The sequence below is a fragment of the Bradyrhizobium sp. UFLA05-153 genome, from assembly GCF_054185185.1.
The window spans coordinates 1-57,671 of the sequence record NZ_JBBIAM010000048.1; the positions used below are offsets into that span (position 1 = coordinate 1).

General features: G+C 58.0%; 41 protein-coding genes and 5 pseudogenes. 22 read left to right on the forward strand and 24 right to left on the reverse strand.

The annotated features are described in order from the left end of the window. Nucleotides 1-527: hypothetical protein (locus tag Q2941_RS26165; protein ID WP_458194143.1), on the forward strand; the 527-nt coding region annotated here is incomplete at its 5' end. A gap of 37 nt (nt 528-564) precedes the next feature. Here Q2941_RS26165 and Q2941_RS26170 read toward each other — a convergent pair. From Q2941_RS26170 to Q2941_RS26205, 8 genes and pseudogenes are all read right to left on the reverse strand, one after another. After that, entirely contained in the window at nt 565-858 is a 294-nt protein-coding gene (locus Q2941_RS26170) for a hypothetical protein (protein ID WP_458194144.1), read from the reverse strand. Between the two features lie 353 nt (nt 859-1,211). After that, nucleotides 1,212-1,781: a dTDP-4-dehydrorhamnose 3,5-epimerase gene (gene rfbC / locus Q2941_RS26175; protein ID WP_458194145.1), complete on the reverse strand. Its 570-nt coding sequence runs from the start codon at nt 1,779-1,781 to the stop codon at nt 1,212-1,214. A 181-nt stretch (nt 1,782-1,962) separates the two neighbouring features. Next, a complete protein-coding gene (locus Q2941_RS26180) occupies nt 1,963-2,934 on the reverse strand; it encodes a glycosyltransferase family 2 protein (RefSeq protein ID WP_458194146.1) in 972 nt (323 codons plus the stop codon). Between the two features lie 169 nt (nt 2,935-3,103). Next, nucleotides 3,104-3,736 carry a helix-turn-helix transcriptional regulator gene (locus tag Q2941_RS26185; RefSeq protein ID WP_458194147.1) on the reverse strand — a complete coding sequence of 211 codons (633 nt, stop codon included), beginning with the start codon at nt 3,734-3,736 and terminating at the stop codon, nt 3,104-3,106. A gap of 596 nt (nt 3,737-4,332) precedes the next feature. Continuing rightward, nucleotides 4,333-5,418: a DUF7146 domain-containing protein gene (locus Q2941_RS26190; RefSeq protein ID WP_458194184.1), complete on the reverse strand. Its 1,086-nt coding sequence runs from the start codon at nt 5,416-5,418 to the stop codon at nt 4,333-4,335. Between the two features lie 92 nt (nt 5,419-5,510). Next, nucleotides 5,511-5,777, reverse strand: a pseudogene (locus Q2941_RS26195) (strawberry notch-like NTP hydrolase domain-containing protein); the annotation flags it as partial. 936 nt (nt 5,778-6,713) lie between these two features. Next, the gene (locus tag Q2941_RS26200) at nt 6,714-7,670 is read right to left on the reverse strand and encodes an ArdC family protein (protein ID WP_458194148.1); all 957 of its coding nucleotides are present in this window, start codon (nt 7,668-7,670) and stop codon (nt 6,714-6,716) included. Between the two features lie 839 nt (nt 7,671-8,509). Then, a complete protein-coding gene (locus Q2941_RS26205) occupies nt 8,510-9,943 on the reverse strand; it encodes an MATE family efflux transporter (RefSeq protein ID WP_458194149.1) in 1,434 nt (477 codons plus the stop codon). A gap of 1,655 nt (nt 9,944-11,598) precedes the next feature. On the opposite strand from Q2941_RS26205, the gene Q2941_RS26210 reads away from it, so the two are divergent. Continuing rightward, nucleotides 11,599-13,236, forward strand: coding sequence for a reverse transcriptase/maturase family protein (locus tag Q2941_RS26210; protein WP_458194150.1), 1,638 nt, complete (start codon nt 11,599-11,601; stop codon nt 13,234-13,236). Beyond that, nucleotides 13,134-13,538 (forward strand): HNH endonuclease, encoded by a 405-nt coding sequence (locus Q2941_RS26215; RefSeq protein WP_458194151.1) that lies wholly within the window; start codon nt 13,134-13,136, stop codon nt 13,536-13,538. Before Q2941_RS26210 ends, Q2941_RS26215 begins: the two co-directional genes overlap by 103 nt. 146 nt (nt 13,539-13,684) lie before the next feature. On the opposite strand, the gene Q2941_RS26220 is transcribed toward Q2941_RS26215, so the two are convergent. Next, a complete protein-coding gene (locus tag Q2941_RS26220; RefSeq protein WP_458194152.1) occupies nt 13,685-13,882 on the reverse strand; it encodes a hypothetical protein in 198 nt (65 codons plus the stop codon). A gap of 456 nt (nt 13,883-14,338) precedes the next feature. Between Q2941_RS26220 and Q2941_RS26225 the strand changes: the two genes are divergently transcribed. Continuing rightward, nucleotides 14,339-15,010 (forward strand): response regulator transcription factor, encoded by a 672-nt coding sequence (locus tag Q2941_RS26225; protein WP_458194153.1) that lies wholly within the window; start codon nt 14,339-14,341, stop codon nt 15,008-15,010. Nucleotides 15,011-15,104: 94 nt separating this feature from the next. Further along, a complete protein-coding gene (locus tag Q2941_RS26230) occupies nt 15,105-15,485 on the forward strand; it encodes a response regulator transcription factor (protein ID WP_458194185.1) in 381 nt (126 codons plus the stop codon). A 2,312-nt stretch (nt 15,486-17,797) separates the two neighbouring features. Here the strand turns inward: Q2941_RS26230 and Q2941_RS26235 are convergent. Beyond that, nucleotides 17,798-18,379 (reverse strand): hypothetical protein, encoded by a 582-nt coding sequence (locus Q2941_RS26235; RefSeq protein ID WP_458194154.1) that lies wholly within the window; start codon nt 18,377-18,379, stop codon nt 17,798-17,800. 2,122 nt (nt 18,380-20,501) lie between these two features. Here Q2941_RS26235 and Q2941_RS26240 point away from each other — a divergent pair. After that, nucleotides 20,502-21,434 carry a hypothetical protein gene (locus Q2941_RS26240; protein WP_458194155.1) on the forward strand — a complete coding sequence of 311 codons (933 nt, stop codon included), beginning with the start codon at nt 20,502-20,504 and terminating at the stop codon, nt 21,432-21,434. A 283-nt stretch (nt 21,435-21,717) separates the two neighbouring features. On the opposite strand, the gene Q2941_RS26245 is transcribed toward Q2941_RS26240, so the two are convergent. Together Q2941_RS26245 and Q2941_RS26250 are read right to left on the reverse strand one after the other, a co-directional pair. Continuing rightward, entirely contained in the window at nt 21,718-22,593 is an 876-nt protein-coding gene (locus tag Q2941_RS26245) for a hypothetical protein (RefSeq protein ID WP_458194156.1), read from the reverse strand. A 31-nt stretch (nt 22,594-22,624) separates the two neighbouring features. After that, nucleotides 22,625-23,005 (reverse strand): hypothetical protein, encoded by a 381-nt coding sequence (locus Q2941_RS26250; protein ID WP_458194157.1) that lies wholly within the window; start codon nt 23,003-23,005, stop codon nt 22,625-22,627. Between the two features lie 329 nt (nt 23,006-23,334). On the opposite strand from Q2941_RS26250, the pseudogene Q2941_RS26255 reads away from it, so the two are divergent. After that, a pseudogene (locus Q2941_RS26255) lies at nt 23,335-23,870 on the forward strand (IS5 family transposase); the annotation flags it as partial. Nucleotides 23,871-25,219: 1,349 nt separating this feature from the next. On the opposite strand, the gene Q2941_RS26260 reads toward Q2941_RS26255, so the two are convergent. After that, nucleotides 25,220-25,456, reverse strand: coding sequence for a hypothetical protein (locus Q2941_RS26260; RefSeq protein ID WP_458194189.1), 237 nt, complete (start codon nt 25,454-25,456; stop codon nt 25,220-25,222). Between Q2941_RS26260 and Q2941_RS26265 the strand changes: the two genes are divergently transcribed. Beyond that, nucleotides 25,412-25,543: a LuxR C-terminal-related transcriptional regulator gene (locus tag Q2941_RS26265; RefSeq protein ID WP_458194186.1), complete on the forward strand. Its 132-nt coding sequence runs from the start codon at nt 25,412-25,414 to the stop codon at nt 25,541-25,543. The two genes, Q2941_RS26260 and Q2941_RS26265, sit on opposite strands and share 45 nt — an antisense overlap. Nucleotides 25,544-25,715: 172 nt before the next feature. On the opposite strand, the gene Q2941_RS26270 is transcribed toward Q2941_RS26265, so the two are convergent. From Q2941_RS26270 to Q2941_RS26285, 4 genes are read right to left on the reverse strand one after another with little or no spacing between them, the layout of a single operon-like run. Next, nucleotides 25,716-29,108 carry a TM0106 family RecB-like putative nuclease gene (locus Q2941_RS26270; RefSeq protein WP_458194158.1) on the reverse strand — a complete coding sequence of 1,131 codons (3,393 nt, stop codon included), beginning with the start codon at nt 29,106-29,108 and terminating at the stop codon, nt 25,716-25,718. 32 nt (nt 29,109-29,140) lie between these two features. After that, nucleotides 29,141-31,381 carry a DEAD/DEAH box helicase gene (locus tag Q2941_RS26275; protein ID WP_458194187.1) on the reverse strand — a complete coding sequence of 747 codons (2,241 nt, stop codon included), beginning with the start codon at nt 31,379-31,381 and terminating at the stop codon, nt 29,141-29,143. Continuing rightward, the gene (locus tag Q2941_RS26280; RefSeq protein ID WP_458194159.1) at nt 31,350-32,672 is read right to left on the reverse strand and encodes an ATP-binding protein; all 1,323 of its coding nucleotides are present in this window, start codon (nt 32,670-32,672) and stop codon (nt 31,350-31,352) included. Before Q2941_RS26280 ends, Q2941_RS26275 begins: the two co-directional genes overlap by 32 nt. Further along, nucleotides 32,669-34,732: a tellurite resistance TerB family protein gene (locus Q2941_RS26285; RefSeq protein ID WP_458194160.1), complete on the reverse strand. Its 2,064-nt coding sequence runs from the start codon at nt 34,730-34,732 to the stop codon at nt 32,669-32,671. Before Q2941_RS26285 ends, Q2941_RS26280 begins: the two co-directional genes overlap by 4 nt. A gap of 751 nt (nt 34,733-35,483) precedes the next feature. Here Q2941_RS26285 and Q2941_RS26290 point away from each other — a divergent pair. From Q2941_RS26290 to Q2941_RS26300, 3 genes are read left to right on the forward strand one after another with little or no spacing between them, the layout of a single operon-like run. Further along, nucleotides 35,484-36,797, forward strand: coding sequence for a ComEC/Rec2 family competence protein (locus Q2941_RS26290; protein ID WP_458194161.1), 1,314 nt, complete (start codon nt 35,484-35,486; stop codon nt 36,795-36,797). A 57-nt stretch (nt 36,798-36,854) separates the two neighbouring features. Further along, nucleotides 36,855-38,741 (forward strand): gluzincin family metallopeptidase, encoded by a 1,887-nt coding sequence (locus tag Q2941_RS26295; RefSeq protein WP_458194162.1) that lies wholly within the window; start codon nt 36,855-36,857, stop codon nt 38,739-38,741. Further along, nucleotides 38,723-40,060, forward strand: coding sequence for an MBL fold metallo-hydrolase (locus Q2941_RS26300; protein WP_458194163.1), 1,338 nt, complete (start codon nt 38,723-38,725; stop codon nt 40,058-40,060). The genes Q2941_RS26295 and Q2941_RS26300 overlap by 19 nt, the downstream gene beginning before the upstream one ends. 178 nt (nt 40,061-40,238) lie before the next feature. Here the strand turns inward: Q2941_RS26300 and Q2941_RS26305 are convergent, their stop codons facing one another. Beyond that, entirely contained in the window at nt 40,239-40,478 is a 240-nt protein-coding gene (locus Q2941_RS26305) for a hypothetical protein (RefSeq protein WP_458194164.1), read from the reverse strand. A 185-nt stretch (nt 40,479-40,663) separates the two neighbouring features. Between Q2941_RS26305 and Q2941_RS26310 the strand changes: the two genes are divergently transcribed. From Q2941_RS26310 to Q2941_RS26330, 5 genes and pseudogenes are all read left to right on the forward strand, one after another. After that, complete coding sequence (locus tag Q2941_RS26310; protein WP_458194165.1) at nt 40,664-40,855, forward strand: hypothetical protein; 192 nt, start codon at nt 40,664-40,666, stop codon at nt 40,853-40,855. A gap of 132 nt (nt 40,856-40,987) precedes the next feature. Beyond that, a complete protein-coding gene (locus tag Q2941_RS26315) occupies nt 40,988-41,761 on the forward strand; it encodes a GIY-YIG nuclease family protein (RefSeq protein WP_458194166.1) in 774 nt (257 codons plus the stop codon). A gap of 106 nt (nt 41,762-41,867) precedes the next feature. After that, nucleotides 41,868-42,138, forward strand: a pseudogene (locus Q2941_RS26320) (transposase); the annotation flags it as partial. A gap of 57 nt (nt 42,139-42,195) precedes the next feature. Beyond that, nucleotides 42,196-43,054: pseudogene (locus Q2941_RS26325) on the forward strand (IS481 family transposase); the annotation flags it as partial. Nucleotides 43,055-43,625: 571 nt separating this feature from the next. Further along, nucleotides 43,626-44,216 carry a hypothetical protein gene (locus tag Q2941_RS26330; RefSeq protein ID WP_458194167.1) on the forward strand — a complete coding sequence of 197 codons (591 nt, stop codon included), beginning with the start codon at nt 43,626-43,628 and terminating at the stop codon, nt 44,214-44,216. A gap of 45 nt (nt 44,217-44,261) precedes the next feature. Here Q2941_RS26330 and Q2941_RS26335 read toward each other — a convergent pair whose 3' ends face one another. Then, on the reverse strand, nt 44,262-45,029 hold the full coding sequence (locus Q2941_RS26335) for an integrase (protein ID WP_458194168.1): 768 nt from the start codon (nt 45,027-45,029) through the stop codon (nt 44,262-44,264). Between the two features lie 107 nt (nt 45,030-45,136). On the opposite strand from Q2941_RS26335, the gene Q2941_RS26340 reads away from it, so the two are divergent. Both Q2941_RS26340 and Q2941_RS26345 read left to right on the forward strand, forming a co-directional pair. Next, nucleotides 45,137-45,523: an HNH endonuclease gene (locus Q2941_RS26340; protein ID WP_458194169.1), complete on the forward strand. Its 387-nt coding sequence runs from the start codon at nt 45,137-45,139 to the stop codon at nt 45,521-45,523. 2 nt (nt 45,524-45,525) lie between these two features. Further along, nucleotides 45,526-46,128 carry a hypothetical protein gene (locus Q2941_RS26345; RefSeq protein WP_458194170.1) on the forward strand — a complete coding sequence of 201 codons (603 nt, stop codon included), beginning with the start codon at nt 45,526-45,528 and terminating at the stop codon, nt 46,126-46,128. A gap of 4 nt (nt 46,129-46,132) precedes the next feature. Here the strand turns inward: Q2941_RS26345 and Q2941_RS26350 are convergent, their stop codons facing one another. The 4 genes from Q2941_RS26350 to Q2941_RS26365 all read right to left on the reverse strand — a co-directional run bounded on the left by Q2941_RS26350 (nt 46,133) and on the right by Q2941_RS26365 (nt 54,390). Next, the gene (locus Q2941_RS26350; protein ID WP_458194171.1) at nt 46,133-46,969 is read right to left on the reverse strand and encodes a hypothetical protein; all 837 of its coding nucleotides are present in this window, start codon (nt 46,967-46,969) and stop codon (nt 46,133-46,135) included. A gap of 111 nt (nt 46,970-47,080) precedes the next feature. Next, nucleotides 47,081-47,458: a hypothetical protein gene (locus Q2941_RS26355; protein WP_458194172.1), complete on the reverse strand. Its 378-nt coding sequence runs from the start codon at nt 47,456-47,458 to the stop codon at nt 47,081-47,083. 54 nt (nt 47,459-47,512) lie between these two features. Further along, nucleotides 47,513-49,042 (reverse strand): YaaC family protein, encoded by a 1,530-nt coding sequence (locus tag Q2941_RS26360; protein ID WP_458194173.1) that lies wholly within the window; start codon nt 49,040-49,042, stop codon nt 47,513-47,515. An 8-nt stretch (nt 49,043-49,050) separates the two neighbouring features. Next, the gene (locus Q2941_RS26365) at nt 49,051-54,390 is read right to left on the reverse strand and encodes a P-loop NTPase family protein (protein ID WP_458194174.1); all 5,340 of its coding nucleotides are present in this window, start codon (nt 54,388-54,390) and stop codon (nt 49,051-49,053) included. A 266-nt stretch (nt 54,391-54,656) separates the two neighbouring features. On the opposite strand from Q2941_RS26365, the pseudogene Q2941_RS26370 reads away from it, so the two are divergent. After that, a pseudogene (locus Q2941_RS26370) lies at nt 54,657-55,064 on the forward strand (mobile mystery protein A); the annotation flags it as partial. After that, complete coding sequence (locus Q2941_RS26375) at nt 55,061-55,651, forward strand: mobile mystery protein B (RefSeq protein WP_458194175.1); 591 nt, start codon at nt 55,061-55,063, stop codon at nt 55,649-55,651. The pseudogene Q2941_RS26370 and the gene Q2941_RS26375, both read left to right, overlap by 4 nt. 13 nt (nt 55,652-55,664) lie before the next feature. Here the strand turns inward: Q2941_RS26375 and Q2941_RS26380 are convergent, their stop codons facing one another. Then, nucleotides 55,665-55,910, reverse strand: coding sequence for a hypothetical protein (locus Q2941_RS26380; protein WP_458194176.1), 246 nt, complete (start codon nt 55,908-55,910; stop codon nt 55,665-55,667). A gap of 407 nt (nt 55,911-56,317) precedes the next feature. Between Q2941_RS26380 and Q2941_RS26385 the strand changes: the two genes are divergently transcribed. Next, complete coding sequence (locus tag Q2941_RS26385; RefSeq protein WP_458194177.1) at nt 56,318-57,088, forward strand: HEPN/Toprim-associated domain-containing protein; 771 nt, start codon at nt 56,318-56,320, stop codon at nt 57,086-57,088. Nucleotides 57,089-57,146: 58 nt separating this feature from the next. Next, nucleotides 57,147-57,638, forward strand: coding sequence for a hypothetical protein (locus tag Q2941_RS26390; protein ID WP_458194178.1), 492 nt, complete (start codon nt 57,147-57,149; stop codon nt 57,636-57,638). The last annotated feature ends 33 nt before the right edge of the window (nt 57,639-57,671 follow it).

Consider the following 57,671-nt stretch of genomic DNA (forward strand, 5'->3'; position numbering starts at 1 on the left):
CCGTGAGGGCATCGCGGAACGTCTTGGCTTCGGGGAGCCTTGTCTGGTCGGAGGATGAAATGGCGCGAGTCTGGAATACACCGATCTTCGCTATCGCTACCGTTTATTTTGCCATCGATGCGCTGTTCTCGGCCGTCACGGGACCGATCACGGCGTGGCTGAGCAAGAAGAGGTTGCTGGAACGTGCTCGTCGCTGGGTCATGTCCTTGGGGCCCTATCAATCCTTCGCGCTGTTTGCGGTACCCGTGATCATTTTGGAGCCCGCAAAGCCCCTGAGCGCCTATCTGCTCGGTACCGGCCATTTTCTGCCTGGAGCGATCGTCTTCATCGGCGCGGAAGTCCTGAAGCTGACCGTCGTCGAAAGACTTTTTCAGCTGAACAAGGAAAAGCTCCTGTCGATCCCTCTCTTCGCGTGGGGCTACGGGTACTGGCGACGTATGATGGATTTTCTGGAGTCCACCTCGGCATGGCGGACCTCTTGCCGAGCCCTCTGCGAGGCTTTGGAGCGGATCCGAACTCTGAAGTAGCGACTGCGATCGCAACTCCGCTCTGCCGAAGGGAAGATCAGGGGAGCAAGGGTGCCCTCGCCGTGCCGAGATGCTCGGCAGCGGCCCGCACGCAGGCTCCATGCTTTCGACGACAATCGGTGAATCCCGAGGCATCGATCGACTGTCTCACCTTGTAGCCTGCGGCGCTCAGTCGGGCGCACACCTGCGGTACTGTCGCAGTCGTCGTGTCGTCTGCGACAGGATCGAGGCCGATCAGAACATTCATTTCGTCGATGAGCCGCATTCCTTCGCCGCGAAGAAGGACCGCGGGAGCCCGGCTTCCGGGATCGTCGATCAGCAGTTCGAACATGAGGGCCAGGTCCAGCAATGCCCCGAGCGTCGCCGGCCAACCAGCGCCTATCCGCACGGCAGCTCCGCGCAACACCCTTGTTCGTGGAAGAAGCCGGGATGGGGGCTCTATTGGTCGCACTCGATGTATCAATCAGCACGTGCTGACCGGCACCGGTCAGACTGCGAGCCCAAGGGATCGGGCCGAGAGTGGATCTCTTCGCTGGGATTTGAGATGACACTCACGCCACGAACATACGAACGCCATGCCAGGCTTATCGACTGCCAACACCAGACCAGGCCCGGTACTGTCCCTGGAAAATCCCCGGTTGGTTGCTCCAAGGCAAGGGCCGGAGCCTCGTGTCAAACACGAGGTCATCGGGGTTCCGAGCAAATATTTGTCAAGTCCCTGAGCCGCGGAAACCGGCTGTCCTTGTCCGAAAGAACCGCACTCGCAAGAGGTAGCGGCCACTCGATCCCAAGATCGGGATCGCTCCAGAGAATGCCTCTGTCGCAGTCTGGTGCGTAATAATCGGTGACCTTGTAAAGGACCTCCGTATTCTCTTCGAGCGTCATGAAGCCATGTGCAAAGCCTGCAGGCACGAGAAGCTGGCTCCATGTCTCGGCCGAAATCACAGCGCTCACATGCTTGCCATAGGTCGGTGAGTTGACGCGGATATCGACGGCAACATCAAAGATGACGCCGCGCACCACACGCACAAGCTTTGCCTGGGCTCGCGGCGGGATCTGAAAATGTAGCCCGCGCACGGTGCCCGTCGCAGCCGAAAACGAGTGGTTGTCCTGCACGAAGTCAAGATCAAGACCACCTTCCAGCAAGGCGCGCTTATTCCAGGTCTCGGAAAAGAAACCTCGATGATCGCTGAGTTTCGGTGACCGAATGAGCTTCACCTCCGGGATGGCAAGGGACTGGATTTCGACCGTCATGGGAATTCCTTTCAATGGTATTGAATACGACCGCGGTCTTCACCATGAACCGTGTAAGCGCTGGCGAATACCAACTGATGACGAGCTGGCAGACCGATCAGGAACGGCGGGAGCGGCTTTGAGGCGATAGCCGAACAAAGTTAGGATGCAGGCGCCCAAGCTCACGTCGGAAGCTGCTCAATCAAATCTTGTTCGCGATCACTGCCAACAGCATTGCGAGATTTGCGAGCGGCGTCTGCCGGTAAACCCCAGACCGCCAAAAACTCCATAAGCGTCGCGGGAGGCTTTCCGCTAGGCGCATCTCAACGAATCTCTCGAGAACAGTCACGTTCTCCTCTGTGAGGCGGTGTGATAGATGGTGCTGCAGTACCCTGACATTGAGTGAATTCCAACCTCGCCACTGCCCCGCAAAAATCTTCCTCGCGCGACGAATAGCGGCTTGAAAACCCAGATTCGACCCAACCAAATTGTCCCGATGCTGACGATACCTCACGGAAGGTATCTGATCATAGAAGACCGTCCCGCCTGCAGCAGAGACCGTAAGATAAGTCATCCAGTCGTGGGCGACAACGATCTCGTCTGGCACATGCCGGAGTAGGTCGCCGGCAAGCCGATTGAAAACCATAGTGTTTCCCCCGCCGACATTTTGGACAAGCGCGTTTCGAAAGCTCGGAGGACGTTTGAATGCGGTCGAATAGCCAAGGTGGCGCCCTACTTCATCAATCAGTTCAGTTCGCGAACAGTAGAGCGCGGGCTGGTCGCGCGGCACAGTGCGCAGCGCGCTGATCGCCCGATCGAGCTTTTCGGCATACCAAATGTCATCCTGATCGCTGAAGGCGAAATAGTCCGCTTCAATTTTGCCATCGCACAACAGGCTTAAGAAGTTGGCCGCAGCTCCCGTGCGAGGGCCACAGCGCAAGGACACTTCCTGCGACACGCCCCCCGCGAAGTCTTGAATGATATCGCGGGTTCTATCGCTCGATCCATCATCCGAAACGTGGACGGACCAGTTGGGGTGCGTCTGCTCGGCATATGATTGGAGCTGTTCGGACAGGAACCGCGCGCCATTCCTGACGGCGAGCAGGATCGCGACGTGTGGGTGATACGTGTTTGGATCGCTTGCAACAGCGAAAGCCAGTTGGCCATCTCTCATAACCGCGGCCCACTTGCGATCATCTGTCTAAATTTGTCTCTCAGTGGAGGCGCCGCCAAAGCGGGGCATAAACGTGCCCGAACGCAGCCACTTATCTTCACCGAGCGCCCATCTCGACGCAATTGCCGACGCACGCGAGGCGTCCCTCTCACACCCAGCATTCGCAGCACTATCGAAGGCGGGACAACAGCGAGATCAACTCGCCCTGTCGCTTGGTCGCGGTCCGCACGAACACGGCCTTGAGGTGATTGCGGGCTGTTCCCGGGGCAATGTTCATGTCGCGGGCGACTTCCTTTAGCGATTTTCCCATGACGAGGAGTCGTGCGAGATGTGCTTGAACGCGCGTCAAGCCGAAGATCTCCATGAGAGACACTTGAGAAATGACGGGCACCTCATTGAGGTCCGTCAAGAGAAGAAGAGCGCCGGTGTCGCAAGATGAGCTTTGGCAGTTCCAATCTTGCCAGATTGCTTCGATAACGGTCGGTCGACGGTCAGAACGATGGATCACGACCTGCGAAGAGAAAATCTTTTGCGAAGAGGACGCCAAGCGGACCCGATTCAGCAACTCCTCCAATTTGATGCGCGATTGGTGATCTCTGACATAAAGACGCCGCGCCCTCACGAAGAACTCGCCGTCAAAGAGCTTCGAAGCCTTGGCGCTCACAGCCAGCACAGAGCCTTTTCGATCCATCCAAATGGCCGGACAGTTGATGGCGTCGAGCACGCTGATGATGCTCGAATGCTCCTCCGGATCCATGGAGGACTGGCGAAACGCGGCTCTTCCTGCGCACAAATCAAGCATTTCAACTCTACGCGTCGTTGGCCATGAGCGACCTTCCAAGCGTGCCTACAACCTGACGCTACGTGCGATTCAAGTGATTTCCGTCGATGAGCGGGGCCTTGTCCGAATCTGTGGCCCAGCGAGAATAAAGTTTCCCATTCGCAGCGCCCGTATTCGGAACAACAACGCGAGTGCCAAGTTTGCCCACTTGTTCCGTTTTCCGCCTCGCCAAGTCTGAGAAAATTTTGCACTAAAGCGCGATGAGATTGGATGAATCATCATCGCACTTTAGGTTGTTGTTTGAGCATGATCTCCGCGCAAACGCGTTCCGCTGATGTCGCGAGGGAAATCCACGTCACATTTTGCGCTAGCGCTGCCCTTCGGGTCCGGATCATGCTCTAGCTGAGACAAGATGGCCTCAAGAACGAATGCCGGATCTTGGTTTGGTTGTCTGCAAACCTCGACTTACTGCCGCGCGTGCCGCCTTATCAGCCTCGGACTAATCCGCGATGCGAACGGGCTTTGGCTACGGCGCAGCGATCACCCTCTTGAAGGACGGCGCGGCTTTGTTGGGCACGGCCTTTCCAGATCGGCTACGACAGCAAAACCAACGTCTGTCACTTTGACTTCTCCGTTGTTTTGGCCGTTGTCTTTGCCATTGTCTTGGCCGTCTCCCGGCGCATGAAGCGAACGACATCCTGCGGCGCGAGCTGGGTGCGCAGCGCCGCTCGCAGGGCGCCGAGACCGAATGCGCGGAGGTCCTCGTTGAAGTCTTCCATCCGCGGAGACAGGGCAAGCGACTCAATCCCGGCAGCTGCGGCGCGTTCGGTCAATGCCGCGAGCGCCGCGTCGCCCGCGGCATCGGCGTCGTGGGCGATGTAGAGTCGACGCAGCGTCAGCGGCAGCAGAAGGGCGGCAAGGTGGTTGGCTGAGAGCGCGGCAGTCATCGGCATGGCAGGCAGTGCGTAGCGCAGCGACAGCATCGTCTCGATGCCTTCGCCGACAGCGAGGATGTCGTCGGCCGCACCAAAGCGGACGCCATGGCCGAGTAGACCACCGAGGGCCCGCCGCGGCGTGTCGACCGGCGCCTTAGAGCCGTCCGGCGCAAGCCAGGTGCGATGCGCGCCGGTGATGGCGCCGGAAAGATCTGTGACGACGGCGATCATCGCCGGCCACATCTCAGTCGTCGAACTCTCGTCTGGGCGATAGTAGCAGCGCGGATGAAAGCGCAACGCACCCGCATCCTGAACCGCCTTGATGCCGCGATTGCGCAGGTAGGTCTCAACGAGCGTCCGGCGGATCGGCCGCGACATGGCGATCAGCCGCTGTGCCGCGTCCCGCGATCCGTCAGGGACAGGTGTTTGAGCAGGCTTTGGGCTGCGGCGCGGTTCTGCGCGCGGCAGACTCAGAAAACGCCGCGCCTCCTTGGCGACATCGCGAAAGTCGATGAACCCGCAGCTCTCGCGGATCACATCGAGGAGATCGCCATATTCGGCCGAGGCTGCATCGGTCCAATGCCCGGCGGCGCCGGGACCGGATTCCGGTCCGCTGAGCCGGACGAACATCGAGCGGCCGGGCGTATTGCGGGCGTCGCCCACCGTCCAGTAGCGGCCTTGGCGCCGCCCGTTGGAGAGGTAATGACGGCATACCGCCTCAGCCTCGCGGGCGAGGCGGCGTGCCAGCTCGGAAGCGTCGCGGGGCATCACGCAACCCTCCGCAGCGCGTTGGGATTGTTATGCGAAGCGGCTGTCGATCGTCTGTGAGACAGCTCCCAATCGCGAATGCGCAACATAATTTGCCGCGCAACATAATCAGCCCCTTTGCTGGCCGGCCCGCCGACCGCGTTCTGCATGGCATGGGACCTGTCGAAAGCAATCACTCCGTCAAAGGTGGAGCCCAACCATTGGACGATCCGCCTGACGCGCGAAAGCTTCTCGCGACGCTCATCGGTGCGCAGCGTGGCATAGGTCGTAGAAAGGATGCCTTCGGCGAGCCGGATTGGCGTGCCCTTTCGGAAACGCGAGAGCAGCGTGACAAGCAGCCGCTCCATGCCAAGCGCCGAGGCGCAAACGGCGAGCTCACGTGCGATTGGCGTCGAAAACTGCAGACGCGCCTCGCTCTGCGGGCGATCCGTATGGGTACGAAGAAGGCCCGCGATTTTCGAGAGGATCGGCAACGTGGCAATCGGCGATCCCGCCTTGTCAGGGTTGGCCGGCCTATATTTGCAAAGAAATAGGACCGTTACCGCCTCGCAGAGGTCATAGGCGGTTTTCCTATCCAAAGAGCCGGCGGCGCCAGTCGCGCCGAAGGCAGCTTCCATGGCGCTGCGCAAAATTTTGCCACCGATGAGAAGGCCGCGCTCAAGATTGGGGAGGAGAAGCCGCGCGGCACGATGGATGGAAGAGGCTGATGCGAGCGTTGAATTGGCGGCAACGGCCGCCATACGATCTGATGGCTTGAACATGTGAGAAGACCTACGGAGAGCGATTGCGCCTTGAGCCGCCGGCGCTCTCTCTTGATCCGACCGGCTCAAACCTGCCCGCGGCCTCTCTTCCTCTCATCACCGCTGGCTGCATCGGCGTAGGTTGGACAAAGCCAGGCGCGCGCTGGCCAGTCAGGAAGAGCTTGTGAAGAAGTGCGAGGGACGGGAGCCCCGTCCCTCGCCGTGGCGTCACTCTGCGGCGACGACTTGCGACGAATCGTCCTCGCTGCACGTGGTGTCCTCATCATCCTCGACATCGATGAGAGATTCTGGCAGCGGTTCGGCTTGAGCGCTTTGCTCAGTTCAGAGGAAGCGCCGTCTCGGCAAGGCGCAGCGGCTCGGCAACCAGCCCGTATCATCGAGAAGACGCCTGGCCTTATTCGCCATACCTGTCTTCTTGAGCTGATCAATGAGCTGCACCTAGGTTTTCCCCTTCGTTTCCCGAACCGCCTCCAGAATGTGGCGTTGGTCATCCGCCCACCCGTCTCACTCTCCCGCAACGGGGTAAGAACCGGTTCACGCCGCCTCACTCTCCGCCGCCTCCATCGTCTCGCCCGCGACCGCATCCGGCAGAAAACCGAGGATGTAATCGGCCGCCTTGCTGGCCTGGCTTGCGGCACGCACAATTGCCCGATTGTCCTCTCGCAGAACCTCGAGCCACGAGGCGATGTAATCGGCATGCCGTACCGTCGGGACGATGCCGAGCGAGGCACAGGAAAACGCAGCGGACAGCTCCGCTATCAATTCCTCAAAGGCGTACTTCCTGGTACCAAAAGAGCCGCTAAGATCGCGGTTGAGCCGTGAGGAATGACCGCTTGCATGGCCAAGTTCGTGGAGCGCTGTGCGATGCCAATTGATCGGCTCGAAGTAGGCTTGCGGCGGCGGCACCTGCACGTAGTCCTCTGCCGGTACATAGAAGGCGCGATCGCCGCCAATGCGGAATTCAATGCCGGTCGCCTTGATCAGGGCTTCGACAGTTGGCTCGATCAGCCCTTGCGGCGGAGGAGGCGCGGTCGCCACGATTTCCGCAGGCAAGCCGTCGCACTGATCGGTATTGAAGACCGTGAACCGTTTCAAGAACGGGATTGCCTGCGCTTCCTCTCCGGTACTTGCGGCTCGCAGCTTCTCATCCTTCGGGACGAAGCGGTCCGCATAGACGATAGTCGTGCCGCGCTCGCCCTTTCGCACATGGCCGCCGAGCGATAGCGCCTGGCGGAAGGTGAGCCAGCTCTGGCCAGCGAATCCACGCTCGATGACCGCGCCCCAAAGGATCAGGACGTTGATGGCATGGTATTGCCGGCCTGTCGCGGCGTTCCTTGGCATAACGAGCGGCGCCTTCGCCGCCGCGGTCCCCCAGGGCTGCACCCATGGCACACGGCCGGCCTTGAGCTCGGCAATAATCTTGTCGGTGATTTCGTCATAAAGGCCTGTTCGGTCCTGGCCGGTCCCGATGCGAGACTGTTGTCTGGACATCGCTTTTCTCCGAGAACGGGCACCGTCGAGCCTCTCTCGCGGCTATGAACCCGTCACGGCGATAAGGACCTCCCCTCTTCCTCTACGAGACTGCCGAAGCAAGACGCGGATCTGACCGCGCTGCGACGGCAGGCCAGCGCCCGGCGGCAGATGAATGGTGTAGCTGCAACGCAGCCACGAAATACTCAGAGGTATGGCGGACGCGAAAGCGCTCGATGCGCGGCGCTTGTATCAAGATGGTAGGTGGAGCAGTGAGTCTAGTGCCGCCCTTTGGCCTGGATGCGGGACCGATTGCAGTCCCAAGACGGATTAAATGTGTCCCGCGGGGACGATCAGCTGAGTGCCGGCGTCGACGCGACGGCCCCAGAACGGAGCATTTCGGGCGAGTATTCATCCGCAAGGGATGAAAGCGCGGTCGCCGACATCCGTGGCCCGCTCAGACAACAAGCTGCTGACTGCAGGAAAAAGTGATCGGCGCGGGGGCTAGGCGCATATTTCTTGTGCCCTCGCCGGGGTGCCGCGTCGATGTTGAGATCGAATAGGATTGAAGCGTGTGAACGATGCCAGTCCAAGACGGATGATGTTGCCTCGACAGCAGCAACATCTTTCGAACCGGAGGACTGGCTTGGATACGCCTGAGCCAACCGCGTTGGCGGTCCTAAAGCGCGATGAGACTGGGATGAATCGTCATCGCGCTCTAGGTTATTGTTTGAGCATGATCTCCGCGCAAACGCGTTCCGCTGATGTCACGAGGGAAAACCGCTTCACACTTTGCGCTAACGCGGCCCTTCGGGTCCGGATCATGCTCTAGGGAATTCCAGTACGCCAATAAGCCTGACTCACGAGATTGACGGGGATCTCTGGAGGGCAAATCTGCTCGACAGGAGCAGGAAACGCAGAATGAGAAAACCCGCGTAGACGGTCGTGCCAACTGACAAGCCAATCCAGATACCAATGGCACCCAGCCCGATCTTCAAACCAAGCACGTAGCTAAGGGTGAAGCCGATCGCCCAATTGGCTATACCGGCGAACAGAAGCGGGACGCGGGTGTCCTTCAATCCGCGCAAACCGCCTGCCGCAATGTGCTGCGCGGCATCACTGATAAAGAAGCTCGCGCCGATCAAAAGAAGGTTTGCCGCCAATTCCGCTGTCGCACCGGCACCGTCAGTCGTCTGGTCCAGAAAAAGACCGGCAATTTCAAAACGCATCGCAACGACCGCGGTCGTCAGCATCGCAGCAGCCAGAATGCCGAGCAGTATGGCGATCAGCCCCGCCCTTTTGACGCCGGGAGCGTCGCCGCAGCCGACGGCATGACCAACGCGCACGGCCGCCGCCGTGCTGATGCCTAACGGAACCACGTACAGAATCAAGTCGACCTGGAATGCGATCTGATGGGCAGTGAGTGCGCCGATGCCGACCAGGCCCGCCAGCAGTCCCGCGGCCGAAAACAATCCGTACTCCAGCAGAACAATGAGTGAGATCGGAATCCCGGTCACGATCAACCGTTGCATGAAGAGCCAATCGAAATGCCAGAAATGTTCAAGCACACGATAATCACGGAAAGGGCGGTGTATTGTGGCAAACCACAAAACGGCAAGGAACATCGCAAAATTCACGAAGGTGCTCGCAAGACCTGCTCCGAACAGTCCAAGCGGCGGCAGGCCAAACTTCCCATAGATCAAGAGATAAGCCATGAGGGCGTTGACGGGGATGGCCCCAAGCGTAATCCACAACACCGGCTGCGGCCGGTGGACCGCGGCCATGAAGTTGCGGAAACCCTGAAACCAAAGCGCCGGCACCACACCCCAGGCTAGTCCGAACAGGTATTGTTGGGCGAGCCGCGCCACATCGCTCGGCTCGCCGAAGGCGAGCAATAGTTGCTCTCCATGTAGCGCAAACGCCATGATCGGGAGCGATAGTAGCAGCGCCGCCCAGAGCCCCATGCGCAGCGTGCATCTGACCGCGGCAAGGTCCTTTGCCCCGAATGCCTGGGCTGCCAGGGGCGCGATCGGGGCTAGCAAACCAACGCCGAGAGTGAAGCCAATGAGGAAGATCGTGGCCCCCAGCGCTGCCGCAGCAAGCGCCTCAGGGCCGATGCGCCCGATCAAGGCAAGGTCGGTCGTCATCATCGCGACCTGCCCCAGTTGCGTCAACACCATCGGCCATGCGAGCTTCGCAACTTCGGCGAACTCGATAGCGAGCTGATGGTATTTCCCCCATATCGTCGGCTTGCGCTGGAAGGTTAGCTTCTGTTTTTCGACTAGTTTGTGCATAGAAATGACACTGTCCGGTTAGCGTCGTCGCTCCCATCACCTCTGTTTCACAGAGAGGAGGATCCGCGTCCCCGCCCTAAAACTCACGATGGCTACTGAGGCGAGCTGACATCAGCCATTGCTCAGGCCTGTTACAGATGAACCGCACCAGCGCGATAGATGAGCTCGAGGCCCGCCCGCTGCTCGCCGACCTATGAGAGCAGCTCGATCACCTCCACCGGCGCACTACCTCTTGCGTCAAGGAGATGCGGCCGGTGGCCGCCATGCCGAAATGGTCGATCACCAGCATCGCACGTGGGTATCGGCGCGAACTGGATCCTGGCGTGTGCTCGATCTAGCCGGGAAAATCGCGCACCAGCGCACAGCCGACGGGTACCGTTGAAAGTCCCGATGTCACATTCCACGCGTACTGGTCGCTGATATCGTCGATCACTGTGAATCCTTGCGTCCTGAACGAGTCCGTATTTTCAAAACTCATGCCAACGCGAAAAACCTTGAATTAGAAGGCGATTTGCTCAAGCGGACGCGTCTTGGCGCCCGACAGCATGTCGCAAATCCGACAGCCGGCATCAGGAATGCTTGATCGTGATCTTGCAGTCGTTTGTGGCCAACAGTTCGGGCGTGGCCCGACGCCTCCTCTCTGCGCGGCATCGACCGCTTGGACGTTCTTGGGGCTGCAAAGGACGCTGCACGATGCGGTTTTGCGCGAATGGCTTTAAAGCGCCAGCCTTCACGCGTCCGATCTTGGACCGGTTCACACCCTCGTGTCGAAGACCATGCCTGAGGGAGAATAGTTCAGCGATAGCTTTGGTGGTCTCGATTCTCCACGGCGATCGGCCGGGAGCCTCGCTTTCGCCCGGCCACCAAAATGGTGGCGTAGATTCCCCCATCCGCCTCACGCTGTCCTCGAGCCACCAAGGAAGTCTTCACGCAAGATCGCGGGTCCGCAAAGTTTCCGCGCGTGTCAGCAGACATCGAGCAAAAGGCGGAGAATTCAATTTGCCGCCTCGCTAAAGCGCGATGAGATTAGGATGAATATCATCGCGGCTTTAGGTTGTTGTTTGAGCACGATCTCCGCGCAAATGCGTTCCGCTGATGTCGCGAGGGAAAACCGCTCCACACTTTGCGCTAACGCGGCCCTTCGGGTCCGGATCATGCTTCTAGCCTTCCTTGAAGCGTGGAGCTGTAACGCAGCCAGGAAGCCAGGAGATGTATCGGTGTGCAGCAAGGCAAGGCGCGGCAAACCACAAGGCAGACAATTGCAGGCGCGCAAGCATAGCGTCCCGCCTTGGGCGGGACGCTAGAGCGACGACAGTCCTTGAGTTTGCTTAAAAAGGCGCACCCAGGGAGGAGCCCGTGTCAACGCCGACGCGGGGCGGCGGGACCTCGGTCCCGAGCGTCTTCGACGAGGGACACATCTTTGTTGCGCACTTGTTACCCGCGAGGGATCGAAGCCCATGGCCGTGCGCCGTTGAGGCGTGGAGAAGAAGGGAGTGTTCGAAAGAATGGAGCCTGCTGGTTATGGCTCTTACTTGCCCGGCTTACCGGTGTCGGAAACGACTGAGACTCCGAAAGGAGAACGGGACCAAAGCATGCCGGGAAACGTCTCGAAATCGGGCGCCGCAGCCCGGTGGAGAGCACAGAGTAAGGCGTGCATGGTGAAAGCTGTATTGCCTGAATCCCAGTTTCCAGTTGCCAAAGGGCTGGCCGTAGCGAACGCGGCTGACACGCTATGCCACGCGGGGCAGATCGCACCGGCCAGTGCGATCCGCCACCAGTCTGCGTGGGACGACCACCATCCGTGGGTCAAGGAGACGAATGGGACACCTAAACACACCGCAACTTCCTACACACGCAACTACGGGATCGCCTGCAGCAGGCTCTTTCAAGGACCTGTATGGCGACGGAGCCGTCGTAGTACCCAAATGCCCGGCGTAATGGCCGGGACAGCCGCCGCGAGGTGGACGATCATGCGTATAAGGCCGGGTGACCGGACCGAAAGCGCCTCCGATCGGGGGAAGGACGATGCCGCTAAAAATGGCATTTGCAGTATTGAATCACTGCCGACTTTGTCGCGGTCGGGTAAGCGCGTAAATGGCCTTCACCGCCTGATGAGATCTCCGCATCTCTTCGAGTGGGCCTACGAAAAGGTCTCCCGGAACAAGGGAGCCCTGACGCCCGGTGTAGATGGCAAGACCTTCGACGGCATGTCGCTGGCGAAGCTCGCTGACATCGCCAGGCGCGTGGCAGACGGCACTTATCGCTTCCGGCCGGTCCGGCGGGTCCATATCCCAAAGGACAACGGCAAAACACGACCGCTGGGTATCCCCACGGTGGAAGACCGGCTCGTTCAGGAGGCGGTCAGGATTCTGCTCGAAGCGATCTACGAACCTGTGTTCCTCGACGAGTCACATGGGTTCCGCCCGAGACGATCCTGTCATACCGCACTCAAGTCCATCAAGAAGACCTGGACGGGCTGCAAGTGGCTGGTCGAAGTGGATGTGCGTGGGTTCTTCGACAACATCGACCATGACATTCTGCTTGGGCTTCTAAAGAAGCGGATCGATGACGACAAGTTCATCGCTCTGATCGAAGGAATGCTCAAAGCAGGCTACATGGAAGATTGGGTCTACGGACGCACTTACAGTGGCACGCCACAGGGCGGCGTTGTCTCGCCCTTGCTCGCCAATATCTATCTGCACGAGCTGGACCAGCACATGCAGATGATGAAGGTGGGCTTCGACAAAGGCCGCGACCGACGTCCATTCCCGCGCTATGCCGCGCTGGAACGGCGCGTCCTCAGTCTCCGCCGGAAAATTGAACGGCTCCGCGCCAACGGCGCGGATCGGGCCGAGGTCGACGCTGCACTCGCGGAGATCAAAGCCATCAATAAGGAGAGACGGAAAGTGCCCTCCGTCGATCCGATGGACCCCAACTTCAAAAGGCTCCGCTACTGCCGCTACGCCGATGACTTCCTCATCGGCATAATCGGGAGCAAGCGGGAAGCGTGTGAGATCATGGCCTGCGTCGAACAATTCCTGACGCAGACATTGAAGCTCACCGTGTCGCCCGAGAAAAGTGGAGTCCACGCCGCTTCAAAGGGAGTGACCTTCCTCAGTTATCGCATCTCGACATACACATCCTACGGGGCTGGACGCAAATCCAACCGCACGGGACCGGATGGACGGACATGGCGCGTGGTACGCCGGCCGACCACCGGAAATGTCAGTTTGCGAGTGCCGCCAGCTCCGTGGTCCGTGGTAAGCTTCGCAGCATCAAGCTGTGGAGACTGAAGCATCTGACCCAAACCTACTGGACGAGTCCCGTTGTCGACAACGTCACGGCAGGTGCGTGGTGGATCAAAAGCCCAAATGATCTGATCGATCGGCTCAACGCTCGCAGATGCGAAGCGTGCGGCGATACGACGGGACCATTTGAGATGCATCACCTCCGCCGCGTAGGAGACCTGCGTAGCGGATCGCTGACGGTTTGGAAACGGTCCGGTTGGCGGCGCAAGACCATCGTCCTGTGTCCGTCATGCCGTGTAGCCGTGTCCGGTCGAGAGCATGCGCGTATGGAAAGCCGTGTGCATTGAAAAGTGCCCGCACGGTTTGGGGGGAGGCGTAGGGATATCCTCGTCGAGGTATCCCGCGCCTACCCTACGAGACGCGACGCGGCTCGGTTCACGAGAGCCCGGTGCGGCCAGCCGCACGCGGCAAGCAAAAACCGAAAGCGGAAAAGTTAGGCGCGCGAAAGCTGAACTTCCTCTCTGGCCTTTATCTCAGCATCATAAATTCTGACCTGAAGCATGGGAAAGCGCTGCTTTAGCTCCTTCGCTGCAGACCAGGCCCCGTCTTTGGTCGCAAATTCGGTTTTCAGTTGGCCATCCACTTCGAGAGCATAACCGGAAGCGGGAAGTTTTGGAGTGGCTGCGACCATTTCATTCCTTTGGCATGTTGGTCAGATCGACGAGGGCTGCTTAACCTGAGTCGCCCGGCCCTCGCCAGTCGCGTTGGATGACCGGCATCTGTCGCAAAAATAAGGACGCAAGCGCGAACTCCGGCCCGCCCAGGTTGCCGATCGGGAACAGGGAATTCGCGCCTCCAGGCCCGCTGAGGGACGCATCTTCGCGCAATTTAAGCCAGAGCAGCGAGACTTGGGCTGCCGACGACAGGCGCCCAGTCGGGGCCTGCATCGTCCTTTTGCCGTAAACGAATCGCCCATATATTCGAAAAATGGGAGGTTCTGCGTTCGAGCCTGGCCAGATCACGAAATTGGGGAATTCGGCCGCACAGCCAGTTGCAGGCGGCATCGTAGGCGCTTCCTTGCGCTTTCTAACGGGAGATGCGGCGTGACATTTCAGATCATCTTGCCTTTGCATCCAGAGGATGCATCATGAGCGAGCTCTCGCAAACGGTGCGATCACGCAAGGGTACCGATGAAGCCATCGTCCTCGTCGTCGACGACGACGTTTCGATGCGCGAGGCTCTCACAAATCTTTTTGAATCGGTGGGCCTTCGGGTGGAGGCTTTCGGCTCGGCGGCGGAGGTTTTGCAGGCCACCCCGCCCGAGGTGCCGAGTTGCCTGGTGCTCGACATCCGTCTCCCGGGATCGAGCGGCCTCGAGCTGCAGTTGGATCTCGCCAAGGCTAACATCCACACACCCATCATCTTCATCACAGGTCACGGCGATATTCCCATGACCGTCCAGGCGATGAAGAGCGGCGCGGTCGACTTCCTGACCAAGCCGGTACGCGACCAGGACCTGCTCGACGCGGTCCAGGCCGCCATCGAACGGGACCGCAAGCGGCGCGATCTCGAGAAGACGGTCTCCGAGCTGCGATCCCGCCTCAAACAACTGACCCCACGCGAGCGCGACATTCTGCCCCTGGTCACATCCGGCCTGTTGAACAAGCAAGTGGCAGGCGAGCTTGGCCTAGCGGAGATTACCGTCAAAATCTATCGCGGGCAGGTCATGCGCAAAATGGGCGCCAAGTCGCTGGCCGATCTCATAAAAATGGCCGAAGCGCTCGGAATTTCCCGGAGCAAAGGGGACGTACAAACCTAAGTATGATTTTCAATCCTGCGCCACGCCCCCACATTTCACTGCGCGGCCGCGACCGCGGCAGGCAGTTCCCGGATAACGAGCCATCATCTTGTTAATGCCATCTGTCATCTCGGTCATCGACGATGATCCATCCGTTCGCGCCGCAACGACCAACCTACTGACATCGTGCGGATATAGCGTCCGCACCTTTACCTCCGCTGATGAATTCCTCCGATCGGCGGAACTGCACGACATGTCCTGCGTGATTACGGACATCCAGATGCCGGCGATGAACGGATTTGACCTGCTCAGACACATGCGCAGCCTCGGCCATCACATGCCTTTCATCTTCATCACGGCCTTTCCAGATGATGCTGTGCGCGCTCACGCGATCAAGGCCGGCGCGATCGGCTTCCTTGCCAAACCGTTTGCCACGCCAGCGTTGATCGAATGCTTGAAGATTGCGCTGAAGGGATCGGACGGCCCAGGCGGATGACGCCTTAGCCGCTGTCCACCGCTCATGTGTGGTCCTCGTTCACCTTGAAATCAGCGGCTGGCACATATTGCGGCTCGGTGCTGACAAACATTCTCGAATGACTGGGGGGATAGGGCCGCCCTAACTTGAACCGGCCGTCCCTTGCGTTGCTGGGACTATGCGACCGTTCGAACTCTAGGCGAGCAGTTGCTTCGAGCTCGCTGGCACGACGTTCTTGCCGAGGACGATCATGGGGTAGCTAGCAATCGATAAGGGTGCTCGCTCACGTCGTCACGATCCGCAACTTCAGAAAAGCGCGAACAAATGAGAAGAATTGAAAACGAAAATTTGGCGTCCACCAGTTTCGTACCTGTAAAGATCGCTGTGGGTTACTCCCAACATAACGGCAGCAAAGTCCACGCGGTCCGATATTTCGGGAAGATCCAATTCTCGTAAAAGACGGTCAACCCAACCCATTCATTCCCAGGCGATGCCAATCAACAACCGCAGACAACAGCCGCGTCCTCCGAATGCAACGGGCGCTTCCTCGCCTTGCCGTCAAGGGGCAAGGCGAGGTCAGCGGTACTGCAGCTTCGGCCCTGCTTAGGCCGCAGTCACGGGCCCGATTTCTTCAAACGCCCTGGGCGGCCGCAGCCGCAACTTCGCATCCTGCGGCATGCTCCCAAAACCGCGAGGGGTCAAAGAGCCACGAACTTCCTTTGACTTGGTCTGTTCCTGGCTTGGCGTCGGCGCTTTCTCTCCGTAAGCCCAAGATCCTGTCGTGCTGCTCATGTTCAGCTCCTTCAAATTGGCCTCTATTGGCCTACTGCAAGGAAGAGCAAGGGGCGTGCCAGCGCACCTCACGATGCATTAAGGCGTGATTGCGCTTCGCAATTGCTCGCATGGAGCAATCGCATACGCGGTTTTGGATCTCACACTTTGTGTGCCGCTGTCAGACTCTGAACAAAGAACGAGGGGGCTGGCGCAACTGGATCCTTGTCCAACAAGTCCAGGCTGAATTTCGCTCCAGTCCAAAATTTCGCTGCGGTCCAAGATCTACGCTCGGACATCAAACGCAGCCGCCTCTTTGAAAAATCGGGTTTCGGTCATCTGCCCCGGCTAGTCGCTCTTGACCGACCATCATCGACCGATTCTCATCCAACGAGACGAAAACACCGATCGAGCACAGAAGGAGGTCAGGTGATGCACCATCGACTTTTGCGAAGACCATGGGTTGGTCAAGTTGAGCCGGTGGCACTTAAGGCCAGGATCTCTCTTGGAATTGCTGATCGATGGTCGATCCGGCAATTTTTGTCGCCGCGTCCGCGGCCTCTCGTCCGTTGCTTGCGCTCGCCGCCTTCACCTTGGAGCAGCTGATCTCTGCTAGGGCAGGACCAACGGGGCCAGCATGGTACAACTTGACGCTGCGTCCGATACAAGCCTCATCGGGAGCCATTCTGGCATGAAATAGTTGCAGTAGTTGCAGCGCCAGGTCGTTTGCTACGTTCAAAGCGCATCACTATGCTCCCAGAGTGATGTAGGGGCGGACTCGGCGAATCTTTCGATCCAGGCGTCGGTGCCGCCCCACCCAACTCTCTGCGACAGATCGCAGCGAGCGCTGTGAAACCAGGCGGCTGCGTCGCGTTAGCTCCCGGTGGCGCATTTGGTCATCAGACTGTGCACAGGCGCGACCGATGCGTATCGATGATCAGCATCTCCGCAAAGGAATGAAGTGGGTGGATGAAGCCAGTAAATAGAGCTTTGCGCCACGTGCTAATTCCAGGTCCGCTTCCCCTCCTCGGTGTCTCAGCCCGAGACCTGAACCTTGGCACGGGACGTGCAGACCCCTTGTTTACCGGGATTTTGCACGACCCTCCCGAGCCCCGCGTAACGCCGCCCGCGATCATTTCAAGCGGGCGGCGTTGCTGTTTCACCAGTCGAGAAGCCACAGCGCGAGCGCCGCACACATGAATATACAGCCTGTGACGAGCATTGAGATGAAGAAGCCCTGCGCGCGGTTCATCGCGATTCCTCTTGATTGCCCTTCGCTTGCGAATGTTCGAAGCGGACAAGTGCCCCAACTCTGACGAAACGTTTCGTCCGAATTGGAACAGAGCGGCTTTCGGCTAAAGCCGCAGTCTCCGTTCTTTGCCCAACTTCGCTGGCTCCAAAAATCTAAACGGGAGTTTATTGTAGGCCGCTACTGCGGCGGCATCCGCTTGCTGCCGAACGCTTTGCTCCGCCGCTGGAGCGAAACGCCGTCATCGACGATATCAACGTCAAGGCGTTGTGCTGGCTACCACGCCGCCGCCCTAACAGCTTGTCGGCAAACCTCACCAGCTCTTCTTAAATCCCGCCGTCAGGCTCATGTTCGTCGTGCCCTGTGCGGTCTCGCCGATCGCGCTGGAGATGGTTACACCGTTGAACAGCTTCTGTTCGGCGCCGAACGTGCGCAGCCATTTGTCGTCGATGGTAGACATGGTCTGGCCGACGACAAAGCTGGTGCCGATCCCGGTGATTGTGACTTTTGCCGATTGATGGGTCTCGTAGTTGCGCATCTCCTGTCCGCCCATGCCGAAGAGCGGCATCTTCCCCTGTTGAATCATGTTGTAGTCGACCTCCACGGCCAGCGAATAATCGTTCGATACTGGCAGCGATTTGGTGAGCGCGGTGCCTATCTTGCTATTCTCCGTGCCCGGATCAACGCGCGCTTTTACGACGGTTTTGTCCCAGATGACGCCTGCACCGGGCGCGGTTGCTACAGCCCAGGCGCTGCCGGAGGATTGGGGCACGCTGCCACCATTAGCGGCCTTCTCCGCCAGCAATTCCAACATGGTGGCGGGCTCGCGCGCCACTGTCATGTCGGCGCCGACCGAGCTGTCCCAGAACGGCGAGATCGGCTGCTTGACGGCCACGGCGGAGGCGCCGTTCGATTGCGTGCTGGATGACCAATTCAGACTATCGCTGGCGGGCCCAGCTTGCGCGGCGAGCGGCCCCGCGGCAAATATAGACGCAGAAACGAACGTAGCCGTTCGGAGCGCCAGCTTGGCGCAGTCAACTCCTAACCTGGATTCTCTAGTACTGCCCGCTACGGATTCCGCGGCAAAATGAGTAGCGAGAAACGACTTTGTCATATGGAAGGTCCCGTGGCCGGCGTTCTCGCATTTTGTTTACAACCTGACGCCACGCTCGATTCAAGCCCTTTCGCGTGAGCGTCTTAGGCGACGACCCAAGATCGCATCAGTAGATCGTAAGAGACAGCAGCTGCGTCCTTCAGAGAAGCTGTGACGAAAATCATCCAGGTTTGACAGAGCTCGCCGCCTGCTTGATGGTCGGGCTTGCCCCGCAAATTAGAGTTTCGCCGCTTCCCCAGCACAGATTGCCCGGTGAAGCTCTGCGCCCCCCGCCTGTCCCAGCCATCCACCTCTTTCATGATGCGGCCCGGTTATTATGGGTCTTCCAGGCACGCCGATGACGTTCCCGACAAGTGCGCAGCGCGCAGTATGGATCCAAACCTTTCTGCCGGCTTGGTAACTTATATGGAAGTAGAGGGCTTGTCGGTTGCTCGCGATTTCGCAACTTGCAGATTGGCGAGATGAGCGAAAAGCACAGTGTGCTTGCACTGTCGGTCGAACAGCGATGCCTCACGACGCAAATCATGACAGGGCACCAATAAGCGACAGGTGGAATTGGAATGGCTAACTGAGATACCGCAATTTGCCGAAGCAGGTGTCGTACAGACAAATGCGCTAAGCGCGGGCCTTTTTGCTTGGATGCTCCTTTAGGGACTTTCGACCAATTTCAAGCTCGCCGGACCCGCACAACCTGCCGGCTTTTCAGTTCGGCACAGAGCTTGCTTCTGTGCACAACAACATCGCCGAGCCGTCGCGGTGATGTAGGGGCGGACCTGGCGCCGCCATGAACGGCGTCGCGTTCGCCCCGCTCTGTCTTAATCGGGGCCAGGCAGCCTGATACCGGACCGAGCATCTTGAGACCGCTTCAGTCGCGTTCGGCTCATAGTCGTGTCCCATTTCTCGGAGAGACCAACAACACAAGGCGAAAACATGTTGTTCTTAGTTATTGGAAAGAAGCTCTGTACCGGACGTAACGAGTTCATGGCCAATTGTTCGCAATGACAGGCTATCCCATCAACCGACAGATAATCCCGATCACAGTAATTGCGGTCTCCGCATGGCTATTCGCGGAGCCAGGCCGGATAGCGAGTGGGCCTCGACCCGCACAGGCCAGCGCTCCGTCGAGCGAGATCCTCGCCGATCCGGCCGCCCCTGATGACCTGGATGCGGATCATAAGTCAGTTGACGCTCGCTCATTGCCGAGCGGGCATTGTCGCGTCAGAAGCTCCCAGCTAAGCGTTGTCAAGCTTGGAGCGAACTACGCAGACGTCGTTCACGTATTCGGTTGCGCGGGCACTCTCACATCAAGCGAGATTGTGGAAGGCACCAAGTTCCAGCTATTTGCATGGAACGACGGGCGGGTTCTGGCGCTGTTCGCCGACGGGAGGCTGTTGCTCGCATCGTGGTCTGCCTCATCATAAGGCACCTGAGGTTCTTGTAGCATTGGTACGCGCGCATTTGCATTTACGAGAATAGCGAAGCAGACAAGCGAAAGAGCGGCCGGCCGCTTCTCAGGCCGCTCCGAGTGGAATTGTTCGCCGCGTAGCTAGTCCGCAGATTAAACATTGGATCGCTCCAGCGCCGTGAAAATCGACGCGTTACTTCGTTTGTTAGCTTCGAGACATTTCTGACAGACGTCAGCCGGCGCATGGTTCAGTCTCAAACATGACTGGAGCCCATGCTAGTTAGAAGCGGCGATTTCCCTTCGGCATGCCGTTTGCTTTGTCGTAACCAGCATCACCGTCCTCCCAGCCACCCGGTGATGTAGGGCGGACCCGAGGCTTTGGGCTCATCGCTGAGGGGCCGCCCGCTCAGTGATGCATGCTGGTTGCCGCGTCTCGAAACGTCATGTTCACGGCTTCCGCCGCGAGGCGCCGAGCATCTATGACCGGGAAATTCGTGGTTGCGACAGAACAAGTGTGTCCATGCGCAAGCGGAGGACGTCGGGGACGCGCAGACTTCGCTCGGTCTCAATCATTCATTGGAAGTCATGGCCACCGAAGAACCAGCACTGGCAAATTTCCAACTGCAAATGGGCGACGCGCCGAACGCGCTCGCCGTCAGTCACGATCGAGGCTCCGACGCCCTGGTATTGGTCGAGGCAGCGGTTGAGTATCGCTGCGCAATATCAATCCTCAAGGAGGCATTCACTTTAACGGACTTAGAAGCGGACGATAGACTCAACGAGCTCTTTCATAGACCTCGCATCGCGCGCTATTTCCTGCTCGTTCTTGGGCAACACGCAATCGGGGCTGGTTTGGTTCGGCTAAACCCTATGATCCCACAGTCGATATACGTTCCATACATTGCTATCCGCGCGACCGACCGCGGAAGACTATCTACGCGGAGGATGAAGCAACTGTTCGCCAAGTTCACGCGGGAGATGGGCGCCCGCAGAATTCTGGTTGAGGTCGAAAGCCCGCCTCGCATGCTACTCGATGGTCATTATCGGAAAGAACGCATGCAAAATTCTGCTATGAGAATACATTTGCTGCATCGCGTCTTAGGCACGATCTTTATTGACGATCCGGAACGGGCAATCGCGTATACACGGCCTGCTTCCGATGATCCGCAGAAGGTGAGAACCTCTCTTCTGCTGGGCTTCGTGCCTGTCGAGGCAGAACCGGCAAACTTCTTCAATCCCGAGCGTACCGCGATAACAATTGACCGCTATCGGCAACTCTATGTGGAACTTATGCAACTAGATTACGGCACCGAAACACTCATACCCACGCCAAGTCAGCTGGCCGGAAGATACCCCGCAATTCGCGATTTCATGATTCGGACGGATGCTTGTCGCAGGGAGCGCTGTTGGGTATCGCTTCGTCCCTCCTGATTGTCCAACCACCGTTGGCCGCAAGGAGTTGAGCAGGGCGGCTCCGACACCATCTTCCTCAAGTGCTCGCGATCACCGCTCGTCCAAGCAGCCCCCGAATACATTGCGCGCAGGCGCGAACCGCTTTGCCCCTATAGCGGCCGAGTTCGTGCGGCAGCGCAATATGTCGCGATGGGCCCAGGCTGTGTGAAAAGTACACAGTCTGGGCCAGAACCAGACTCACCTACTCCAGCCTTATGGATGTGAGTTGATCACGTCTCCGCAGTGGGTCCGCAGCTAAGCCTCAGTCGATCTTGCCCAAACTGCGAAATTGAGGCTCCTTCCCGTCAAACCAGATGGCCTGTTGCCATTCATTCGTTTGCTGGTCCATCCAGGACACATATCCGTCAATCGCGATTTTCCTCGGCTCAACGGCAGTACCATTGAAGCTGTATCGTGACTTCTGGCTCTTTGGTGCGGTATAGAATTCGGGAGTGACGAAATCGGAGACCATCACCCCATCTATCGTGTAAGCGTGCTTGGATCCTTCGACGGGCGTAGCCGGCTCAACCAGGAACAACACAGTTCTGTCCTGGTCGCTCGCGCGCGGTGACGGGCCGGAAACCATTCGATTGCCGGACGGATCTACTAACATATCGATCAACTCATGGCTTGCCGTGATCGCCCATTGCGAGTCACCCGGCACGTAAGTTACCAGGGAATAAGGCGCGCTATCTTTCTCTAGATGGATTCCTGCGGCCCCCACGACACCGATATCCTTCTTTATTATCATCGGCCAAACCCCAACGGGAACAGCGCCCAGTGATTTGAAAGCTTCAATTTTCGCATCCACACCCCAGATTGGCTTAAGATCTCGGCTAACCTGTTTCTGTAGTGCCGCAGCAACGCGCGACAGCTCGTCGGTGCCTAGTTCGTTCACCTCCGACACGATCCCGACGCTGATGTTCAAGCGCTGGGGTGGTGATTTGGATTCGGCCCCGACCGATGCCACGAGCGGCGCGACCGCTTTCGGGTCGATCTGCAGGGTTGCGACGATTTGCAAGGCTTTGCGTCCAGCCTCGGCGGCTTCATTCTCATAACCCAATGCATGCTCGCGCGATTCGCCGATTGCCTCGAGATTCTTTTTAATTTCGTCCTTAACGTCATCGACATATTTCACAAAGTCGGCGCGTGCCTTAGCGCTGTCTGCCTTATTTCCGCTCGATCTCGGACCTGATACTTTGCTGGAGTTCCTCCTTCCATTTCTGCAGCTCCTTTTGGTCTGAAAGAGCGCTCTTTTGGATTTCAATGCTTATGTCCTTGGCTTTAGCCTGCAACTCGGCGACGGACTTTGATTTCTCGTCGATCTGCTTCACGGAGTCTTCGATATGGAATCCGAGTGCCGTGTACAGCACGACAGCGAAGAGTCCGAAGAGCACCAAGGCGAATTTTGCGAACGTGACTAGACCTTGGTCCAGGATATAGACGACCTTTTGGGAGTGATCCTGGTCCCTGACGAGATCGCTTTGGCAATGGGGACACTTCTTCGCCCCGTCCTTTGTATCTTCCAAACAGAACGGACACGTTGCCATTGAACAGTCCTTGATGCACCACGTGTAGGTCGAACTTCGAGCTGCCACCAGCGTTGGCGTCTGTCATTTTGGCTTCAGCCGAATGATACCCGATTACCAGAGCTGGCCGTCGATGTGACTGTCTCCATAGTACAGCAGTTCAGGCACTTCATCACCGGAAAACACGTGCGCTTCAAATCCGGTCAGGGTCATTTTCGACGGATTCAACGGGGGGGTTGTCGGCAGGTTAATGTCCGCTTCTACCCGTGAGCGCCGAACCGGCGCCGGGCCAGAGGCGTTGCGCTTGGACGGACCCCCGTGATTCAAACTCCCAAACTGGGGGTCGAATCATGCGCTACGAACTCGCCGACCATGAATGGGTTGCCATCAAGCCGATGCTGCCGAACAAGCCGCGTGGCGTTCCTCGGATAAACGACCGACGTGTCCTCAACGGCATCTTCTGGGTCCTGCGATCCGGGGCACCTTGGCGCGATCTGCCGGATCATTTTGGCCCTTACACGACCTGCTATAACCGTTTCGTCCGTTGGCGGCGGGCTGGAGTCTGGGGCCGCATCATAGACGCATTTGCCGCTGCCCACGATGCCGCTGTCCAGATGATCGACACCTCCATTGTCCGTGTGCATCAGCATGGAGCCTGCATCACACGAAACCAGCGCCAATCGATGGGGAGGTCACGCGGCGGCTTGACGAGCAAAATCCATGCGGTGGTCGATAGCGATGGTCTGCCGGTACGGCTGGCGCTGAGCCCCGGTGAGGCCCACGACGTTCGACTTGCCGGAAAACTGCTCGTCTGAAAGTCGGGTTAATGCTGCTTGCCGACCGTGGCTATGACGCCGACTGGATCAGAGAGCTTGCCATGAAGAAGTAGTGCTAATGCGGATCATCATCGCTGTCCATCGGACACTACCACGAACGCCACGACCAGCATAGCCGCGTTGAGCGTTCCACTGCCCCGCATCCGAGCCTCGGCCGCAAACTCGATCTCGATTGCCGCTCGGCAGCCTTCTGAAGCCGGTGCGCCCCGAGGCGGGACTACGAAAGCCGAACTATTGCCCGGTCGCCCGCAGATCAAAAGCAGTCCAAATTGGGTTCAATGTTACGCACGATCCCAACTTTGCCCGTCTTGAAGTTTCGGAGGGTCGGTCGGATCTTTCGGAAGTGAAAATGAGAGGGGGAAGGTCTTCTCAAAAAGAGAATGGAGCGCGGCCTGCTCCTCTGTAAGGCGTTTCTCGATCAACCGGCGTTCTACGTCCGACAGTCTTGTCCCTAGCAGTCGTCGACACCGGTTCATGTTGTTGCGATGAGCCCGAATTCGCGCCAAGTCTTCATCGAGCATTGTTGTCACCCTGAAGACCCATGTCCTCTTTGATTTCCAGCTCCATCAAGAGATCTCGCAACGCAAAAACTTTTGCCCCCTTAGAGCGCACACGGCGTCAGGGAAATGTGTCGGGGAAACGTGTTTTGTGGCGGAGTTTACTTTTTGGCGTGGTTCTGTATTTCCAAGTCGTTTTCCGTCACGGGAGCGATGCGCCGGAGCCTGCTCGCGCGGGTTAGGCGTGTTCGTATACTTAAACGATGTCTGATATTGATTACTGCGATGGCATGCCTAAATTCGCACGAATCTCGCATCTGCGCGCCGTTTTCGAAGTTTACCTGCACTGGTACCGGACCGATCGCTCACATCTGACCAGTCGTTGGAAGCGCGGCTCCCGCAAGGTCAAAAATGCGGTTCGGCAGACTGAGAAGGCACTGGCTAGCTCACGCGATTTGGTAGCGTCTTTTGTTTTGAGCCCGCAACCATCGCGCTCGGCGCCTTCTCCGGGGGCTAACGGTTGACCCGCGCCCCACGAACGCGGATTCTCTTCACAATTCTACAGAATACGCAGTTTATCCGCACGATCCTGCCCCTTAACCCCGCTTCTGGCAGACCTTTAAACGCGGTAGACTAATTATGCAGTGCATTACGCAATCCGGCGCCGGCTGTTTTCAATTGTTCTCTTCCACTAGATTTGCGCTGTGTTGCGCAAGCACTAGTGCTGACAACTGTTACCTCGCGATTTGACGCTCGGATGGATTCCAGAGTTATTTGACCTATCGGCGGTATCGCCAAAAGAACGTGTGTTTCACAGCATGCCCTCCCATCGATCTCCTATATCGACGCCCGATGCTGTCCAGTACCAAGGGCAGCGCTGCATTGCGTCACACCAATCCGGCTTAGAGAAGCGTTGTATCCATGCGGCTGCGATCACTGCGCAACTCGATGAAGATCCGTCGCCCGTCTGCGGGGAAGACCCCGTCGCGAGGCAATCGTTGCCTTGTGAAATACCCGGTGCAGATGGCCCGCTCCTGACGCCGCAGGAAATCGCCTGCCTCGAATGGTGCAAAGAGGGGAAGACGAACTGGGAGATCGGTGAAATTCTCCAGATTTCCGAGAAAACCGTCGAGTTTCATCTCGGCAACGTAAAGAAAAAGCTTGGGACTGCGAACAGGATCAGCGCGGTCGTTATCGGCCTCCGGTACGGGCTCATCTCCCTCTAAGCACTCTGCACCAGCGCTGTACTACGAAGAAATACCGGCCGCAGTTCGACTGCTCACACTCCGTGGCATGTCACGCTCCAACGCCAGCCCCGGACCGCTGGAGCGGGTGACGGCAAACGCCGCCCAGAGCGCGGGACATGTCGCTCAGCCGGTCTCTCCGTTGAGGCGGAGCCTAGATTGGCTCCGCCAGCTCCAAGTATCGGCAAAATGCATTCGCAAGCTGCATCTGCCGAGGCGTCCGGCAATCGACCTCGAACAGGCGCGGCGACGCCACGATGAGACAGATGCACTTGGCGCGTGAAGTGGCCACGTTGAGGCGATTTGCGCTGTACAGAAATTCCATTCCTCGCGGGGCGTCCAGGTAGCTGGACGTTGTCATCGAATAGATGACGATTGGCGCTTCCTGTCCTTGAAACTTATCGACGGTTCCGATGCGGCCTGCGTGGATGCGGTCCTGCAGTTCGAAGACCTGAGCGTTATATGGCGCAATGATCAGTATGTCATTGAGACCGACCGGTGCTTCCTTTCCGCTTCCGTCCACCCATGTAGTGCCGGCGTTCAGGATATCCGTGATCAGTTCGCTGATCTTGTCGGCTTCTTCGCGCGACGAATTTTGATTTCCGGAGTGTTCGACTGAAAGGAAGCGCAGCCCCGCTCCGTTCAACGGTCCCTTGGACCGTATCTGCTGCCTGTCCAGCCCGGTGCGCGATCGAAGGCGCCCCTCATAGAACAGTTCGGAGTTGAACGCGCATATCTCGGGATGCAGACGCCAAGTCTCGGGCAGGAACAGCCCCCTATCCGGCAGTACCGTAGCGTGAGGACCTAGTATGTGATCGAGGGCGGAAACAGCGGCACCATCAGGATGGCTTCCCTGGATCGGCTGCTCGAGCTGTCGGGGATCTCCAAGCAGCACGATGCTCTCGGCTGCCTGCGACACGGCAAGAACGTTGGCGAGAGACATCTGAGCCGCTTCATCGATGAAGAGCACATCTACCGAATGTGAAGCATCTTGCCTCGCCCAGAACCAGGCCGTGGCACCGCCCACGCGACAGTCAGCTCTCAAAGCATCGAGAAATTTTCCGTTGTTGGTCGTGAAACGGAGGACCTCCGAGTCGTGCTCCTTCTCGGACAGTTTTTGGATGCACCGTATCGGCTGACCTTGTTCGTCCGCGCACTCAGCCACTTTGTCGAGGAGATTGCGGATTACCTTGTGACTGTTGGCCGTCACGCCAATTGTACGTCCGGCGCCAGCAAGTGCAGCGATCATTCGAGCCCCCGTGAACGTCTTGCCGGCACCAGGTGGCCCCTGCACAGGAAAGACGCTCCGATCGAGGTTGAGGGCAACTCGAACAGCGGTCTGGAGCACCTGCTCGTCCGGCTGCTGCAGCTCGTGTCCGCGTAGGCGCGGAGCGAGCGCCATCAGGAGGTCGCGAGCGGCACGATAATCGCCGTCTCCGTTCATTCCATGATCTGCAACGTGTTCGCCGATCCGCATCAAGGATTCGGCTAGGACTTGCGTATCTACGAAGCTGTGCGCGAAGACCGCCTCGGGGTGGAAGTCGACAGTATCTTTGCGCTTTTTGACGTCGATCGTGCGGTCTTCGAGCGAAATCGCCGAGACCGTACCGAACTTCTCGCCTCCCACGCTCCTCAGATCGTCTTCCGGACGTATATCGGAGTCTTGGAAATCGAATTTGTAGCGCTGTATGGGCGCCTTCTGCGTGCCGCCGACCTGACCTTTGAAATCCAAGCCCGCTAGGCCGTCGCGCTCGTGCAGAAGATCTTCGGCAGAGAGATCCGCCAGACGAAAATATTCCCACCACACTGCCTTTTTCTCGCGACCGTGCCAATCCAACAGCGCGGCAAGCAGCCAGCGCGCCTGCTGTTCGGCCGTCCGCTCATTCATGTCATCCGGAATGCCTTTCACGAGTCGGGCCGAGAGCGCGGCCACTTTCTGTTGCCAAGCCGCCAGTTCGACGTTCATTTCGACATCGACGAGACTGGGCCGATCGATGACCGCGCCGCTCTCGATGAGGGATGTTCGAAGATCCTCGAGCCAATCCCTCAGACCTTCCGTCGAGGCACAATCGTCGCGATTGTATCCTTTGATGGCGGCCTTGTCCTCGTTCGGTATAGCGCCGGCATCCGACATCTCCAGTCGTGCTTGTGTTCTTGCGAGCACCGATCCGACCTCATCGAGAGGCACGCTTCTGACGAAGGAATACAGCGGCTCTAGCTTCTTTATCGAATAGCTTTCGACGCTCGCGCGGATGGCATGGCGCACAATAGAATACAGATCGACGAAGATCTCGCCGCGGAGCAGATTATCAACCTCATTCTCGCGCGTCGCGTACCGCCCCATCAGCCGCTTCATCGCTGCCGGTTCGTACGGAGCGAAATGATAGATATGCAGATCGGGATAGGCCTTCAATCGATCGACGACAAAGTCCACGAACCGCTCAAAAGCCCCCTTCTCCTCGTGTCGGGCGGAGGCCCAATCCCCCACGTATTTTGGGGATCCGTCCGGCTCGCGATACAAGTATCCAAACAAGAACTCGAGCCCCCCTTCTCCAACGAAAGGATCTCCTTCGAAATCGAAGAGGATGTCGCCCGGCGATGGCGGTGGGATACGCGAAAGACCGAAACCGGGCACAGGCGGCAGGGCTTCGTAGACGATCTGGCCTTTGGCCCGGCCCTCGACCTGTATTCGAGCCTGCTCCCTTACTCTTTCATAGCTCGCGGCGGCTCCACGATCGGGTCTCCACGTCAACGGTAACGGGATTTCGGCAAGCTCCGTCATCGTGGCAACGCCATTCCTTTCGAATTCGCCGATCTGGATCTTGCTGATGCCCGCGACCAACGACATGTGGTCGTCGGCTCTCCGGCGCTGCTGGCAATGACTACGCCATCTGCATATTTCGCAATGCTCGATAGGTTCCGGATAAAAACCTGTAGCATCGGACTCGACCGCGTTTTCCAAGCTTGACCTGACGTGTCGGTAGTATGCGGCGTAGTCTGAGATTCGATGCTCCTCTGGCGCGAAGTCGTTTCCCGGGGTCACGACGTGCGCTAATCGGGGAGGCGCACCCTGCATCTCGGAAAGCATGTCGGAGTACAAGCTGATTTGCAGTACGGTGTTGCCCTTCGTGACGCGGGCCAGCTTGGTGTCGGTGACCTCGTAAGACCAGGAGCCGAAACGGCTGTTCGTCTCCACACGGCGCAGCACGTCCGCCCGTCCGTTCCACCTGCCGGCCTGCAGCGCTGCCTGGACGATGACGGAGTCACCACGCGCCATCGCCTGCATCGTTGCTGCGATGGCTGCACCGTCGACACCGATGCCCTCGATCCTGGTCGTGGCGAACCCGCTCGCCTTCAGGTGATCCACGAAGGCGCGCTCGTGGATGTCTCCGCGCTCGGCAAGGACTTCGAGAACGGGATCCCAGATCTTCGGCTTGTCCAGTTCGCCGTTGGCAACCTTTAGATCCAATTCCGTCAGATAGCGACAATTGAGATGACCCACGAGGTCGTTGGCGCTGAGATTGAGTACACCTTCGAGCTTCTGCATTTTTTGCCCCCTGATTCGGGTCGCCGTTCGGATCAGATGCTCCGGGCGATGCTCGATATCGCACCGATTTCGGCGGTGTTCTGTCGCGCCCAAAGCGTTCTTGCCAGTTCGACAGGTACCTGATCTTTGAACTTCCCCGCCGCGATATTTTGGACCGCCGCAGAAACCCGAGCCGGGTCCGAAGCAGTGTCGTCCGCCAAGCCCGCGAGCTTGGATCTCGCTATCCCCACGGTCGTTTCAGATAGTGTCAAACCCAAATCGTGCACATGACCGGGAAGACCGACCATGGCGGCCGCAGCTCCAAAAACAGCCGTTGCCTGCGATCCACGCCACAGAAAGACGTGAACGTCCTTCTCCTCCTGAAGCACGCTCGTCGTATCGAGCTCAAAGCTTCGAAAGGCTTCCCGACCTTCTGCTAACAGCTCCCGCGCTCTCCGATCGAGATAGGAAGGTTCGTCAGACGACAGGTAAACGCTTCTCATCTCGGCCGCCAAACGGTCATGCAATCGTTCGCCATCCGCGCGTTCGAACCTTGGCACGACGCCCCCCGGGTGCGGCGCCACAAATAGCGTGTTCGTCCTCTCGTCCATATCTTGCACGATCCACCGCTGCCCGGCGAAGACGACCAGACTGTCTTTGTGGACAGGGAACGATATCGGCAGTGTTCCGAGGGTTTTTCCAGAGACCGTCAGACGCCACTCCTCGGCTGACTCGAACACCGCGAAGAAGTTTCGCGATTGGACTATCGCCTCGCCCCTTTCCGCCAACATGATCGTCCGGTCCGGGGCCTGCTCGACAAAACGGATCTCATCGGAGGCAAGGTGTTTCAGAAGAAGGGAAAATTCTGACACCGATATGGCTGCGAAAGGCCCAGGGCCACACAGGAGGTCATACAAGGGACGAGCCTGTATCCCGCCGCGCTCGGATATCACCGAAAGCATCTGATGGATCAGCGTGGAGGCGACTTCGGGCACTTGGCCAGCAGGTTCCACGAACTTCTCAAGCAAGAGCCTTATAACCGCCACTGACCGGATCGTGTTTGACCGCAGCCGATCGATGACGCCCGACTCCTGATCGATGTTCGGCTCGCGGATGTAGATCCTAAGGATGGAGGGAATACCTCTTCTGCGCCCCGTTCGTCCGAGCCGCTGACGCAAAGAGGCCAGTGATCTTGGAGCGCCCACCTGAGCGACCGATTTCACCGATCCGATGTCGATGCCCAGTTCGAGCGTCGACGTGCAGATACCTGTCGTCGGAAGCTTTCCGTCCTTGAGGCGGTTCTCCAGATCCTCTCTTAGCGTCTTGGAGAGGCTACCATGATGGGGAAAGAATTCGTTAGGGACCTTCGCCTTTTCGGCCCTTCGTCTAAGTCGGTCGGCGGCCGACTCTACAGTCCGCCGCGAGCCACCGAAGACGAGATTGTTTGTCCCTCTCAACGTAGCGAAAAGATGGTCCGCAATATCATCCAAAGCGATGCGCCGAATGGCCTCCGCCTCTGTGGCGCCGGTCGCGCCCTCGGCGTGGTCCGGGTCATCCAATTGCGGGGGTTCGACGAAGCCTCGGATTTGAAGTCTGAGTTCTGGGGCATCGGATTTTGCTTCGATAATTTCGACGAGCTGAGGTGTCGCAGGTCTAAGCCAAGCCGCGGCTTGCGCCAGATCACCGATCGTTGCGGAAAGCCCTATGCGGCGCGCCGACCGCTGTGAAATAGCATCGATGCGTCGCAGAAGGCTAGCAACATGGAGGCCCCGCGGCCCCTGCAGAAATGAATGGAGTTCATCTATGACGATGAAGTCCGCCGAGCACAGCAGCCGCCTCGCGTCACCAGGGCGGCGAACGAACATTGCTTCGATTGATTCCGGAGTGATCAGCGAGATCCCTCGCGGGTCCGCCATTGCCCGCTTCTTTGCGGTCTGCGGAGCATCTCCGTGCCATTTCACGACCGAGATGTTCATATTCTCGCAGAGTTCCTCCAGCCGCTTGAACTGATCGTTGATCAGCGCTTTCAGCGGACTGATGTAGAGCACCGAGAATCCGCCGGCGCTGCGATCGGCGACGCTCGTGAGAACCGGCAGAAACGCTGCCTCGGTCTTGCCCGCCGCGGTGGAGGCAGCAATCAGTATGTCGCGGTGGCCATCCAGGACTGAGATGACGGTGCGCGCCTGGATCTCCCTAAGTTCGTCCCATCCTTGATCCCGGATCCACCGGCGGATCGTTGGATGCAGCCTGTCGTATGCACCCTCAAGACTTGAGGCGGAGGCTGGTGAGCTCATCTTCATCCCCGTTTTCAGGTGCCGCTATCGCTCCGTCGTCGGGAGCGTCCGGAGCAATGGGCACCTGAACGAGAAGGTCCTGCCATCGGCTGCCGGGATTCTGCTCGAGTACTGATAGCATTTGAACGAACGCCCTGACGGTCGAACGCGGCGTGCGGAAGTATGCAGCTCCAATCTTGCGGTCGCAGTGCTCCATGAAAGCTGTGAGGGCTTCGTCTGGAACGAGATACTTCGACGGATCTCCGCTTGCGAAGACCATCCTTATGTTTCCGAGGAGCACGAGCAGATCCTCTGGTGTCAGGCTCTGGAGCCTGATCACCGGGCCGGACATGTCGACAAGACCGCTAGAGGCGAAGGAATTCTCGGCGAGCCTCGACTGAAGAGCTTCGTAGCTGAACATGCCTCTGCGGGTGTCCAGGAGGAATTCGGGCGTGCCGCACATGACAAAGCCAATGCCTGAAGTCGTGCCCTGAAGTGCATCGTTTACAATGTTGAGGACCTGTTCATAGTTCTGCTTTCGCGCCTGAGCGCTCTGAAGCTTGTAGATGTTCGCCATTTCATCGATCATGACGAGCAAGCCGGCATAGCCGGCGATTCTCACCAGGCATGCGAGGGATTTGAGGCTATCGTAGAGGTTCTCATCGTCGATGATGGTTCGTACACCAAGATCCCGCTTTGCGTCGGTTCGGGTGGAATACTCTCCGCGGAGCCAGCGAATGGCGTTCTGCTTTAGCTGCTCGTTCGACTCTTCGCTGCCGCGCCAGAACGCCTTCAGTACGGTCGCGAAATCGTACCCACCCGCGAACTGGGCGATTGCGCCGAGCTTCTCATCGATTACTTTCTCGATCGCAACATCCTTCTCCCCGGCCTCCTTGGCCACATCCGTCACCAACCGCTCGACGACGCTCTGGAGAGCCCCACCCTCTGGCCTGTTGCGCGTCGCCATATTGTTGACGGCCTCGGAATAGAGCGCTCGGGCCTGGCCACCGCTGGCCTGGATGCGCCGATTGGGCGAGAGGTCGGCGTGCACCGTCACGCATCGTCGTTCCAAGGCTATCAGCCTGATCACGCTGGCGAAGAAGGTCTTGCCTGCGCCATATTCGCCGATGACGAACTTGATCGTTGCGCCGGCATCGGCGATGCGGTCGATGTCGCGCAGCATGGCGGTGATCTCCTTGGCCCGCCCGACCTGGATGTGCGGGAGCCCGATCCTTGGAACGACGCCAGCGGAAAGGGCCTGAATGATGGTATCGCGTTCGCGCGGACGGATCGTCTTGGGTTGCTTGCTCATGCGGCCCTGGCCTTCATTTCGGCGATGCGTTCTCTCAGGTGCGCCGCTATCACGATTTCGTCTCCCTCTTCGATCAGCGGCTCGTCGAAGCGGTCAAAGGACCAGTCATTGATGCGCTCGATCGCGCCGTCCGGCAACAGGCGAACGTCCTTCGCATGCAGCTCGAAGTCCGCACGTGACATTGATCCACGAAGCTCAAGCAATTCGACCAGCTCGCCATGAGGTCCATCCAACCCTTCGAGCGACATCTCGGTCGGAGCTGGAGAGGCCGGGCCGGCCGGAAGAGCGTCTTCGGTGAAAATGTCAGTTAGCAAAGCAGACACCGCCTCCGTTTCCTTTCGCGTCTTCTGCAGGCGGACTGCATCAAACCTAATGCCGGCGGTCGGGGGTGCAGCGGGAGGCGCCCCCTTGGGAATGGGAATGCCTGCCGCGCGAGCTTCCTCGGTCAATGCCACTGGCTCGTCCGCCTCGGCGGCGGCTCGGTGCAGACCCGCATATATTCGTTCCGCCGGGAGACCCAGCGTCTTGTGCAGTCGCTCGAGGAACTTGACCTCTCCAGCATCGATATTCTGATTTCCGCCGATCACTGCGACCGCAGCCTCGGCGATCGCTTCCCGCTCGCTTTCGCTAGCTTCCGCGAGTTTGCGCATGACTCTGTCGCGCTTCGGCGGATTGTTGAATGTGATGACGGCGAATGCGATCAGTCGAGCCTGTTCGACCCCCGATAGGTCGCTTTCTGCCCTGATCCTGGCAATGGTGCGCTGTAGTTCCTCATACGATGCATCCCCGTCAGCCGCAGCGGCCAGCACGGCGACTTCGATCTGAGCTCGCATCGCGCGAAATTGTGCTCTGCCTGGATCTACCGGGCCACCATCCACCGCCCTGAACACGAACACTTGGTCGTCTGCCCGAGGAGCGCCGCTTCCATATCTGCGATCGGGTTCGATCGCAATTCCCACGACATCCAAGGCGGTGCTCAGCGTATCCAGAGCGGGACCCGGAATTTTTCCTCCCTCTGGTATTTCGATCCCGACCATATTCAGGAGTACCTGTGTGGTAGTACTTCCTCTGCCTTGACTTCCTACAAGGGTGTCGACCTGACGCCCAAAGTCCTCGACGACGCTTATCTCGGGCTCTCGCAGAAGGTCGGCCGGAAGAAGCGCGGCAGCCGCCATCGAATGTCTCGCTTCCGGCTTTCGACCAACCAGTCGACTGAACCCATCGAGCTCGGCGGTGCAATCGTCGACCAAAGCCCTCAACACTTCGAGTTCTCGGACGAGTAGGCTCGGGTCGGTTCGTCGTTGATGTTCTCCCCGGATCTCGACATCGAAGCCGCCACTCGCCGCACGATACCGTAGCGAAATATTCCCCTTGGAGTTCACCACCAGCCCATTGGGGAATCGTTTACCGAATCGCAACTTCCACAAAGTGACGAATTCTTCGAAGCATCGCACGGCCGGCGTTTTCAAATAGGTATCGGGCATCGCCAAAACCCAACGGAGCGCATCTTCGGCGGACAGGCCCGGAGCCGATGAGAGCCGCTCGCCCAGATACAGACGCGTGGCAAGATCCATCTCCGAGCCCGCGCTTCGTTCGGGAGATAGAGGCTGCAGCGTCAGGCGCTGGCCCTGCGATACCCGCGCAACGTTCAGGAACTTGGTGGCGTAGTTCTGGAAAGAATTGTTGGAGCCATAGATCGAAAGCAGTCGTTCGACCTCCTGAATAAGCGCGGGGGCATCTGCCCCCTTGTCCACGAAGACTCGGTGTTCGAGGCCATAAAAGAAAAGAAACACATATCCAATGCCGTAGTTCGGATTGCGTCGTCCAGTGCGCATCCAGTCCAGAAAGGCGCACCGCGCCGCCGGTGAAATATGCTCGTACGACGGCCAATAAGGCACCGACTGTCCATCGATCTCGGCCTGCCGCGCATATGCGGGCAGTGCGGGATTGATCGCATACTGCCTCGTTTCACCGTCCTGCCCGGCTACCCATGCTCCGTAGTAGAACATGCTACCGGGCAGTTCTGCCTTGCCGAAGATCGCCCGCTCACCCGCCGCCAACCACACTGCCGGCGGCTCGCTTGTACGAAGCGTGCTTCTCGCGGGTGGCGGGCTTTGAACGGAACTCTGTGGAAATTCGGAATGCCTGTCTGGAGCCGGAACGCTTTGCGATCTGCCTCGGAGTGCGAGATAGAGTAGCCAAACGACCCCGGCCCCCAGAACGAACGCCCCAATAGCGGGCGCATGTTCGACCACGAACCGATAGACTGCAGTAACAGCCGCTATCAGTCCGCCAATCAGGATCAGAAGGACCGTTCCGGCGTTAGATGATTTGCTCCGTCGTCGCCCCATGGAATAGTAGTCTCTGCCCCTCGCTTACAGCCTTCCGTTGGTGACTCTTGCACGACGCATAATCGGCGGCAACGGTGTGGCTATAGTCACAAGTAAGGAAACGCGCTCGAAAGCAAGAGGGTTTACCGACTATTCGACCGCGGAGCTTGGGCTCGGTTGCATGGATGCCCCTCGCCGACCTAGGGATTTCCCTAGGATTCGGCAAGCATCAGGGGGATCGCAAAGACTGCTTTGTCCGGTGCCTAGGTCAATATCGCATCCCGGACTGCGAATGCCCGTAGGTCACCGGCTGCAATTATATACAGGGCAGGTGGCACGCGCCCCGAAAGCTCAATAGCGATAGATTCCAGTGGATCAAAAAGCTGCAATGGATTAATCTACCTCAGATAGAGATCAAATTCATACTCTCGCTCGTTCGGCGAGCGCAAGCCCGAAGGCCGGGCATCAGTTTGGAAGACCGATGAATCCGTTCTTGATCTTCCCGCGGCCGCCGGCGCTTCCTGTGCGGCCCTCCCGCATCTACGCGAGGCTCGACGATATTGCTGAGCTTGCCGGTGGAGGCAGCTGGGAATTCTTACTTGGCGGCCTTGATGCTGACTGGTTCGACCAGAGTCCCGGCATCGCCAAACTGCGTGGAAACCAACGGATCGGCATGATCGAAGTCATGCCCGTATTTTATTTGGAATTCGATGCCCAACTTGGCGATCCGCTAAACTTGTTTGCCCGGACCGGGCTTTTCCAGTCTGCCTGGAATGATTGGGTCGAAATCAGGCTACAAGAAGGGCTCGGCGCTCGTCTCTATCGCAACCTCTACGCGGAGGCGGAGCCCGTCAACATCGTGGACGTCAGGGCAGTCTCCGCGGAGACCGCTGACGACCTCGACGAGGTTCACGACCTCTCGGATTGGGAGGCCACCGACGAAACCATCCAGTCGAAACTGTCTAGGTTGACGGGCTCGACTATCGAGTCGCTTGCCGTTTATGACGTCGGTCAAGGCGCCGCCAACAGCGGCAGTCCATCGTCACACAAGCCTGCCTTCTATTTCGATTTCGGAGGTGGAGTTCGATCCCACACCAGCACGAGGCCTCATTCGACACCTGATCTATGCTTGTGCGCTGATCCTCTGATCGTACTGTCGCACTGGGATTCAGATCACTGGTCGTCAGGTCCTCTTGTCGCGACGTCGCTTACTCTCGATTGGATAGCCCCTTTCCAATCGGTCACCTCTCCTCATCTCACCTTTGCTGGATCGATCATTACGGCTGGTGGTACGCTCTTGGTATCGAAAGCAGCGGCCGGTACGAGCTTTTCTGCCGGCCAGCTACATCTCTATCGAGCAAGCGGGACTAGCCGGAACGACAGCGGATTCACTTTAAACGTCGACCCGCCTACCACAGGCAGTCGATTCTTCTTTCCGGGCGACGCTGACTATACCTATGTGGCGGGCAAGCCCTCCATGAGCGCGGGACTGACGGCGACCCATCATGGCGGCAGTTGGAAAAGCGCGTCGGCTCCGCCAACGGCCACGGGCCGGGGGCGGGACCGAGTCGTGTTCAGTTACGGTATATTTCCCTCGGGGCTACCGAACACCTATGGGCACCCTACCGCTCGTTCAACAGGCGACCACGCAATGGCCGGGTTCAATCGTCTCGATACCCCATTGCGCACTGCCCCCGCCTCTACCGGCCACGTTCATCTGGATTGGGCGGGCACGCCCGCTCCCACCGCACCGTGCGGACGGCACGCTTGCTATCAAAATCTGAATCAAGCCTGAGGCCTTCAAAGGAACCGCCATTTCGTAGGATCGCGATATTCTCGTTGGAGGGCTGAGATGACACCTAGGAAGCCAGCCAAGAAGAAGGCTGGGACGGCGGCCAAAGCCAAGCCACCGGCTATGGCGAATAAGCCGACAAAGGCAACGCTGCTAAATTTATACGCAGCACGGAGCTATATCGACGGTGACGTCCAGAAGGGTTTGGGCCTGAAGATCCCCTTCGACGTTTACTTTCAGGACCCCCTGTTCGCAAAGAACAATCCCAAACTAGCATTCGACCGATCGTTCGTCGCCTGGGAGCCCGGATTGTCCCCTGGGCCGACCAGCGCGCGGTTCGCGGTAGTTGATTACAACGGCGACACGGGAGCATTGGTACCGCCCGTTCGGTGGGATTTCGCGACCAGGCAATTCATCGACTCCAGTGGGACTGCCATAGACAGGGAGCTCTTGTACAGCTCCCTGCAAGCCCATCAACTGCACGTATGGGCGGTTCTTCAACGAGCCCTGGAGTTCTTCGAAGGCGGGCCAGGTCTTGGTCGCCGGATATCTTGGGGGTTTGAGGGAAACAGACTGATCGTCGTACCTCACGCCGGGTACGGTCAGAACGCATTTTACGATCGTCAGAGCAAATCCCTGCAATTCTATTATTTCGATGGAGACGGAGGAACGGTTTATACCTGCCTCTCCACCGACATCATCAATCACGAATTCGGCCATGCAGTGCTCGATGGGATCCGTCCTTATTACATCGAGGCGATCAGTCCGCAGACGGCCGCTTTCCATGAATTCATTGGCGACCTGACGGCGATACTTATCGCATTCCGCAACAACGATTTCCGCAACTACTTGGTGGAGGCATCCGGCGGAGACCTCGGCAAGGATACGAAGCTAAACCGACTTGCCGAGGAGTTCGGTAAAGCGGTGAGCGACAAGCCCTATCTACGAACGGCTCGCAACAAAGAGAAGCTTTCCGCGCTGAAGGACGAACAGAGACCGCATCTACTGTCGCAGGTCCTGACCGGCGCGATGTTCGATATCATCATAAAGCTCTCGCGCTACTATATCGACAAACGTAAACGTACAAAATCTCAAGCGTTTTGGGATACCATTCAGCGCATGCAGCAAATGGCCGTACAGCCACTCGATTTGCTGCCACCTGTGGACGCCTCATTCAAAGACTATGCCCTGGCCGTATTGCGCATGGAGCAGATCGCCAATCCATCGGATCCTGACAACTATCGCGGCATGATGATGGATGTGTTTCTCGATCGCGAGATCCTGACGGACGCCGAAGTCAAGGATCTGAAGCAGCCTCGTCAAGTCTTCGAGAGACTAGCTCTTGACGTATTCCACGAGGTGGAAGAACTGTCCGGCTCACGGGCCGAGACATATAGATTCCTCGACGATAATCGAGACCGCCTCTACATCCCCGCGAATGCTGACGTTGTCGTATCAGATCTTCACGTCGCACAAAAGCTGACACGTCAGTCCCGTCGCCTGCCGAAACAGATAATCTTGCAATACATCTGGCGCGAGGACGTCGTGCTTGAGGGGTCCCGGTTCGGCCGGTTCGAAGGACAATCGGCCAGCATGCTTTGCGGTGCCACGCTGGCCCTCGATCACGAAGGCAACGTCCTGGCATGGTCGCGGAAATCGGGGACCGAATTCTACGGACGTGGCCAAAAGAAGGACGACGATCAGCGCGAGCGCGGCGAAGGCGCGAAGCGTAAAGCCGCTTTCCTCAATTCGATTGCAGCCAGAGTAAAGGCCGGTCGGATCGGTAATGCCATCGGGGGCGCAAAAGGAATACTCGGTACGAAAATCCCGCCTTTCGTTTCGCGCGAAGTCGACGGCTCGCTTCGGTTCGAACTCTCGCCTCATTTCACCATTCACGACGATTCCAAAGACGATTTGGGTGAACGCCGATGGCAAATAAGCTCCTGATCCGCGCCTACAACGTCGAACTTGGCGACTGCATCTATTGTCGCATCCCAAAGGCGAAGCCAACGCAAGGAGGTGCCGACGACTTCCACATGTTGATCGATTGCGGCTCGTGGGGATCTTTCGCATCATTGAAATCGGCCGTCGAGCACCTGAAATCCGAGCTGCCCGATGGAGGCCACGGAAAGAAGCGGCTCGACCTGCTCGTCGTGACCCACGAGCACAAGGATCATATTGCCGGCTTCGACGCCGACCTCTTCGAGGATCTGGCGATCGGAAACATCTGGATGAGCACGGCGATGAACCGGGAACATCCGCAATCCCAAAGAGCTTTCGCTCTCCAGGACTTTGCCAAGAGCGCCATGCGCGAATTGGCCGCGCAAAACCTGGAACTGGATCCGGAGCTTCGGGAGCTTGTGGAGCTGTATGGCGTCTCCAACGACGATGCAATCGAGACATTGCAGAAGACGCTTCCACAGGCGAACAAGATCAAGCCGAAGTACGTTCACGCCGGCGACACAGCCGCCAGCCTGGGAATCAAGCTCACAAACACGACGATCGAGGTGCTCGGGCCCGAGCAAGACATCGATGGATACTATCTGGGCGAGGACCCGGATGTTTCCCTGCGGGGCTTCCAAGAAGGGACAAAGCCGTTCAAGGCTCACATTGCAAAAGGTGCGAATTCAATCCCCAAGAACATCAGCCTGGCCGATTTCCGGCGACTTCAATCCAGAATGATGTCCAATGCGCTCGCATTCGCCGATGAGGCTGGCAGCGTGATCAACAACACGAGCGTAGTTCTCCTGGTTGAGTGGAACGGCAAGCGGCTGCTCTTCGTGGGCGACGCTGAGTGGGACACTCGATACAGACCGAAGAAACAAAACGCATCGTGGAACGTGATGTGGCATCTACACAAAAATAGGCTTGGAAAGCCTATCGACTTTCTCAAGATCGGGCATCACGGCAGCGTCAATGCCACCCCTTGGAACGACGCCGAGGACGGCGAACAGACCGAGGCTTCTACGATCCTGGACGCTATCCTTCCTGTGAAGCGCGCCAGCAAAGCGAAGGCGGTCGCGTCGACATTGCGTAAGAACTACAAGTCCATTCCGAGTTCGGCTCTCCTGGTCGAAATTGGAAATCGAGTGCAGAACTCGAAGGTATATGAGAAGGCCCTTACCGCGGACGGCATCAAACTCAAGGATCTCCCATTCTTCACGCAACGTGAGAAGCGTTGGCTTGGGAGCAAGCAACCGCTTCGCACGGATTTCGAGGCCCTTCTCTCGGAAGATAATTTCGTCGAGGTGGAGATCGGATCGTAGGCACCTCTTTGAGGTTTGGAGGGTGCACGCACGTGAGCGATCTTGCGATTACTTCGAAGACGGAAGATACGGGCACCGATACCCAGTACGCGGACTTCGAAGTCAGAGACGTCCTCGGGGAGGTCGAGGAAGGTGTTGGCCTCAGTCTCTGGAGGCTTCAACACTTACCGACGCCGAGTCAGCTGGCCGGAAGATACCCCGCAATTCGCGATTTCATGATTCGGACGGACGCTTGTCGCAGAGAGCGCTGTTGGGTATCGCTTCGACCCTCCTGATTGTCTATCTCCCGCGCATCTTCGCGCGTTAGCTTTCGATCTGCATATGGCTGCCAGACGCGCATGGTCTGGTCCAGGAAGTTGCCTTCTTCACCATCGAAGGCCTGATCAGCAGAACCGTTATGCTTGTCGTCCAGTGGCATGATGTCCTCTCTGGACATCATTAAGCAGGACATACTTCGCAATCGCCGCAGGAAACTCTGGGAATGCAGAAGCTTGCCAAACTTTACGGTCGCCTACGCTGCTTCTGATTGCGAGCGATGGTCAGTTTCGGCCAATGAATAAGCAAACGGCTCCCTCGAACGCCGCGATCGGCGCGGCGAAAGCGATGGAGGATACGATGCAGCTTTGGACGATCAACGAACTGACGCACCTGACGCGAGACGAACTTTGCGATCTCGCTAGCAGGATCGAAGGAGCCCTCCCCGGCTTCGAACCGGGCACGGTGAGGCGATTGAACGCCCTGACCAGCCTCGACAACATCCGCCGTGCCATGGTCAGCCGCCGATTGCATTTCTAAATGCTTGACGCTGCGGTCCAATTGTCCCCAGCAAACAGGACGGAGCTGGTCGTCGGATGGACCGAATTGGCGTATCCTGAAGTGATTCACTGATACTCGAAACGATTTCGCCCTCAAGGGACGGAGTGGGTTATGGCCGAAAGTGCAGAGGCCGTTTACGCATTGGCTGGCGTCTTGGAGCACCTCGGCGCCCCTTGGGGTTTACCGGAAGACTGGATCATCCTCTGCGACAACGAAGATCTGCGCTATATGCCACGGACGGCCGCAAAGAAACTGCTCGCGAAAGCAAAGAAGGAAACAGCGCGCCGATGGCTATTGGGTCGCTTTGATCCAAGCGAAATGGATCTTGAGCTTTCGGAAGAATCCGAGGACGGTGACGGCACCGAGATATTTGACGACAGGCTCTTAAAGCAGCGGGCCATCAACTCAATCGATGATGTCGTATCGACGGTCAAATCACTGCGAGAGCTGTACACAAATCGTACGATTGATCCAAGTCAGAAGTCGGCTCATGAGGCGACGGTGGCGGCGCGCTTGGAGTTTGGCTACCCGAAGGACCCGCCATCTCAAACGGACTGTTTCGATGAGGATGTGGCCCGCCAATGCCGTCGTATCATCAATGAGATCTACCGCCCTCAGGTGAGGTCCTCCGGACCGTTGGTCTACCTGATCAGCACCGACAATCCGGAGTTCGTGAAAATTGGATTTACAAAGAGCCTCGAGGGACGTTTGAGATCGCTACGGACCGCTTCGCATGTCGAGCCCACAGTTCATCTGACAATTCCGGGGACGGTTTCGCTTGAGCGCGAGTTGCACAGGCGCTTCGAAGCGGCCCGCTACAATCGTGAGTGGTTTCGGCTGACGGAAGAGATCAAGACATTTATTACCACGGAAAGAGAAGGCTAACTCCTTGCACTGGCAATTCAGCCTCCTCCATCAAGGCTAGGCTGTGTGGACTCTTGGGATTCTATCAGACGGAACGTGATTCAAGGCTTTCTTTTAGGAGGCAGCCTTGGGTGTCATGGATCGTCTCGCCCTGAGCGACACCGCAATGGGACCGAATCTCCGGCTTGATCATCGGTCGGCCGGACCAGCGTGGTTCGACTGGCCGCGACAACCGGATGTTTGTCGAGGGCGTGTTATGGATCGTGCGAACCGGCTCGCCGTGGCGTGATCTGCCCGAAGCGTTCGGCGAATGGAACAGCGTATTCCGACGCTTCAGCCGGTGGAGCGCCAAGGGGGTCTGGCTGCGTATGTTCGAAACGCTCGCAGATGATCCGGACTTGTTTTGTCCCGGACTTTGATGGTGCATCCTTGTCGCACGATTCGAAGGAAGCGCTATGGGACAAATTTTACACGGCTGCGCCACCACGACGGAGGCAGTCCGTCGAGCAATACAAAATAGTCAAGAGAGCCTGAGAGGCCTAGCCAGGCGCTATGGGATCAACCAGAAGACTGTCGCAAAGTGGAAACAGCGTGAGTCCGTCGCCGATCTCCCGACTGGCCCCAAGAATGCTAAGTCCACCGTGCTCTCCATCGAGGAGGAGGCGATCATCGTCGCTTTCCGGCAGGCAGCATACGCTGCTGCTACTCGACGATTGCCTCTATGCTCTGCAGCCCACCATCTCCCATCTGACGCGGTCTTCCCTGCATCGCCGCCTCCAGCGCCACGGCATCAGCCGATTGCCGGAGGTCGAAGGCAGCAGGCCCGCGAAGAAGAAGTTCAAGGCTTATCCGATCGGCTATTTCCACATCGACATCGCCGAGCTCCAGACCGCCGAAGGCAAGCTCTACCTCTATGTCGCGATCGATCGCACCAGCAAGTTCGCGTTCGTGCAACTGGCGAGGAAGACGGGGAGGACCTCGGCCGCGGCCTTCCTCGAAGCTCTGATTGCTGCTGTCCCCTACAAGATCCACACGGTTCTCACCGATAATGGGATCCAGTTCACCTTCCCACCGCGCTATGCGGACGGCCCGACGGCAAGATACGCGACGCACATGTTCGACATGCGTTGCCAAGAGAACGGAATCGAACATCGGCTGACCAAGATCAAGCATCCCTGGACCAATGGCCAGGTCGAACGCATGAACCGCACGATCAAGGAAGCGACCGTCCAACGCTATCACTACGATCGACACGATCAGCTCGAAGCCCACCTCGCCGACTTCATCAACGCCTACAACTATGCTCGGCGGCTATGGATCACGTCCAGCGCAAGGCACGTGCTATAATTGTTGGGATGGTAATCGACCACGATTCCGTCGCCAGCAGACTGGATCATGTCTTTCGTCTGTTGTAGCAGCTTGCCATCTGTTGAACGCCATTGCTTTTTGGATTGAAAGGGAAGGCCCTTTCGCCAGACCCCATCCTCATCCCGCACTTCGATCTGAAAGATACCGTCCGCGCCCAGATATTTTCGGGAGCTCCGCCTCCGCGGCCTCTAATTTTTTGATATGAAATCTGAAACTCGTATTGGCGCGTTCCGTCGCTGAACGTTAGGGGATGCGCCATTGAGAGATTGTTGCCGAGAGCACCAGTCAGCGAGTCTTCGTCGGCCGAGCTGAAGCGGTATTTTGCTTCGGCATCAGCAATTCCGGCCAAATATCGATCACGAATAATGCGCTTAAGCCCAGGCGGTAGCTGAAGATCCATTTGGAAGCCACAAAAAGCGAACTATAAAATTGCGCAATTAGAGCGAGCATTCTCGTCGAATCCGCGCGAGCTTGTCAAATTCCCAAGTCTCGTAGCGTTTGGAATTTGGGGAAATCAATGGGCGACGAAATTGCAAATCCGATACCGGCCGACTTTGACCAGAGACGGAAGCTTTGGATTTATGCATCCCTCTGGCTCAACGACACAGAGGCCCCCTACGCAAGTCTAAGTCTCCAGACGCTTGGTTATGCGGAGCGCCTAATCCTGGACATGGAGGGGAGGCTTGCTGTGCTCGCGAAAGACCACGCCAGCAAGAAGGCTCGCGATTTTCTCCTATCAGAATGTTCAGCCCATTCCGTCTTATGGGTGTTTGGCCTCTACGAAGTCCTTCGCACGGTCCGCGCATCGCGGACGCCGAAATTCTCACCACTGGCGTCAGTGTTCCAAAAATTGGAGGCGCTACGGATGCCGTTAGCAAAACATGAGGTGAAAAGTTATCACGGCACTGCGCCATCCCATTATCCGACAAGTTGCTGGGATATAGACAGCGGGCAGGTCGGATGGACCTTTTACGATCCCCGCCTGGCCGCAATGCGCACTTTAACGAGAACCTCGCTGAGCGACGAGTTCTTGCAGGTAGCCGCGGTAAGGCCAGATCATCTTCCACCCTTTCCGATCGGTGGGCCCCTTGGGGATTTTGAGGGATGAGCTTCTGAAAGCGGCAATCAAGCTCACTGCCTAGGTCGCGTGCCGTTAGACGATGTTGTCCTTGGAAATGCTCGCTTCGTGTTCTCGCACCAACGCCTGGAAGGCGAAAAAGGCCTCGCTGCCGCGCCGATATTGTTCATCCAAGAGGCCGGCAACGAAATCGAGGCTAAGGGCCGGCATGCCGCCAAATGAGTAGGTAACGGACTTCGCTTCGTCGTCCGTTTTGCGTGTAACGATTTGCGTGATCCCGATGACAAACCGCGGCGAGAACCGGTGATTGTAGGCGTTTCGAAAATCCCGCGTCGCGGTCTGATATTGTTTGCTGCCGAATTTTTCGACACATCGTTTGAACGGAGCGTAGCTTTGCCAGGGGGCAACGAATTTATCCGCCGCCGCAAAGTAAACCTCGTTATCCAGCGGAAAATTGTCCCGCCATGACGCCCCCTCACGCGATCGGTTCGCTTGATGAGACAAATGAGCAGCCGCAAATATGAGCCGCGATCGGATCACATAGGGCAAGTTCAATCCGATTGTCGCAATTGGGTCTATGAACTCATGGACGGCATCGACCTTCTCCTGGTCATTCATAGGAGCGATCACGGTATTCCAAGCTTTCAGACGAAGACTGTAATCATTCAATTCATTGAGGCTGTTGGCGATTTCTCGCGAGAATTCATTGAACATCTCGCTGTAAGGAAGCCATGCGCCGTTGAGGGGATCTGGCAATTTGCCCCAGTTATAGCCGACCGGCTGGGCTCCGTGGACGATGGTGTCCAGCGCTTCGCGATATCGGCGATACAGTTCAACAAGCACGGTGATAGGCTCCTCCCGCGACTCAGATTGTCACGGACCACCCCGGCGATCATGCAACAGGTCGGCTTGGCGGGACTCAAACGAATCATTTCGATTTGCAGGACAGCATGGATAAAGGACCGAGGATAGGCGACCCTGTTCTGGGCGGGCGCTATTCGTTATTGGCGCAGGTGAAAGGATCGATCGGCGGCGGCAAGGTGTTCCTCGGAACAGCAGGGCGATGCCGCTATTGCAGGGAAACAAATCCCGCCCGTTTCCGAATGGTGGCCCATACCTTTCCCGAGGCTCTCGGCAACAAGTGGGTTATTTCGCGCGATGAGTGCGATGGCTGCAACCAGACATTCTCGATATATGACGACGCTATTGCGAGAGCTGTCAGTCCGTTCCTGACCTTGGGTGGCGTGAAGGGAAAGTCCAACAAGATCCGGCAAACGGGACGCTCGGAAGGCGATGCCGTGATATCGCGCCGTATCGGACTGGACGGAGAGGGATAAACATGTTCGCAACCAATGCGGACCCCACCCAGCACGTTTCTGTAACCGGGCAAGGTCTATTCCGCATGAACATGCCGGTCGCGGATGTCCACTTTAAACCGCGACGAGCTTACAAGGCCCTCGTTAAAATGGGCATCGCGCTGCTGCCCGACGAAGAACTGGATCACTACACCAAGCTTCGCGCCTGGCTGCTCGACACAGACGACACGGTCGAGTTTCCCAATCTTAGCGTAGGCATGTCATTCGCGCCCGTCGGGAATGCGCCGCCCATTGCGGTGGGGGCATTGCTTCGCCGAACGCATCCCAATGACTTGGTTCCGCATATCATTTTCATTTTCAGCGCTGGTTCTATATGCCTGCAAATAGACCTGATGTCGGACCATCTGGAAGACCATCTGCCGCCCACCCCGGTTGGTGCAATCAGCGTAGAATGGTCTAACGTCATATTTGATCCGGACGGACCAGGAACGATTACGCTTAGCTACGGAAAGCCGATCCACCTCAATTGGTCCTCGGTCGAAAGCGAACCGCAGCCGGTCAAAGCCGTGGTTCTGAATTTCGATCCACAGACCAGCGCCGGATCACTGACGCCGATCTTTCGCTAAAGCATCATTCGAAGGAATGTGCGGCCGGATCCTTTGAGAAGCGGAGGATCAACGTGTCGTCGTCCTCGTCCAGTCCTCCCTTTTCGAATGAGATCTCCCTTATCATGAAGCCCTGATCCAAGAACCGGCCAACGGTCGAGTCACCGTCCCCATCACCCAGGCGGTGGCGGAACTGCTTTTCCGTAATGCGATCCGCCAAGAAATCCTGAAAAGCCCGGCTGGACATACGGTTCGTGATCTCATCTTTTGTGCTCGATGTCATCGTTGTAGCTCCATACCAGCCCGATGCTTCCGGCGCGAATGCGCCCTGCCGAAACAAGGACCGCGCCTGAGAACCAGTGAACCGAGGCAGAGGCAACGCAGCCTCGATCTTGCGGAGGCCCTCCAATAGACCCGGGTCTTCTTGGTGTGAAAAGACGGTAGTTTTCCAGCTTCGTTTTGGCTCTTGAGCGAAGGATCGATAGTCCTTTTTAGGCACGAAGACCACGACGGCATCGACTCGTCCTTTCTTGTCGAAGAGAAATCGACGGACAATTTTTTCTGCTGTTGCATTTCTTTCGATCACGTTCGGAAATGGCGCTCCCAATTCATCAAGGGTCCTTGATCCGATCTCTGAAAGAAAGATGATCCGATGCGTCCCTTCGGGCGCCTCTTCGATTTGTGACAACTTCTGGCTAAGGACATTGTAGATCGGATTGTCCGTCTCCGAATAGACGCGGGGTGGCCGAGAGGTCCAGACGTTGTGATACCGAATCTGCTTGTAGTCTTTCCGCTCGACCTCGACACATAAGCCATGCTCCTCAATCCTCAGATGTGGAAGCGGCTCAGTATTCGACAGCACCCATTCTTTGATGAGTACCTTCGCTGCATCAGATAGCGCGTAATTCTTCGGTGCGGCGATCTCGCGTATTCTGATGCCGCGTTCAATCGCGGTCGTCTCAGCAAATCGGAACTACAGATGATCACCGAAACCCTTTTTCATCGTATTAGCGTGAGCAACGATAGTCTGCGAACATCGATCCATGAGTTGTTCGCCAGAGATCGAGTTGTCGTTGGTGGAAGCTATCTCAACAACCGCGGGCCTATCCGGCAGCAGGCCCTCGACATAGGCGTCCGGCTTTTTTCCATTCACCCACCAGTCCGGTTCGACCACCAGGCAGTCGAAATCTTTCATCGCCCAAACCAGCGCCAATTCCATCTCCGCCGGCAAGGCCTGCTCGACGCGCTTATTATTTAATCGCGCGACCAGATCGGCTCGCTTGTTGCCGTCGAGTAGGGGCCGCAGATCGTTCAACATGGCCTGAATGCGACGGCGAGTGAATATAGCCATGCTGAGAATATATCCCCGATCTGAAGGACAGCCGGCCGCTCCGGCGCGGCTAGCTCAAAAGAACGAACCGGAGTGTTTCGCCACGATCCGCTGGCCTGTGACTTTTGCCAAGAACTGTTCGGGCAAAATGCGTTCGACGACAGCCAAGAAGGCTTCGATGATCACGCGCATATGGTCAAGGTCGCCCTCTTGCACTCGTCGCCAGACACTCGGGCGATAGCGCACGATGATAGATAGCGCGTAAAGAAGGACGACAGAAATTGCCCGGTATTCGCCCATCACGCCGAAGATGGGAAGAATAAGGGCGTTCTGCTGAAAGGGACTATGGTGGACAGGAAGGCTATCCCACCAGAACTTTCCTGAGGGATGATCCACTGCAACTCGAAAATGACGGCCGCCCTCCTCAGAAGAAACCTCTCCGATTTCGCTAATAGGGCCAGGGAATAGCGCAATGTCTTCTTTCGTGAGGCGACTGGAGTCATCGACCAGCAGGACGTAGCTTCGGGTCGCGGGCTTCGGCTTGGCTAGGAAGGACGGGCGATGATTCGCCATCTGGTCGTTCACCGGCATTGTCCACCGCGGTTTCGCTCCAAAGATATTTGAGAACAGATCAGAGAGTTCAGGGATCGACGCGAACAGCGCCTCGACGGTGAGCCAGCTATCCGCGGGCGCCGATGCAAGTTCATCAAAACGGCGCGGTTTGCGTTCGGGAAACTGCGTGATCGGCGTCCCGATCGATTTCGCCCAGGCAGGAAAAAACCCGGATGGCAGAGCACCGACAACGATTTGTTCCAGCCCGTCTGACATTCCGTCGACCGTATAGAGCCCGTGGCCGGCCTTCGTGCTGCCTTCGATCTCGGAAAGCGCTTTTGCTCCGCGCGGCGCAGCCAGCATCTCTGCAAATGCAAAAGACATGCTGCCGTAGTATAGGTTGAGCACGCGCTGGCTGAAGGTTTGTCCGTCCTTCGCTTGAAAGTAGTCGGATGCGTTGCGCAACGCGTAGGCGACGCCTTGAGCTTTCGAGTGGAGAATATCGGCATCCAGCTCAACATGCTCGGCGAGCGCGCGGGCTTCGATCATCTTCCTCGCGAGGGTAACGCTCTGGAGCTGGCGAAGCCGCAGCCAAATTGCCTCGATCGGCTCATCCGCCAGCAACAATTTCGGTCGAAGGATCGTTGGTTCGGTAGCGGGAGGTTTCTCTTCTTCGCCATCCAGTGCAAATTTTCCTTCAGCGCTCGTTTTGTTCCACTCCAACATCAACTCGTGGAAATCATCGACTGAGCTGACGGGCTTCGTGACTCCCCGGGTGAATTGATCGACGTGATAAGGTTGACCGTTGAAGAAGATGTGCTCAACCTCGTCAGCAAGCGATTTGTATAGGCTATTGGCGGTATCAGAGCTGTAAATCAGCGCAATGCTGTGGCGATGGCCACCTCGCTCCGCGGAAATGATGAGCCCATCCGCGAACTCGCGTTCGACCTTCGGAGTCCAGTGATGGATTCGAAGTTTCTCGAAAATTTTCTGTTCAGCGTCCCTGCGGAGGATATCCAGGCGCGCTTTTTGTCCAGGGTCAGAGGGCTGCATAGCGATCTTCAAGCAGTCGCCGAATTGACGACATGATCCCGCAGGGCGATAGCAGCATGGCTTCCTCGGGAGACAGCAGTCGTCAGCAGGGCGCGAAAATCTCGCTCCAGATCAGGATTAGCCGATATCTGTTCTCCTTTGCGTTCCCAACAGGCCCGCAGGAACGCGATCAGATTTCCTTCAAGGCCATCCCGCCAGTCATAGGAATCGAGAGTCGGGATAACCGGGGCCAGCCACCTGATTGCTGGAACAAGCAGACCCACCGCCGCGGGCTGCATGACCCAGTAGAGGAGTCCGGAAACCAGTTTCGCCCCCTTGAACCACCGCGCGACAGCCGTCGCGAAAAGACCTTCCATGCCGGAAAGCGCGGCGGCAAACTCCGGCCTTTCGCCGATCTTGTTGATTTTCGTGCCGAGGCCGAGGAGCCAGAAAACGGCGTCATCGAGGTCATAGGATCGACCTGACGCAGGATCCCATGCAGGGCTTTGCAACGCGTGCTCCATCATCGCGCTCCAGATTGCCGCGAAGCGCTCGGGCGCTTGCGCAGCTCGCACACCAACCGTGAACCACTCCCAGAAAAAGCGTTCGATCCATTGATGGGCTGACGGGCCGCGATCGAGGATTGGTTGCCATAGCGTGCGGTGATCCTCCACAGCGGTCAGGCTGGGGATCGTTCGTGCCACAACGCCATAGACCCAGGCATCAAACTCGTCCGGATGATCCTCGGTCCGCTGCCGACGTGGATCGTCGATCTTGGGAATCAGCCCCAGCGCAATGTCGAGAAACATGCGAACGAAACCGAGCCACTTGGTCCTCTCATCGGGCCGCGCCGACGCGAGGTCCAGCCAGGCGAATGCCGCTGAAATAACGCGAGTATCGACGCTGAGCCGTCCGCGATGAAGGGTTTCGACTTCACTGCCTGGGCGGTGCGTGCTGGTCTCACGGCGACGCAGGCGCGCCATTTCAGGGAATTGGCGCGAACGAATACCTTCGATCTCCCGCTCGGCCTGCGCGCTCAATTCGAGGATATCGGGCAGCTCCGTCGGTAACCGCGCTTCGACAAATTCCCCGATCAGCGGTTCTTTGCCGGTGTGATCATCCTCGGCGTCGGTATCGGTCCTGAGCCTCTGCGCCATGCTGTGAGCAGGTCGCTCCCCGGCCCATTGTACCGCCAAGCAAAGCATGCGATCGAAGTCTTCGCCGAGTTGTTCCCGGCGTTGAGAAGCGCGGATCAGTGTCCGGCTTGTCGTGCTGTAATGGAAAGAGAGAACGCTGGCTGCCACAAGGCGGCGGGCCAAGAGGTCGTTGCGATCCTGCGCAAGAAGAGTGACGCCAGCCTCGCCTGCGAAGGAATCCCATTTCCGATCACCGTCGGCTTCAGCAGAGTTGAACCGGAGCGGTGCAGGCGGTTGACCGATCACGGCTTCCAGTTTGCTGCGGCACCAAGCCATGCGTTCCGGATCGGCTGCGAGCCAGTCGAGATGCTTAACGATCAGCGCGGCGATGGCGCCGCAGAGCAAGTCCTCGATCTGATGCAGCGGATCGCCGTCATTGGCAAGCCGCGGCGAAAGGTCTTCAAGGCCCTGGACAAACTCCCAGAACTGCGGGAGCTGGGCCTGCGAGAAACGCTCGTTTGAATCGAGCAGTTGCCGCATCTGGGAAGGAAGATTGGTGATCGTCTGGTCCGTGGCGATGCGCTGAAGATCCTCGTGATTCTTCTGCCTAACCTCTTCCGACCAGTCGAAGTTGACAGCGACGCGCTTTCCGTCACGCGTCTCGAAGGCGTAATTGTCGGGGTTGAGACGTTCGCTCAGCAGCCGAAGGGCTTCCGGCGGTTCCTCGCCGTTGAGGTCGGAAACCCACCCCGATCGCAACTGTGTGAGGAAGGGCCGCTCGGCTTCATTGGTGACCAGCGTTTCAACGATGCCGCCGCCAATATAAAGCAACATGTCTTGCCGATGCGGCATTCGATACCACGCCCGGCCGAGCTCGATCATGGCACGGGGCTGGTACGTCCAGAGGCCCATGGGATCGGAACCGCCCGATCTCCGCAGCGTGGCTATTTGGCGGTCCCAATCGAGAAACAGCCAGTTTTGGAGAAGCGGCCTCAGGACACCAGCAAATAGCGCTGGACAGTATTTGCCGACATCGAAGAGGAGGCCCGCGAACGCGAGCGACTCACTCTCGCTCAAGATGCGGTTGATCCACACGTCAACAGATTCGCCGCGGTCGATCTTCTTGTGGAGCCAATGTTCCAGCGCCATGAGTACGCTATGAATCGCCGAACCAGACGGGACCGGCCAATCATGATGCCACCGGAAGACGTTCGGATCGCCGCACCAGAGGCGGGCTTCGCTTCCGATGCGAACCGTGAGGCCGTGGCCTTCGCAAAATCGCCGGGTCGCAAAATTGATGAGCCGCAGCGCAAAGGACAGCCCCTGATCCGGAGCCAGTTGGAGAAACTGAAGGAAAGGCCCCCGACAGTACAAGGGCGGGTCGTGATCATTGCGGTAGTCGAGGCCAGTTTCACGCATTGAGCTGCGACCGAAATCCTCTTCTTGCGGGGATTCGATGCAGACCGCCAACAAGACCTCAAGCGCGGCGTCCGGTCTAGCGCGCACGAGCGCCGGAAAGGCTCCGGTGTCAAGGCACGCGTCTTGAAAAGCGTTCTGCACGCCATCGCGCGGGCCATCAGGCCAAGGGTCACGTCGCTCACCGCGGGGCCAAGCTGGAGGGAGCCGTTCGCGCCTTTCTCGTCGTTCCGGATTCGCCGCAAGATATTGTCGTCGTTCTTCACGACGCCGCTCATGCGCCCGCTCGACGCGAGCGCTGATTTCCGGGTCGAGATCGCGTCGCTCCGCAAGTTCAAGACAGAGCTGCGCGACTTCATCCGGCAACTCTGGCGCGGCGAACAGTACCGCTTCGTAGACAACCTTGTCGCGGCCGTCGGAATAATAGTTGCCCTCGGCATTGAGCGCCTGGACCTCGCGGCCGATGGCCAAGGCGAGTTCAGCGGCCTCTTTCCGCCAGGGCATCGGCTGCCCCTCGCTCAGTTCGACCGGCACCGACTTAAGCCACAGCGCACAAAGCTTGGCGGCTGCATGCGGGACAAGCCGCGCAACCTCGTCGCGATGCGCGTTGAGCACGGTCAGCATCGGCCCCCAATAAGGCCAATACGGCAGACGGAACAGATGATCCCACTCGCCCGTGTCCTCTGTCGCGGACAACAGCGTGCCAATCCTCGGATCGGGCAGCGTCGCAGCAAACATGAAACGCTCAAGCATCAGCGCGAGAAGGCGACCGCGATTTGCCGTCAAAGCCTCCCAACTGCGCTGGAGCAGCGCGACCGCATTCGTGGCAAGGAACAGCGACTCAACGAGTTGATCGCGGATAATCGCGCCTTCCTCGGTGCCATCTTCCAAACCCTCGACCGCTTGTCGCCAGCGCTCGGGGCCGTCGTCAGCCTGTTCGAGAAGCCGCTGTCCAAAGAGGCGCATGGCGCGATGCCAGCGCGGCAGCTTCGCGCGGGCGCGAACAGATGGAGCGGAAAGGCCCGGCTCCCCAATCAGCACGTTGAGGCGGGCCCAGTCGCCAAGCATGTCGTGCGTGAATCGCACCCGCTGGTCGCGGATGCGCACGAGGTCCGAAGCAGTCAGGCTCCCCAGCGCGGCCTGCTCGCTTTGTTCCAATTGCATGCGCGGCACGCTGGCGAGAAGCGTGTCGCCTTCGAGCGTGCCTAGCCGCATGAGCAGATGTGAGCGGCCAAGCTGATCAGCACCGCCTTCGACCCAGCGCTCCCAGAGCGCGTCAACCAGATAGCTGACGCCGATGATCGACGCCGGATTGATCGTCTTCCCGCTACGCGCGGCCGCGACCAGCCAGTCCAGGATCTTCAGGTTCGTCAACAAGGGTCGAAGCTCGGGCCGCAATGATGCCCATTGCAACTCAGAAATCGGCGCGAGAAGGCTTTGGACGTCGTCCGCCGATGGCAGGTCGAGTTCCGTCGCGCGGTGCAGGGCCGGCGGCAGGCCGGCCTTGATAAAGCTCCGGATGAGTTTGGGCGCTGGCTCGATCTGGCTCGTGATCAGAACATGGATGTGCTTCGGACCATTTTCGGCAAGCAGCGCCTCCATCCAGCGGCGTGCGAGGCGTTGCGCACGCGGCGAATAGCCTTCGAAGCTGTCGAAGACGATCAAGCACGGCTCTGGTGCGACGGACAGAATCTCGCAAAGCGGATGGGCGATACCGATATCGCGCTCGAACGCAGCTTCCGTGTCGCAGTCGATCGTGGTCTCGGCAAACCATATGCACCGGCCGTAATCCGTCTCGCCGATTTGCTTCGCGAAGGCGGACTTGCCGCTTCCGGACTCTCCGATGAGAAAGCACGCGCGGTCCCGGTTGAGGCAATCGAGCACCTTGGCGCGGGCTTCATCGCGAGGCAGCGGCGGCAAGCCAGAAATCTGGCTGCGAACATCGGCCATAAGCTCACGGCTTGAGCGATCCAAGACTCCCCAATCATGCCGATAGTCGGGATGGTCATGCAGATCGAATTCATCACGCAGCTCGACAAGCAAGCTTGCCAGATCGATCGACCCGCCCGTCCGATTGGCGTCCGCTAGGGCAACAAGGCGAGACCACAGACTCCTTGCCTCGTCAGCATCGCCGGACCGCAGAATGGTCTGGCAGTCGCGCATCGCGAGATCATGATCACGCGATGGCGTGGCCTCGAAGTCGAAGCGCATTAAGCGTATGCGGCAAAGAAGCTGCATCGCGGCGCTGTCACTGGCGTCACCTTCGTTGCGAAGCTCTTCCGGACAACGCAGGCTCGCGAAGAGTGCCCGCTGGAGCGCAGAGGATTGCGAACCATCGGCGGCTACGGGCTCGGCAAGCCGGGCGAGCATGCGGTCGGGCGTTGTGCGCAAGGCGTCGCTGAGCAGATTCGACCAGGCGTCTTCGACATCATGCGCGAGACTGCCAACCATCAGGACAACAGCGTCGTTGCTGGCGCGAATGACACGCTCGGTCTTGACGCCGAACCATTGCGCCCATGCGATCCCAACGAAATCAGGAGGGAAGCCCGAGCTCGTGACTTGCCGGTCGCTTTTGATCGAAATTCCGGCGGAGCGCTTGCCTGTAGGAGCTGTGCATTCCACGATGAGATCGTCTGCAAGCCAGCCCAGGTCTCGTCCCTGCCATTGCAAGCGATCAATCTTGCCGAACTCAGCGCCGAGCGTGTTGGTCCTCGCCAAAAGATCGAGAAGAAAGCGCGCAGCGATGCAGTTCTCATTGCGGAAGCCGGTTCCGGCAGTGAGCTGAACAGGGGCTTTCCTCTTCGAGGTGACCTTCATGATGTGTCCGTGCGGGATAGCCTTCTAGAACGTTCCAAGAACATCTGCAATGGGTTGTGATAGAGCGAAGGTGCCGGCTGATCGATTGAAGGGCAAGGCCGCGCTATTTCAATAATATATCCCTTATTATGCGAACCAGATAGTATAAGGCATAACTTATTACTTTGTGAGATTTCCATAATGCATATCTTATATATTTATCAATCTACTATATGCTATATCTTATCGCATGAAAGACGCCATCCGCCAGCCGCTTTGCCGCGCGCCGAGCGCTCTCGCACGCCCAGCGCCCCCCCAAGGGCTGGCTTCGCGCGATCCGCGACGCACTCGGCATGACCACCGCCCAATATGCAAAGAGGCTGGGGGTTTCGCAGCCACGCATCGTGGAACTTGAAAAATCCGAGCAAGGCGGCAGTGTAACCCTCAATACGCTACAACGCGCGGCCGAGGCCCTCGGCTGCAGGCTGGTCTATGTGCTTGTACCCGAGCGCCCCCTCGCGGAAGTTGTAACCAAGCGAGCTGCCGAGATCGCCGAGCGGCAATCACGAGCCATCGAACAAACGATGCGGCTTGAGGACCAGGCCGTGGAGGACAATCAGGCTGCCCGCGCGCTTCGGGAGCGAGCGATCGAGGATTTATTGAAACGCCCCGCGCGTCTCTGGGATGATGAATGACTGATACTGATCTGCACGCCGCCGACGATCACGCGACACCGCTGACGCCCCAGGAGCGCGAAGATCTTATCCCAACGCACATTACTTTGCGTAGCGAGTTGAACGAACTCGAGCAGCAGAACATCGCGACGGCAAACCGTTGGGCATTCGGTCGCCGGAAAGTTGCGACGCGAGAAAGTTTTCTCAAGAGCCTGCACCGGCGTATGTTCGAACGTGTCTGGCGCTGGGCTGGAAAATTCCGAATGACGGAGCGCAATCTCGACGTCGCGCCGCATTTGATCGAAGTTTCACTGCATCAGGTACTCGACGACGCAAGGTATTGGGTCGAGAACAACACGTATCCACCGGACGAACTTGCCATTCGCTTCCATCACCGCCTCGTATCCGTACATCCGTTTCCAAACGGCAACGGTCGCTGGTCACGATTGGCTGCTGATGTGTTAGTCGTGCAGCTTGGCGGCCGGCGCTTTACATGGGGCGGCGCAGACTTGCAGACAGCCGGCACCGCGTGCACGGCCTACATTGCAGCGCTTCAGGCTGCCGATAACCATGATCTCGGGCCACTCATCGCCTTCGCACGATCATGAACTGGTCAAATCATCACTCTGGCAAAGCCTCGGCAAAGTCCCGCATCGCAACAAGGAGCTCATAGCCGGACTTGTGCCAGAACGGTTCGAACGTGATGGTTTTCCCATCGAGGTCCGGAGTCAGAAAGATGCCCCGCCACGTGATGGGGAATTTCTCCGGCTTGTATTGCGAAAAATCGAAACGGAAATTGTGCGATACCGTGTTTCGGATGGCTCGCGCATATTCGTACCAATCTGCATCGCGAAGCTTTTTGACCATCGCACTTCCAGGGCCCGCGCGATCAAAATCCTCGCAATAGTCGCTTAACAGCTCGAACGGGACGCGAATGAGGGCATGAAGCCGGTTAAGCACAAGTCGGTAGTGATCGAAAACCGCGACGTGTCTTGCTCAAGTAGCATTGAAAGATCGGAGTAAGACACCCACGTGTCGAGCACCTTCATCTGTAGGCCTCGGGCTTCTTCGATCGCGCTTGGCTTATACTGAGCACCACCTTGGAGCCGTGGCTTGAGATGATAGCCAGCCGATAACATCGGTCTTGCCGCGCAAACTCGTCGAGAATATCCGATTTTGTAAAGCGCATGACAGCTCGGGCGACGATTCGCAGTATATATGTGCCTCAAAGTGTAGAGACCTAACGGTGTATCGCGGAAGGAGGTTGTCATCCAGTGGGGACAGAAATTCAACTGACAACAGGCCACGTTTCGCTGGACTATGCGAAAAATGACATGGGGTTCGATTATGGTTTCTTGTTTCAGCATGGCGATCTCACTCGATGTCGGTCGGACGCCATCAACTATGACTACTACCAGAACAATCCAGAAGAGCAGAGCGAACTCGCTGCGCATGAGGCCGCGTTCGTAAGACCGCTTAGCCGCGTGCTCCCAAGGCTTCAGCTACTTGGGTATACGCTTGAACACGCACGGGCTGAGTACGAGTCGCTCGTCGACTCCACGATGGAGACGACAGATGACGATCCGCCCGAAGAAGCGGAAGAGGCGTCCATTCTGACATTTGAGGAATTCTGCTCGCTTGCATGCCGATATCCACTATCGAGCCTTTCACCTGAATATATCGAGTTTGATACGCCCGAACGCGAGAAAATCGCCCAGGGGCGATTGGCAAATGATGACGATATCGATCGCGTCCCGTGGGCCGGCAACTCGGACCTATATTGGTCCGAAGCGAGCTATTTTTCGTCAAAGCTGTGTGTTCTTAGCGCGCCGGCGATGCTGCAAGTTTTCGGCACAAATCCGGCAAATGCCGAAGTTGAGGTTATTTGGCAATTTGGGGCCGCTAGTGAACGCGGGCTGGGCCGCTCGGGAGTCATTCCAATGTGGAGCGAGGCGAACCCAATCAATTCTGGTCGCCACCGAAGGCGCATCGGATGCGCGCATCGTCAGTCGCGCTCTCGAAATCTTACGGCCGGACGTCGCTGATTTCTTCCGATTTATTGATGTAGAGGAGCGGCACCATTTTTGGGGCACAGGCAATTTGGTGAAATTCGCGGAAGGCTTACTCCGCATCGACATACAGAATAAAGTGCTGTTCCTGCTCGACAATGATGCTGAAGGGGTCGATGCCTATCGTAAACTTCAGGAATTGAGGCTTTCGAGCAATATGCGGGCGATGCGCCTGCCGTATTTGGAGGAATTTCGGAGCGTCCCGGCCCGAGGACCCAAGGGTGTGAGCGCTTGCGATATTAATGGAAGAGCAGCCGCGATCGAATGCTATTTGGATCTAAACCTCAGCGGATATCCACCAGCACAGGTCATCTCGAGCAACTACAAAAGAGATATCGATGCTTGGCAGGGAGCGCTGGAGCACAAGGAATCCTATATGCGCCACTTCCTGGAGCAGACAAGCAGAGGGGCGCCGCCCGAAGGGTATGAGACCTCGAAACTAGCAAAGCTGTTGGATGCTCTGATCTCAGAGGCATCTCTTCTCAACGGCTCAGTTGAACATCGCTCAACACTCGAAGGTCAGTGAGCGCACCTTAGAACCCTCCATGCTGCGTCTATG

What these genes read in the sequence shown, in the direction of transcription:
- Q2941_RS26170 (WP_458194144.1), bottom strand. Translation starts at nt 858, where the DNA reads ATGTTCGAACTGCTGATCGACGATCCCGGAAGCCGGGCTCCCGCGGTC.
- rfbC (WP_458194145.1), bottom strand. Translation starts at nt 1,781, where the DNA reads ATGACGGTCGAAATCCAGTCCCTTGCCATCCCGGAGGTGAAGCTCATT.
- Q2941_RS26180 (WP_458194146.1), bottom strand. Translation starts at nt 2,934, where the DNA reads ATGAGAGATGGCCAACTGGCTTTCGCTGTTGCAAGCGATCCAAACACG.
- Q2941_RS26185 (WP_458194147.1), bottom strand. Translation starts at nt 3,736, where the DNA reads ATGCTTGATTTGTGCGCAGGAAGAGCCGCGTTTCGCCAGTCCTCCATG.
- Q2941_RS26190 (WP_458194184.1), bottom strand. Translation starts at nt 5,418, where the DNA reads ATGCCCCGCGACGCTTCCGAGCTGGCACGCCGCCTCGCCCGCGAGGCT.
- Q2941_RS26200 (WP_458194148.1), bottom strand. Translation starts at nt 7,670, where the DNA reads ATGTCCAGACAACAGTCTCGCATCGGGACCGGCCAGGACCGAACAGGC.
- Q2941_RS26205 (WP_458194149.1), bottom strand. Translation starts at nt 9,943, where the DNA reads ATGCACAAACTAGTCGAAAAACAGAAGCTAACCTTCCAGCGCAAGCCG.
- Q2941_RS26210 (WP_458194150.1), top strand. Translation starts at nt 11,599, where the DNA reads ATGGTGAAAGCTGTATTGCCTGAATCCCAGTTTCCAGTTGCCAAAGGG.
- Q2941_RS26215 (WP_458194151.1), top strand. Translation starts at nt 13,134, where the DNA reads ATGGCGCGTGGTACGCCGGCCGACCACCGGAAATGTCAGTTTGCGAGT.
- Q2941_RS26220 (WP_458194152.1), bottom strand. Translation starts at nt 13,882, where the DNA reads ATGGTCGCAGCCACTCCAAAACTTCCCGCTTCCGGTTATGCTCTCGAA.
- Q2941_RS26225 (WP_458194153.1), top strand. Translation starts at nt 14,339, where the DNA reads ATGAGCGAGCTCTCGCAAACGGTGCGATCACGCAAGGGTACCGATGAA.
- Q2941_RS26230 (WP_458194185.1), top strand. Translation starts at nt 15,105, where the DNA reads ATGCCATCTGTCATCTCGGTCATCGACGATGATCCATCCGTTCGCGCC.
- Q2941_RS26250 (WP_458194157.1), bottom strand. Translation starts at nt 23,005, where the DNA reads ATGGCAACGTGTCCGTTCTGTTTGGAAGATACAAAGGACGGGGCGAAG.
- Q2941_RS26260 (WP_458194189.1), bottom strand. Translation starts at nt 25,456, where the DNA reads ATGAAACTCGACGGTTTTCTCGGAAATCTGGAGAATTTCACCGATCTC.
- Q2941_RS26270 (WP_458194158.1), bottom strand. Translation starts at nt 29,108, where the DNA reads ATGCAGAAGCTCGAAGGTGTACTCAATCTCAGCGCCAACGACCTCGTG.
- Q2941_RS26275 (WP_458194187.1), bottom strand. Translation starts at nt 31,381, where the DNA reads ATGAGCTCACCAGCCTCCGCCTCAAGTCTTGAGGGTGCATACGACAGG.
- Q2941_RS26280 (WP_458194159.1), bottom strand. Translation starts at nt 32,672, where the DNA reads ATGAGCAAGCAACCCAAGACGATCCGTCCGCGCGAACGCGATACCATC.
- Q2941_RS26290 (WP_458194161.1), top strand. Translation starts at nt 35,484, where the DNA reads ATGAATCCGTTCTTGATCTTCCCGCGGCCGCCGGCGCTTCCTGTGCGG.
- Q2941_RS26295 (WP_458194162.1), top strand. Translation starts at nt 36,855, where the DNA reads ATGACACCTAGGAAGCCAGCCAAGAAGAAGGCTGGGACGGCGGCCAAA.
- Q2941_RS26300 (WP_458194163.1), top strand. Translation starts at nt 38,723, where the DNA reads ATGGCAAATAAGCTCCTGATCCGCGCCTACAACGTCGAACTTGGCGAC.
- Q2941_RS26305 (WP_458194164.1), bottom strand. Translation starts at nt 40,478, where the DNA reads ATGCCACTGGACGACAAGCATAACGGTTCTGCTGATCAGGCCTTCGAT.
- Q2941_RS26310 (WP_458194165.1), top strand. Translation starts at nt 40,664, where the DNA reads ATGGAGGATACGATGCAGCTTTGGACGATCAACGAACTGACGCACCTG.
- Q2941_RS26315 (WP_458194166.1), top strand. Translation starts at nt 40,988, where the DNA reads ATGGCCGAAAGTGCAGAGGCCGTTTACGCATTGGCTGGCGTCTTGGAG.
- Q2941_RS26330 (WP_458194167.1), top strand. Translation starts at nt 43,626, where the DNA reads ATGGGCGACGAAATTGCAAATCCGATACCGGCCGACTTTGACCAGAGA.
- Q2941_RS26340 (WP_458194169.1), top strand. Translation starts at nt 45,137, where the DNA reads ATGGATAAAGGACCGAGGATAGGCGACCCTGTTCTGGGCGGGCGCTAT.
- Q2941_RS26345 (WP_458194170.1), top strand. Translation starts at nt 45,526, where the DNA reads ATGTTCGCAACCAATGCGGACCCCACCCAGCACGTTTCTGTAACCGGG.
- Q2941_RS26355 (WP_458194172.1), bottom strand. Translation starts at nt 47,458, where the DNA reads ATGGCTATATTCACTCGCCGTCGCATTCAGGCCATGTTGAACGATCTG.
- Q2941_RS26360 (WP_458194173.1), bottom strand. Translation starts at nt 49,042, where the DNA reads ATGCAGCCCTCTGACCCTGGACAAAAAGCGCGCCTGGATATCCTCCGC.
- Q2941_RS26365 (WP_458194174.1), bottom strand. Translation starts at nt 54,390, where the DNA reads ATGAAGGTCACCTCGAAGAGGAAAGCCCCTGTTCAGCTCACTGCCGGA.
- Q2941_RS26375 (WP_458194175.1), top strand. Translation starts at nt 55,061, where the DNA reads ATGACTGATACTGATCTGCACGCCGCCGACGATCACGCGACACCGCTG.
- Q2941_RS26380 (WP_458194176.1), bottom strand. Translation starts at nt 55,910, where the DNA reads ATGGTCAAAAAGCTTCGCGATGCAGATTGGTACGAATATGCGCGAGCC.